This window comes from Nocardia aegles, assembly GCF_052545135.1.
This window is the reverse complement of sequence record NZ_JBQWRI010000009.1, coordinates 229,595-274,046: the sequence shown is the minus strand read 5'-3', so window position 1 is coordinate 274,046 and position 44,452 is coordinate 229,595. Positions and strand designations below refer to the sequence as shown.

Sequence of the window (44,452 nt, the reverse complement as noted above, 5' to 3'; positions counted from 1 at the left end):
GCCGTACAAGAGGCTTCGGACTGTCACGGGCAGATCATCCTCATCCGCCTCGACTGGGACAAAGATAACCTGATATCGGCTTGTCGGCCGAAACGTTGTGCTGCTTGGGGGTTCAGTGATGGTATTCGATCCGTACGCCTTCGACATCGTGGTGACCAATGCCTGCGCCGATGTTGCGGCCGAGCTATTCGGACTCGGGGGTCGCGAGGCTGCACGCGAGTGGGTCGTGCAGGTGATCTCGACCGAGGGTGCGATTGTCGATGAACTGCCGCCGGTGTTCGGCCGACGACGCAGTCCGTCCGGTTGGTTCTTGCTCGCCGATGGGCTGCTGTTGTTGCCGCTGGCCTCCGGTGCCGACCGCACCGGCAGGCCGCAGTGGATCGCGACGCACTGCATCGGCCTGCGCGATCACGAAGTGGACCCGTTCCGGCTCGGCAGCCGCGCACTGCTGGAGCACGTCAGCTTTGCCGTGCACGCGATCGAGCGGTTCCAACAGCGCGGCGGCGGGCACCCCGATTCGGTACTCGCACGCCAGCAACTGGCCGAGGTGTTGGCACCGAGCGTCTACGCCAGCCCGAAGCCTCCAGCATGGTGGCGCTCGGCGAAGCCCGCCGAGTTCTACCTACTCGCCGGCAGCCGCGACGAGTTCTGCCTGCCGTGTCGTACGGGCGAGGGCGCGCGACCTTTTACCGCCACCACATTCATGCACCAAGCCGCCGACCTGTTCACGCTCCCGTCCAGGGAACTCGGTTCCCGCTGCCGTCTCGACCCGAGCCGGTTCCCTCCTGGTGGCCGCGCCGAGCGTCGCGCCACTCGCTGGGTAAACCGTGGCGGCCAGTTGGTCTGGCACAGGCCAGGGTTCGCCCCGGCAGAGATGTGGGCGAAGTGGTGGTTAGTGTTTGCGGACCGTGTCGCCGCGCCGGTCGCCTGGGAGCCCCAGAACACCCGCCAACCACTGCTGGTCCTGGGCCTAGTGGATGCCCGTCCCTGGTGGCGGCGTCTACTCGGATAGCGGCGGACGCCAGCTCGCGCTATCCGACGCGGGCACCAGAGCGGACAATGCATACGGGCCCGAAGCGGCAGTGCGACAGCTATCACTGGGCGTGCACAGATGGCGGGACGCGGAAACCTACGCGGGGTTGGCGGGTCGTGTGGTCTGGGGGTGCGAGTTGGTGGTGAGTGGAGGGGTCTCGGGAAAGGTGACCGGCAGTTGGTGGAGTGCTCGGTGGAAGGGGCCGGGTCGCCACCGCAGGGTGTTCGCGGGTGCGGCGAGTTGGATGTCGGGGAGAGCGTCGAGGAGTTGGTTGATGGCGTGTTCGGCGATCAAGTGCGCGACGTCTTCGGCCGGACACACGTGCGATCCAGCGCCCCAGGCGAGGTGTGAGCGATTTCCGGTGCGGTCGTTTCCGGCGATGGCGGGGTCGCGGTTGCAGGCGGCGAGGCTGATGAGGACGGGCTGCTCGGCGGGTATCCAGGTGTCATCGACCATGATCGGCTGACGCGGGTAGCTGGGGCAGAAGTTCGCCATCGGCGGGTCGGTGAACAGCACTTCATCGAGCGCGTCGCGAGTCGACAGGGCTCCGCTGAGCAGGCCGCCGCCGAACCGGTCATCGGTGAGCATCAGCAGCAGGGTGTTCGTGATGAGATTGCGGGTCGGTTCGATACCCGCGCCGTAGAAGCTCATCAACTGCGCCAGCAGCTCGCCGTCGGTGAGGTTGGCCGGGTGATGCGCCAGCCGGGAGGTGATGTCATCACCCGGGCAGGTGCGTTTGAGCCGGATCAGCTCGGTCAGGGCTTTTTTAAGTGTGGTCATTGCGTGTGCTGTGTCGGGGCCGGAATCGAAGCGGGCCGCCATCCCCGCGGCGACCTGGCTGCCGAGCGGGGGTGGACAGCCGATGATCTCGTTGAGTGCGTGGAAGACGAGCGGGAAGGCACAGTCGGCGGCCAAATCGGCGCACCCGTGGCCGCTGAAGGTGTTGATCAGTGGGATGGCGATGGCTTCGACGCTGGCGTGCAGGCCGTGCAGATCGACCCCTGCGATGGCCGTAGCGGATGCCTTGCGGTAACGCTCGTGCTGGGGCCCGTCGTGGAACCGTGCCGCGGGCTGCCAGCCGAGCATCCCTCGAACCGGCGAGTCGAGCGGGATGCTCGTCTCCCATTTGCGTGGGTCGGCGGGGAAATGGTCGGGGTCTTGCAAGATGTTCACTGCTGTGCGGTAGCCCAGCACCAACGTCGCTGGTACGCCGGGGGCGAGTTCGATCGGCGCCAGCGCCCCGAACTCCTCGCGCATCTGCTCGTAGGCGCGGTGCGGGTGCGCGGCGAATTCCCTGGTGTGCAGCGGCACCCGGGGGCCGTCGCCGGTATCGACGGGGGATCCGTGCCCTGTGGGGCAGGTTCCGGGCGTCGGGGATGCAGACGAGGTGGTCATTCGAGTGACTCCAGATGAGGATGCGGAGGTGACGGGCAGCACGGGGCGATGTCGCGCGGGCCACAGTGGTGAAGCCGGGCCGAGGCCCTGGGAGAAGAGCCGCGCGGACGGCACAAGGGCGAGCCGTATCGAGGGGCGAGCCGTGCGGCGGGGTCAGGTGAGGACGGTGCCGAGTGTGGTGAGTAGTGCCTGCTGCTGGGATAGTTCGCACAGGTGGTGGATGTACCCGTCCGGTCGCAGCAGGCACAGAGCGTCGGTGTCCTCGGCGCCGTAGAGCTTGTGGACGGCGTCGTTGTCGGCGACGACCGCGCCGTCGGATGCGAGCCCGCGCTGGTCGGGGGCGGTGATCACCGGAAACTGCACCCGTCCCCCGAACCGCTGCCCGAGGTGGGCGTGCAGCGCCCGCAGTGCCGGTGTCGTGTGGGCGTGTCGCTGGAATGCCAGCACGGTATGCCCGGGATGGCGCAGCAGGTCGTGCACGCTGCACCGTGGGGTGAGGGCAAGGTCGGGGGCGCGATCCCCAGCCGCGAGTCCGCCCAGCGACCCCGCCGGGGTGCCGGGACCGGTGGCGCGGTAGGTGGTGGCGATTCCCGAGATCCCGGTTACGGCTTGGTGAACGAAGGCGGGGTCCCGGAGGATCGCGAGGCGCTCGACCAGCGGTGTGCCGTGCTTCATAAGTAGTTCGTGGAGCTGTTTGGTGCGTGCGATCACCTGGTGGGCGACCGGCATGCGTTCGCGCTCATAGTCGTCGAGGATCGCTTCGGGGGCTTCTCCCCTCGCGACCAGGGCGAGGCGCCATCCGAGGTTGACCGCGTCCTGCATGCCCAGGTTCATGCCTGCCCACCTGCGGGCGAGTGAATATGCGCGGCGTCCCCGGCCAGGATGATGTTGCCGCGCCGGAAGCTGGTGCTGATGCGGTTGCGGATGTAGAAACTCGCCGTGCCCTCGAGGTCGGCGAGGGTGAGCGTGCCGTGGAAGTTGTCATCCAGCGCCGACTGGAACGCCTCCCGGGAGGTGTCGCGTTCGGCTGCCTGGTTCGTGTCGCTGACCAGCACCCGATGGGTGGGGCCGGGTAGCGGGATGAGCAGCGTCATACGGTGTTTATGGACGTGGTAGTCCAGATCATCACCCGCCAGGCCAAGCCCACCCGACACCGCCCTCAACACCGCGTCGGTCATCCTCATCTCGCCGGCGTGGTACTCGCCGCCGACGAAAGCCAGACCGGTGTGGCGTCGGACGGTGCTGTTGAGCCCGTCGCAGCCGACAAGCCACTCCGGATGCAGTGTCTCCTCCCGGCCGGTGGTGGTGTCGACCACGCGTGCGGTGATGGCTCCGGTGTCGTCGGTGGTCAGCGAACGCAGCTCGGTGTTCCACTCGATCTCGCCTCCCAGCGCGGCGAGCTGCTCACGCAGGATCTGCTCGATCACACGCTGCGGAATGGTGAGCAGATACGGGTAGCGGCTGTGAAGTTGGGTGAAGTCCAGCCGCGCCGTCTCGGCCACCGCACCCGCGTCGTCGTAAAAGTGATAGTTCATCGACCGGACACAGCGTCCCTGAGCCACGAACGGATCAGCCATCCCCGCTTGAGCGAGGTGTTCCAAGGTGCGGGCCTGCACCACACAGGCACGGGAGGTCGCCGCGTGTGCACTGGCCTTCTCGAAGACTCGGCACGCTACTCCACGCCGCCACAATTCGATGGCGTGCATCAACCCGACCGGACCCGCGCCGACGACGGCGATCCGGTCGCGGGAAACAGAATCAGACATCAATGGGCCTTCCTGATCCAGCTACGTTTTGCGGGCTAAGGCGCCGTAGGTGCAACCGGGCGACCTGGTCTCGCCGGGGTTGCCAGTGGCTGATCGACAGCAACCCCGGCTCCACCACGTCCAGGCCGTCGAACACCGCGGCGTTGTCGTGCACATAGCGGTCGGCTTCGTGGTGGGCTGAGCCGCCCAGCGCAGCGTTGTGGACGCAGACGATGCTCGCGCGTGTCGTGTCCATGCCCATGCCGGCTGGCGCGCGGACACAAGTCCGGGGAGCATGATCGGGCACGCGGACCTCCCTGATGCGCGGGACTGTGGGTCGACTGTCGGCCTGTCCGTGACTCGCCCTTGAAATGTCCAGGGACGCAGGGCTTCCGAATAACAGCGCCACAGAGAGCTTGCAGAATTGCCGGTCTGCCAAACTAGTGCCGTCCTGGGGAAACACGGGTAAAGTCCCCGGCTTTACCCAACCTGTCCAAGGGGAGCTATGAGGGACGTCGCGTGGACATCGAGTCGTGTCCGGGCACTCCGCACGGCCAAGCGGCTCAGCCGCGAGGAGTTCGCGCGGCTATTGGGTGTGAACAAACGAACTGTTCGCCTCTGGGAGAGCGGGCAAACAACAAGGCCGAACGCCAGCAGCCAACGACTGCTACACGCAGCGCTCGACGCCGCCGAAACTCGAGAACTCGCCCGATTTCACGCCGCAGTGCGCGAAGCCGCGGGTAGCGGTGACGATCAGACAGCCGATGCCACCGCCGATTCGCGCGCCTCAGCCTCCGGACAGTCCGCTGCCCCCACGGCCGCGACCGGGTCGAATCGAGACGGTGCGGGTGCCACGATGAATGATGTGCAGCGTAGACAATTCCTCGCTACGGTCGCGGCAGCGGTCGTGGGATCACCAGCCGGTTTGGCGCGATGGAAGCCACAGCTACCATCGAGTAGCGCGCCGCTGCCAAAGAAAGTGGGGCTGAGCGATGTCACACGGCTGCGTCTGGCGATAGACGAGCTGCGCAGTCTGGACAGCCGATTGGGCGGCGGATTCGCCGTCGATCCGGCCTTGGGTGCGCTGGCCCAAGGAGTGGGGCTGTTGTCACAATGCGGCGATGAGGTGCGTCCTGAGTTGGAGTTGGCACTCGCCGACCTGTCCAACACGGTGGCATGGGCACACCATGACGCCGGTCAACAACAGCAAGCACGTCTGCACTTGGCCCAGGGCCTCGGGTGGGCACTGGACTCCGGCACCATCACGGGGTTCGGTTTGGCGGCTGACCTGTTTTTCGGACTCGCGCGAGTCGAGTTGCATGAAGGCGACCCTGGCACAGCGTTGAAGATGGTGCAGTTAGGGCAGATCGCCGCCGCCGACGCACATGACATCGGAGCTGCCGCGCAACTACAAGCGACAGCGGCATGGGCCTACGCACTGATCGGTCAGCACCGGCAGATGGCCGACAGCCTCGCACGAGCCGAGCACGAAATGAGCCTGGTCGACCCGCATTCCAGCGAACCCTGGATGAAGGTCTTCTTCTCCGGCGGCGGCTACCTCGGACATCAGGCCCTGGTACACGGGGTGCTGGCCGCCAACACCGACGACCCCGCAATAGCCGCGGCGAGCGCTACGCGCGCAACGGAACTGACAACCACCTCATTGACACTGTCTGGCCCGGACCGGCCCGCGCGGTCACTCCTGTTCGATCGAATAGTTGCTGCCACCAACAACTTCCGAGTCGGCGACCTCGACACGGCGATAACGCTGACCCACCGCGCGGTTGCCGATCTCGAGGAGATCGCGACCCAACGGGGCATCCAACGACTACCAGAGATCGTGGTGGCGGCCACGCCGCATTCCTCCGACAGCGCGGTCGCCGAGGTCATGCACCAGGTCGAGGTCCTGGTGTCGTCGTAAATTCGATGCAATGACACAACTGTCGACCTCACGAGAGCACGAGCTGCGCGCTGTGCTGGAAACCATCTGCCAGCACGCTGGACTCGACAGCGGCGAAGCCAGATTGATCAAGTACACCAACAACGTCGTCTGGCAGCTCTCCGCCGCACCCTTCGTCGTTCGGATCGGCATCGGAGCGATCGGACTCGCACGCGCTCCACGCGTCGCCACCCTGGCCCAATGGCTGGCCGAACGCGACGCGCCGGTCCCTCGGCTGATACCCGAGATCGCGCAGCCGATCATCTCGGGCGACTACGCCGCGACGATGTGGGAGTGGCTGCCCGGCGCCGAAGATCACTGGGATGTCACCGATCTAGCGGCGCCGATGAGGGCGATACACGCGCTACACGTCCCCACCGACGCTCTCGCGGAGCTGCCTCGCTGGGACCCATTCACTATGGCGCGGCGACGGCTCACCGCCGCCGACCCAGTGCTGCCCGACAGCGACCGCGTCTGGATCACCCAACAATGGCTGCAAGCCGAACACGACTACAACCAGCTACCACCACCGCGGCACGGCATCATCCACGGCGACGTACACACCGGCAATCTTCTGCGCGACAACCACGACCGAGCCATACTGTGCGACCTCGACAGCGCAGGCATCGGCCCGCTCGCCTGGGACCTCGCAACCAATCTCGTCGATGCCATGCGGTTCGGATCCGACACAGATTTCGCGCGCCTGAGCGTCGCCTACGGCCAAGACGTAAGCGACGATCCGGCATGGGCCGTCCTCTGCCGAATCCGTGAACTCGGACTGGTGACCAGCGTGCTACCCGACCTCGCGCGCCGCCCCGCCGTGGCCGCCGAACATTCCCGCCGTCTCCAAGCTCTGCGGGACGGCAACGTTGAGCCCTGGCAGCCGTACAGATAACCGACCAGCCCCCGACCAATGACCTACACCACCCTGCGGAAGCCTCTGGTCGTACGAGGAACCCCAGAGAACCAACCCTTCCGGGCATTGTTTCCGCGCGTCCCCGGGTTTACGGCACCCAGGTCTCGAAAGACACGATCTCGACGATCACCGACAAAGTGACAGCGCGGCGGCGCTATTGGGGCTGCCATGTCGGCCGGCCGTCGTGGGCGGTGGTGATTCGGCCGAGTTGGACGTCGGCGAAATGCAGACCGAAGCCGAAATCGCCGGGGTCGGTGAGTTGGTCGATGATGGCGCGGCAGGTGGTGACCGACGCGGCGGGGTCGTCGTCGATGGTGCTGGTCAGGTGGGGATAAGTGATCTGTAGTGGGGTTTGCATCGCGTCGCCGAACACGATCAATCGGTGCTCTGGGGAGGTGATGATGTAGCCGAGGTGGCCGATGCTGTGGCCCGGCAAAGCCAGGGCGTGCACGCCAGGGAAGATTTCCTCGCCGTCGGCGACGGTACGCACTTGCGCGGCGAAGACATCAAGCATCTCGGCGCTGGCGCCGGTCCTGGCAGCCAATGCTCTGTGCTGCCATTCGGTGTCGCCGACCAGGACAGGGATGTCGGCGAAGGGGCCACTCGTGGTGGCGGGGGCGGTTTGCCAGAGCCACCCGATGTGGTCCAGATGCAGGTGGGTGATGGCGACCAGTTCGATATCGGCCAGGGATTTGCCCGCGGCGGCGAGACTGTCGAGGAGTTGCCCGCCGCGCATCAGCCCATACGGGGTGGGCACCGCCAGCGGCCCGAAGCCGGCGTCGATGAGCATGGCCCGGCTGCCGTGCTCGACCAGCAGCGCGCCGACGCTGGCCACGAGATAGCCCTCGTCGTTGATCAGATGCGGATTCGCGGACCAGATCTGGTCATCGGAGTCCGGCAGCCACGCGCGGGGTTCGAGCAGGGCGACACCATCAGGGAGATAGGTGATGCGGTGATCGCCGAGGCGATGGTGATGGAGTGTCGCGGGACGGGTGTAATGGTCGAGGCTGAGGGTCATGATCGGTGCTCCGTGTGTCAGGGTTCGGGGTGGATGTGGTCGCCGCCGTGACCTGTCGCGCGGTCGGGCGGCCTGAGCACGTGCTGAGGGCCGGGTGGGGTCGCGGCGGCCCGGCGGCCGGGTCACAGCGCGGGCCTGCAGGCAGGTGCGCCGGGCGGATGCGGGGTCGCGGCGACGCGAAATTCGGCAACGGGCATGGGGTCTCGCAGGTGGGATCGGCAGCGGGCAACGGAGGTCGCGCCGAGAAGGGCTACGGATCGGGCCCGGCGGTCGGGTACGCCTGGACGCCGGTGGTGTCCGCTGTGTCCACACCGGTTGTGTTGTCCCAGCTGTCGGTTACGGCCTCAGGCATTGCGTCGGCGATCGCGGTGTCGATCTGAGCTCCGGCCTCGGGTTGCCGCCCGATGGCGGTGTCGAGGACGTCGCGGGCGCGCTGGATCAGGTCGTTCGGTGTCGGGGGCCGCTCGATGTCCGCGGTGTCGGTGGTGATGTCGCAGCGGGTGCGGCGCAGGCTTTTCAGCGAGCGCCGAACCCCATCGGCGATGGCGGTGCTGGTGTAGCCGCGCCAGCGGGTGTCGAGGTCATCGTGGCTCGAGTACAGGTAGGCCTCGACCCGTTGGGCGAGGTCTTTGGTGGCTGTGCTGAATGCCCGGGCGCGGGCCTTGCGGCCCAGGCCGATCGAGGTGGCGGTGCGGTCGGCGCGGGTCCACAGGGCTTCCATGTTGCGCCGCAACTGCTGGGCGGCGGCCGGGTCCGGCTCGGCGTCAGCGGTCGCGATGCGGAGGAGGTGTCCGCGGGCAACGGTGATCGCGGCCATGTCGGTGAGCTGGCGCATGTCGTCGACGACGCGGGGGGTGTTTCGCCGTCCGGGTGCTGGGCGCGGCGCCGGGAGCAGGTGGTCGTCGCTCCAGGCGCGGCCGGATTCGGCGAGCCGCCGCACGACCCCGACCCAGTCTGCGGGCACACCACGATCACGAGCCTGGATCTCCGCCAGGGCGCGCTGCCGGTCGATCGCGGCGATCTGCTCGAACCCCGCGTTGGCGGCGGTAGCGTCCGCACCAAGGGGCTGGATGCCATTTTTCAGGTGGGTAGCGTCGGCGGCCAGCTCGTAGATGTGGCGCAGCAACGCCGCGTGGTCCGGCGGGATGTCCCCGCTGCGTGTTCCTGATCCGGGGCGGGTCATTGTCCGTATCCCTCGCCCGGTGAGGAGAACTGTGGCGCGCCGATGTCGGGGGCTGTCGCGGGGTCATACAGCCCCGCCTCCACGGTGGGGTTGTGGCTGAATGCGGCTGTCGGGCCGCCGACTGTGTCGGCTGCGGCGGGGCCGGTGAGGTTCGCTGCGTCGAGCGCCGCGTCGATGTCCGCACCGGTAGTGGTGGTGGCGGACCGGAACAGCGGCGGGAGTGTCAGCCCAGCCCGGATCGCTTGGACCAGTTCCTCGTGGGCGGGCAACGATGCCGCAGTGTCGATCGGGATTCCGGCGCTTTTCAGGGCGGTGGCTTGCAACGCGTAGGAGCGGGTGTCCGCCCGCGCGAGTTGGTGCCAGCGCTGCATCAACCCCTCGGCGGGTACACCGTCGAGCGACGCGATGGCGGCCTGTGCCCATTCTCCGGCGTCGCCCCACAGGTCGTGGCCGTTCTCGCTGGTGAGGCCGAGCAGGTTGGCCACTGCCTGGGTTCGGGAGTGCAGGGCGCGCAGGTTGCGATCGACGTCGACGACCACGCTGGTGTCCGCGGCGGGGTTGATCCGGTCACTGGCGGTGTGCAAGGCGGTCCACGCGCGCAGTCGCTGCGCGTCGGCGTCGAGGTCGCCGAGGATGCGGTCCCAGTCGGATGGTTCGGGGGCGTGCAGGTGAAGGTCGGCGCGCCAGCGGATGCCGCGGTCGCCGCGCGTACGCACCTGGTCGATCCACACGTGCGGCACCCCACCCGCGTGCGCGGCGTCCAGCAGCGCCTCCCGCAGCAGCGCGCGTTCTTGGTAGTCGGCATACCAAGACTGTGGCGGGTTCTGCCCGGTCAGCTGCAGGCGTTCGGTGGCGGTGGCGACCATCCGGTGGAGCAACACTGTCTGGTTCTGTAGAGCTTTCAGCACCGCCGCCTGCGCCTGGGTCGGTGTCCTCACGACTGCGGCCTGTCCAGGAAATCGTCAGCGAAAGCGCGGAAGTCGGGACCGAACCCGAGCCGCTCGACCGGGGTCGTTGCACCCACGGTCCCGAACCATGCGGCCGGGACGGGTTCGGCCGGGAGGCCGGGGGTGTCGATGTGCTGGTGCGGGGTGCAGCGGTGCAGCGGGCCGTTGGCGGCGTCGAGGATGTAGCGCATGTGCGGGTCGATGTGGCGGGTGAACAGCGTGCTCATCGCGGATTTGTCCTCGGCGCGGCGTGCTGCTTCGAATACGCGGTGCAGCCCGGCGAACCGCACCGAGACTGCGTGATGCGCCCACCACTGGCGGCACCAGGTGTAGTGGCCTTCGCGGTTGTCGGCTGCGATCCGCACCGAGGTCACCGGCAGCAGCCACTCCTGCACGAAATGGCTCCAGTGCGCGAACAGCGGCGGCGGACCCTTCTTGTCCTCGTCGGCGGCGGGCGTGGCGGGTTTGAAATATCTGACCGGGACCGGGTCGAACGGCAGGCTGGGTGTGGCGATGTGGGTGGTGCGGGTGCAGCGGTGCAGGGGCCCGTTGGCGGCGTCGAGGATGACCTTGAAGTGGGCGTCGACGTGGGAGAGCACGAAAGCGCTGAAGCCGTTGCCGGTGCGGGCGCGTTTCTGGGCTTCGAACGCGGCGTGCAGGTGCGCGATCCGCACCGCGACCGGGCGGTGGGCCCACCACCGCGGGCACCAAGTAGAGGTGTTCTCCCGGTTCGCTTCGGCCAACCGGACGCTGATGAACGGCCATAACCACTTCTCGGCGAACTCGGTGAAATGCCGATATGACGGCGGCTGCGGCTTCTTCGGCGCGCTGTTCGTGCCTGGCGCAGTGTTTCCCGTCGCCGGGGGCGGCGCGCTCACGAGCGCTCACCACCGTCGGCCGGATCTTCCTCGGTTCCAGGGGCTGGCACCGTGTTCTGAGCGGCGGCTTTCTGGAACCGCTCGAGCGATGTCCGGATCAACGGCGCGTATTCGGTGTCCGACCACCAGATCTTTCGCACCACGACCGGCCCGTGGTTCGGGAGCCGGACCAGGGCGCGGTCTTTCGGGATCGCGGCCAGCAGGGCGGTGTCGAGGATGGGTTCGGCGCGCCAGGACACGGTGCGGTTGGCGCCTTGGGCACCGTGGCTGCGGGAGCGGTCGGCGACGTCGTGGGGGCCGGTCATCGCCGACCAGTGCTCCAAATAGTCGGTCGCGGCGATGCCGCCGCCGTAGACCTCGATGGATTGCGCACGCATCGTCCTGAGTCCGTTGGCGCCCCACAGGTCTTCGCCTTGCTCGAGGACCTGCAAGATCGTCATCAACACGATCCCGCAGCCGCCCGCGTAGGTGTAGTAGGACGGGAGTTCGGCGATACGGGCGCAGTTGGCGGCCTCGTCCAGCACCGCCATCAGCGGCACCGCCAACCGTCCGTCCGGCCGGGTTCGCGCCGCATCCAGTGCGGCCTCGAGGATTTGCCCGACCAGGGCCGACGTCAGGGGTGTGGCGCCGTCGGGCCCGGCCATCGACAGCGCATACAGGGTGTCGCTGCTGGTGACGAACGCTGCGGGTTGGAATTCCGGTAGCTGCTCGTGGGTCGGGTCCTCATCGGTCTTGTCGATGACGATGCGGGTCTGGCGAGTGTCTTTGTCGGGGACTTCCCGAACCGCGATCCGCACTCGCCGCGGCGGAGTGACCATGCGGGCGTAGCCCTCATCGGACAAAACGTTGAGGAAGCGGCGCGCCATGTCGAACAGCCCGTCGCGTTGGCGGCTGTAGAGCGCTTGGGATTCGAGGATCCGTTCGGCGGAGCGGTGGTGTTGGTAGTGGCGCAGGATCAGCGCTGGGGTCTGGTCCTGATCACGTCCGAGCCATTCGCCCACATGAAGCAGATCACCGCCCGCGCAGGCCGCGGCATACAGATACAAGCTGAGCAGCTCTTGCGCGCCGCCGTCGAAGTAGGAGTCGACCTTGGCGTTGGCCGCTTGCGCGGCCGAGCCGGACGCGGCGGAGACGAAGAATCCGGCCAGTTTCCGGGCCTTGGGCAGGGTGGTGACCTGGGTGAGCAGGTTGACCCAGAATCCGCAAACGGGCTTCCCGGTGACTGCTTGCAGGTCGCACAACCAGATCTGGCCGTGCTGTTCACGCCCGGAGAGGGTGTGCCGGTACAGGTCCGGTTTGTTGCTGGTCGCCAGGCACGGGCCCCACGCTGAGAGCACCGCCGGGATCGCCCACGCCATCGTTTTGCCGGTGCGGGTGCCCGCGGCGATCGTCACCCCCAGCTCGGCGGGCACGAATAGTTCCACCCCGCCGATGACGGTCTTGCCCAGAGGGGGTCCTTTGCGGGCTCGGATGTCGGCGGGCGCGTCGCGCAGCAGCCGCTCGTTGGCGCGCAGGTTGTCCCGCGCCCGTGCCATCCGAATGTCGCGAGGTCGTTGCATGGTGCGTGCGGCGGCGTCGATCTCGCTGCCGCAGGTGAGTGTCCGCCACCCGAACACCGCCAACCCGCCAGCGGCGAGCAGGTAGATGACGCCGATGACGGTGGCTTGCCACGGCCAAGGATGCCGGCCGGTGGCGACGTCCAGCAGGGCGGCGGCGGGGTGGCGGGTGACGGGGAGTCCGGCCCAGCGGCTGCCCAGGCTCAGCGCCGACCACGCCGCCAGGGCGATCAGCACCCCTACGAGAAACAGCAGCAGGAGGATCGTTTCCTCGCCGAGTCCGCGTTTGGTTCTGCGGCGGGTTTCGCGGGTGGAGAACATGATGAAGGGGTCCTTGTCGACGAAGAGGGGAATGGGTGGGGACGCGAGGGTCAGGCCGTCAGGTCGGCATCGACACCGACCGCGCGCGAGGGTGCGGGCGGGTCCTCCGGCCCCTCGGCGGCGCTCCACGCGCGGAAGTCCGCGTCCGGCAGTGCGGCGTCGATGGCTGCGCTCATCTGGGCACCGGCGTCGTCGTCGAGCCCGGATGCCTGCGATGGCTCGATCGACTGCTGTGCCGGCCGCGCGGGGCGTGCGGGCGAGTGGTCGGGTGCTAGGAGCTGTTGGAGGTTCGCGGGCAGCTCATGGGAGTAGGCGCCTGTGAGTCCGGCGCGGTAGGCGGCCTCGATGTCGGCGGGGGCTGCCGCGGTCTGGGCGGCGTTGGTACGGGCGGTACGCGCGGTATCGAGCAGGGATTCCAGCCGCGCGAGGCGGGCTTGATCCTGTTCGGGGGTGCCGTGCGGCCAGTGGTCGGCCAGGCGGGTGTGTTCGGCGGTCGCGTCCTGCAACTGCCGCAATGCCACGCGTTGGCGGGTGAGGCGTGCGTCTCGGCCGGCGTCGAGGTCCCCGGCGGCTTCCTCTGCGTCCAGCAGCCGATCGGTTTCGGCGATGATCGCGTCGACTTCGGCGATGCTGGCCAATTCCGGTCCGCGCCCGCCGAGGGCACGGTCGAGCACGCTGGTGGGCTCTGCGTGCTGTTCGGGTGAGCGGCCGGGTGGTTGCCATCGGGCGCCGTCTTGGTCGGAGCCGGTGGTGGTGGTTTCGAGGTGGCCGGTGATCTCAGCGGCTTGGCGCAGGTTGCGCCACACCACCGGCTCGACGTCGAGGTCTCCCTCGAGCTTGGCGCGGTTGATGCGGTGGTAGGCGGCGCGGGTGAATTCCGGGCGCGCTTCCCATCCGGCGACCGCGGCTTGCAGTTGCCCCCAGAGGTGGCGGTGCTCCAGCGATTCGTGGCGGCCCCACCGAGCGGCGAGCTCGTCGGCCCAGGCGGTGAGTTCCTGCTGTTGGGTGGGTGTCTCGCCGTGTGGTGCGATCAGCCTCAGTTGGTAGTAGCGGGTGAAATCCGCCCGGATCTGGGCCTCGGTCGCGTTGTCGGCGTCGCGGTAATACGCCGGATCGGTGGTGGCGTGCCGCGGATCGGGCCAGCTCATCGCCGTACCCGCCGATCATCGTGTCGGATCGGTCGATGCTGTAGCGGCACTGCACGATCAGGTGTGGTGTTGGACATCGTCGACCTCCGGGGATGGAAGGCGTGGACCGCGTTCCGTCACACGACGGCGCACGGTGTTCGAATGTCCCCTGCCAGTTCGGGTTCGAGCGTCCCGGTCAGTACCCGGTGACCGGTACGTCGACGAAAGCGTGTGCGATGAACTCGTCAGCTGCGCTGAGAGGTCGTCGGTAGCGCGAGTCCTTTCTCGAACTCTTCTAGTACGGGCCGATGCCGAGATCGGTCGCACCACGAGAGTCGACTGCCTGCCCGGGATGATCGGTCTCTGCGTCCCAGGTGTGGTCCCCGGTGGGAAGAGCAGCGTCGACGGCGTTGCCGATAGCGACTGCGGCGTCGGGGTGTGTTGCGTTGTCGCGGGCGAGGGCGGCGTCGACGAACTGCGAGCGCAGCGAAACCCAGGCGTTGTCGATCATCTGCTGCGGTGTCGGTGGCATGACCTCGCCGCCAGCGATCAAGGTCCCGGTGTCGGGGTCGGTGGGAACGTAGGGCGGGATCGCCAGATCCGGGCTCGGGGCAGCGTAGGCATTCCATTCGGCCACCAAATCGAGCTCGTTGTAGGTCTCCAGGTGCACCGCATGCCCGCGGCGCGCGCCTTCGGCGTCCGGACCCCAGAACAAATCGGCCTCGGTAGCGGTGAATTGCGCAGCGTGCGCCAAGGCGGTGACCCTCTGGTGATACAGCTGCATGTTGCGCGCGAACTGCGCGGCGGCGGCCGGGCTGGTGCCGAAACTCCATCGGCCGGTGGAGATCCGGTCCGCGCGGGCCGCGGCGAGCGCGGCCATCCGCTCCAGATGCCATAGATCCAGGTGCAGCATGTCGAGGTAGAAGTCCTGAGCAGCGTTGTCGCGCATCGGGTTTTGCCGCACCCCAGCCTCTACTCGCGGACGGGTGCTGCGGATGCCGAGCTCGCGGGCGTCCTCGATCCACGCCGCCGCGATGCCCGCAGTGAGCGCGGTCTGCTCGGCCTGCTCGCGTTGGGCTTCCAACCCGTTCAGATGGGCCTGCCACGCGGCCTGCTGGTCGCCGTCGCTGGTGAGCGCTTCGAACTTCTCCCACCCGGCGTCGGTGATGCGGGTGTGTTCGGCAGCCAACAGCCGTATGCGCATCAACAACTGCGCCTGCCACTGCACCACGGTCTGCGGCGGTGAGAATTCCGATTCCGGTGTGGTCATCGTCGCGCCCACCTCACCGGTCGCGCTCGAGTGACGTCCCGGTTTCCGGTGGCCGGATATCGGGTTCGCCGACCGGTTCGCTGTCCCACATCGCGGTCAGGTGCTGCGGCAGCGACCGCATCGATACCGGCCTCGGGGGCCACCTGCCCGGGGGTGGTGGTCGACAGCGCTTCGGCGGCGCAGTCGATGAGCAGCTGCGGGGCGGGTGGCGCTCCACTAGGTTCGGGTGAGGTCACTGCTTGGCCGGCAAGAGGGTCAAGCGCTCGGCGGGCGTCGTGTTCGATACCGCGCCAGGCGTAGACGCGCCATCGCTCCAGCAAGGCAGGGTCGTCGTAGCCGCGCACGGTCACCGACACCAGCTTCAACCAGCCCGCGCTGTCGCGATCCCACAACTGCGCCCGCTCAGCGGCGCTCAACCCGACGACGTGAGCGGTTTCGTTCGCTCTAGTCCACACTGCGGCCATGTTGCGGTCGAACTGCTCACGCGCGCCGGGATCGTCGGCGCCGATGTCGTCGAGGCCACGCAGCCGGTACTCGACGCTGATCGCGGCCATGTGCTCGAGCTGCCAGACATCGGCGGCGATACCTTCGACCATGTGCGCGCGCACCGGGTCTTCCCCGCGCCGCATGGTGTTCGGGGAGTGCGCGCTGTCTGCCCACCGCAGCCCTCGCACTCCGGCGACACGCGCCGCGGTGATCGCGGACTCGGGCACGCCGACAGCGGCGGCGTGGAGTTCGATCTCGCTGCGGTCGGCCTCCAGCGCACGTAGGTGGCTACGCCAGGTGTGCAGCTGGACCTCGTCGCCGCTGCCGTAGCGCGGCTGGTAGATGGGACACCCCTGTCGCAGGACGCGGGTGTGGTCGGCGGCGGTGTCCTGGATGCGTTCGAGCAGCCGCAGCTTCCAGCTCGGCAGCCCCTCCCCATCGGGTAGCGGATGACTCACGGGCAGATACCTTTCTCTGAAAATGCCTGGTATGAACCACTTCTGTCAGCTCCGGCCGGGTCATGGCTCCGGCCCGGGGGCGAGCTCCTGCCGCGCTCCGGCCGCGTCGAGCGCGTCGTGGGCAGACTCGTGGGCGGCGTTGGGGATGTCGGTGAGTCCGGCGGCGTCGATCGCGGCGGTGATGTCGGCGGCGGGATCTCGGTCCCGGTCCGGGGCGACGACGAGGAGCGCGCTGGCGTGGTCGGTGGCCGCGAGTGCGGTGGCGGCGTGGTCGACCATCTGGTCGGGCGAGTCCGGCATCTGGGCGGCGATGTCATCAGGGGTGACTCCGGCGGCTTGCAGCACGATGACCGGCATCGCCGCAGCGGTGAAGTCGGCGCCGGCGAGCTGGTTCCATCGCTGCGCAAGTTGTTGGTCGCTGTGTCCGCGGAGCTGTTCGGCCACCGTGGTGGCCCAGTGCCGGTGTCCGCGCTGCCACACCTGGTGGTGTTCTTCGGCGCTCAATCCCAGCGCGTGCGAGACCGCGCCGAGGCGCTGCCAAGTCATGCCCATCACCCGCCGAAACCGCGCCACCGCATCCCCGTCCAGCGCCACGCGGCGGGGGTAGGCGGCGGCGATCCCGGCCATGTCCTGCAACCCGTGGATCTCCCGGCGCAGCGCGGTGATCAGCGGATGCCGCTCGACCTGGCCGGACCCCAGTAGGGTTTGTCCGGCCGGCCAGCGGGCGCCGCGTTCTCCAGCGGCGCGGGCATAGTCGATCCATGCCTTCGGCACGCCTATGGCCAGCGCGACTGTCTCGCACTGTTCGCGGGAGCGCTGGCCGATCCGCACCTGCCCGAGCACTTCCTCCGGCGGGCTAGGGTGACCGGCGTGATGGGCGCGCTCGAGCAATTGTTGGCTGTCGTAGGCGAGGTTCTGCACCGCCTTGAGCAGGTGCGCCTGCAACGGAGTCGGGGTGTCCATTTCACCGGCCTCCACCCTGCCGCTGAGCGCTGCTTCGGCGGGTCATGGTTCGAGCCCCGGATCAGGCGTCGCGGACATCGCCGCCGTGGACACCTCGGCCTCCAGGCCGAAACCCATCGACGGTGTCGCGTTGTCGCCGCCGAGTCCGGCCGCCTCGACCGCGTCGCTGATCATCGATCCCTCATCCACGCCGCTGTCGGCCACTTCGCCGTCTAGACCAGCGAGTTGGCGGCTGAGATGGGTGGCGAGCGCGAGTTCTTCGGTCAGGCCGATGACATCCTCGATCGCCACCGACGACGTCCACCCCGCGCCTGCCGTCGGGTAGAGGTCATCGACATCTTCGCCGGTGCTCGTGTCGACGAGGTGGGGGTCATAGACCCTGGCGCCGGAGTCTTCGACGTGGTGAACGTCGACCACGGTGGCGTCGACCACGTGGTTGTAGTCGTTTCCGGTGTCCGCGGCGAACCGCTCGCTGTAGGCGTCGGATTCGGCGGCATTCTGCGGCGATAGCCTTTCGGCGCTCTTCGCGGCGGCGAACGCGGCAGCAGAAGCCGCCGCTTGCCCGGTGTCACCGTGCGCGGTCAATGTATCGCTGAAACCTGCCGCGCGGCGGCGGATGTCGATGAGCAGTTCCTTGTAGGTGACGTCGAGCTCGTGGATTTCCTCGGCGCGGGTCTCCCGGTTCTGATAGGCGGTGATCTTCGCGTCGTGCAGTTCGCGGCTGTGTCTGCGTTCGAGCGAGCCCGCCATATTCCGCCGCGTCAGGTCTGCATCGGCGCGTTCGATCTGCCGCTGCGTGCGCCGCTGCTCGAGGTTGTGCTGCTGGTCACCGCGCTCCACACGAGCGCGGATTTCCTCGACCCTGGCGGTGTTGAGTTCTCGCGCGTGACCCGCGGCTTCCGCAGCGTTGACCACCCGCACCCAATGCTCGAATGATGACCGGCCCTCCTTCGCATCGGCGTGGCGCATCCGCTGCTCGGACTCCGCGCGAGAGCGCACCTGCCCGCCCTGGCCGCGCAGCAAGGCAGCGGTCGTGTGCGCTGTCTGCAAGGCCTGGACGAAGCCCTGCCGCACCGCCTGCCCGGATTCTTCGACCGGATCACCGCTCACCCCGCCACCTCCAATCCCGACAGCAACCACGCCGCCCGGTCGCTGCCGCGGGCGGCGGTCGCGTAGACCGCCCACCGCAGCGGCGGCTGACCGGCGGGCTGGAGTGCGACGGCCAGCACCCGGTGGGCGGATATGGCGGTGTCAGCGGGGTGATCGTCGCTGGTCACCCAGGCCGTGGTGGTGAGGGTGGTGGCCTCGGCGCGCCACTGCTGCCACTGCGCCGCGCTCACCGGCGCCCAGACCAGCGCCGCGGGCTCGGCGCGGTCGGCGAACCCGGCATCCAGCAGTGCCCGCGCTGCCTGCAACGCTGCGCGCTGGTCGAGCTGCTCGCTGGGCCGATAACCGAACACCGCTGCGACCGCCGCAGTGAGGACCTGCTCGGCCGCACACGGGTCCACACCCGTGAAGGGCGTCGCGAAATGCTCTGCCCCGCAGATCTGTTCAGGCCCCGCAGCGGGGGGCGTAATGTTCGCGCCACACCCCGCGACCGCCACCACGACCACGCCGACAAGTAACACCACGCAGAACGAACGGGCGCTCACGACTCACGCCCCGGGCCGAGTGGGGCCAGTGCAGCGCCGGGCGCGGAGTCGATGACCGCCTCCGCGGCCCAACCCGGCTCCCGCGCATCGGGCACTGCAGCGATGACTGCGGCATCATCGGCTGCCGACTCCAGGGCGTCCTCCCCCAGCAGCCGCACCATCCACGGCAGCAGCACTTCCCACGGAGGTCCTGCCCCGGTCACCGCCGCAGCTCCCGGGCGTGGCCGGCCATCGGTCGACGCAGCGTCTGCCGGTTCATGGAAAACGTGCTGGTGAGCGTGGGAAACGCAGCTGAATTGCCGGAACCCAGCTTCGTGCCGGCGAGTCGGTGCACCAGTGGGATCACACATCCGGGCCTCCTGGGGATGGGTTGGTGAAACGGCGCACGTCCATGCGTTCGCCCTCCCACGCGCTCAAGGGGGTGAGAGTGACGGTCTGCCCGGTTTGCGGAGCATGCAGCAGCAGGTCGCGGCCTTGGTCGTCGCGGCCGGCATAGATGCCGACGTGATGGGAATCGGTGTCGCCGGGGGCGGTGAAGAAGATCAGATCCCCCGGTTCCCGCTGCGCGAACGGCACTGTCTGCGCGGACGGGTGGTCTTGTTGGGCTTGGGTGTAGTGCGGCAGGCGGATGCGGCCACCGGAGGCGTGGTAGGCCGCATAGACAGTCAGTCCAGAGCAGTCGAATCCGCCGCCGGTCGGACCATTCGTGTCGCCGCCACCCCACACATATGGCGTGCCGATCCACCGCTGGCCGTGCTCGATCACCGCCCGCCCGAACCCACTCGCCTCCGCCGGCAACGACGTGCCGGAGCCGGTCGCCCCGCACCCGGCAGCCAGCGACCCAGCCGATGGGCGGGGCATCGAATTCGGGGCGAGGTCGGCGAACATCGCATACAGCCGCCGCGCCAACGCCAGTTGTCCGGCGTAGGCGTTGGGGGCGGAGCGTTCGATCGCCTGGGCCAGTTCGGCTGGTGACATCCGCTGTGCCGCAGCGCCGAGTCGTTGTGCCTGGTCGTAGAACCAGTTGATCTGATAGATCGGGTCCATCAAAGTCGCGATCCCGACTGAGCCCCAGACGCTGGCGCGCATCTGGTGCGGGCCGAGGGAGTCGTGATCGAACCCGAGCCCGTCGTTGGCGTAGTCCACCGATTCCGGCACCGCCGGATTCGCCAGGTTGCGGAACGTCGATTCGGTAGCCTGGGCGACGAGTTCGGCGATGATCAGCGATTCGGGCATGCCGCGCTGCTTGCCGACCGCGACCCCGTTGCGCGCCAACTGCAACTGCGACTCCGACAACCCCGCCACCGTCTGCCCGGTCGGGCCGCTCACCCCGCCCGCAGCCCCTGCCGACAGCGGTGTCGCGCACGAGGTCGCTGGGTCGGCGCCGAGGATCACCAGTAACAGGAGGATCAGCGCGATCGGCAGTCCGAACGCGGTCGCGGCCAGAGTTCTCGTGAAGGTGTCCATCGGCGCTCACCCGCTCGCCTCCGCCGTGGCGGAGAGGTTGTCGAAGCGCCGATTGGTGTTGTGCACATCCGCGGCCCGCTCGGTCGGGGTGAACACCATCCGGAACGGGATCCCCGGCTCGTTCGCCTCCCCGGTTTTCAGCAGGAAACATCCTGTACCAGGCGGGGTTTGGCGTCGTGCGGGGTCGAGGTCGTCGTCGCTGGGTGGCCGCGGCGCCGCCCAGGAGGTGACCAGCAGTTTCTCGGTGTCGGTGATGGCGACCGCGGCGCGGATGCGGTTGATCTCTTCGGGCCCGACGGGTCCGATGAGTTTGGCGCGGGCGCGTTCGAAGAATCCGAGGGCTTTGGCTTGCGCGGCCGGGGAGTCGAAGGCGGCGAGGTCTTTGATGGTGTGGCTGCACATGATCAACCCGGTGCCCAACGTCCGGTTGAGCCGGGTGAGGGCGTCGACGCGGTCGACCATGAACTCCCCCACCCCGAGCACCCGCCAGATCTCGTCCATGACGACCTCGAACGTGCGCGGCGGCGCGAGCCCAGCGTCGGCGAGGGCGTGCGCGGCGGCGACCGCGCCGAAACCTTCGCTCCAGCAGACCATCAGCACCGCCGCCAGGAGTTTGGTGTCGCCTTCGGGGATGCGCGAGACATCCACGCACACCGCTGGACTGGCCAGATCGAGCCGGGTAGTGGTGGGTCCGTTGAAGATCGCTCCGAACGGACCCTCGACCAGCGCGCGCAGGGAGCGGCGCAGGGTTTTGGTGCTGGCGCGGTAAGCGACATCGTCGTCCTCTTCGGCGAACTGGCGCAGGTGTTCGGCGCCACCAGAAATCACCTCGAGCAGGTCCGACAGCAGCGGCGGCCGCTGATGGGTGAATCCGCTCGTGGGGCTGTAGAGTTGGCGCAGCCCAGCGGCGAGCAGCACTTCTTCGTAGTCGGCGACCCGCGATCCGCGCACGAGCTCGATGAGCCCGGCGACGATGTTGACCTGCCCGGCTTCCACCCGCGCGGTGACCTGGCGACGCTGATCGGGGTCGGTGAGCTGGTCGACCACCGCGCCGAGGGCGCCGACGTCGAGAGGATTCAGGGTGCCGTGGCCGTAGCCAACGTCGACGACCTGCCCACCCAACTGCTCGACGAGATCGCGGTAGTCGGGTTTGGTATCCCCCATACACAGCACCGTTTCCCCGGCGGCGACCGCGCCGGTCACCATCCGCCGGATCAGCGACGATTTGCCGAACCCGTTGAGCGCCAGCACGAATGCGATCGGCGCGGTGATGAACCCTTTGAGGAACCATGACATCGGGTCGAAATGCACCGGTGCGCCGGTGATGTAATGCGCCCCCACCGGGGTGCCGACGGTCGGGGCGCTGGCGCCGACGCTGAACGGCCACAATCCGGCGACTTGCACGGTGGTCGCTCGCCATTCCGGGGTGGTGGCCACGACGGCGGCGCGGCCGCCGCCGAGCCCGCGATACCCGCGGTCGGACAATGCCGCTGGCGATCGGTCGAAGCCATCCCCGCCAGCGGTTTCCGCGCGGCGGGCGGCGGTGGCGCGTCGATGATCATCGCTCGATATCGCCAACCTCGCCCGCCAACCACGCAATCCAGGCTGGGCGGCGGCCACCTGCGTCGCGGCGCGCGCCGAAGCAGTGAGCACCCGCACCCCCGCGACCATCTCCGTCCGCGCGGGTCGATGCGTCTGCGATGTCGTCTCGTTCCCGCGGGCACTCATGCCGACACCCGCCTCGAGATCGAGGTGTGCTCGGGCAGGATCAATCCGATCCCCAAGCTCGCGGCGAACGCGGCGGCCTGAGTGCCGTAGCAGCGACGGACACTGAGTCGGGACGCGGCGGCCATTCCCTTCACCGAGGCTTCGATCCCCGGCAGGTCACCGTCGAGGTGATCGGTCACCGTCACCAGCACGCCGAACCGGGTCAGACCGGCACCGCGGGCTTGTTCCTCGCGGGCGGCTTGGGTGTTGCCGACCCGGATCCGGGCGGAGGCGGAGGCGATGCCGCGTTCGGTTTGCTCGGCGGCGACGGCGTCGCGGAAGTCGGAGTCCACCAGGGTGGTGGCCTCGGCGGCCGAATGCAGCCGGTAGACGACCGCGACGCGTTTGCGTGGCACGTCCGCGCGGGGACGCAGCAGTTCTTCGAGCACCGTCTCCATCACCGCGCCGCGTGGGGCGGCGTCCATCTCCCAGGTGATCGAGCGGGCGCCGTCGTGGACGTAGTGATCCCACCGGTCCTGATGGGCGATCGGACCGACCGAGTCCCACGACTGTGTGGACGTGATCGCCGTTCCGGCGGCTTCGACGTCGCGTTGGGCTGCGAGGTCGTAGCGGGTGCGCACCAATCCGAGCACTTCCCACGCCTGCAACGGGGTCGCGGGAAGCCCCGCCCGTGCCAGCTGGGACAACACGCCTTGCAGGCGTTGGCCGATTTCGCGGGCTTGCTCGGCGCTGTCGCGGCGGCCTTTGCCGATCGCGCGGTAGGTGATCGCGATCCGGGCTTCGATGCGCACCCCGACTCCGCCGATGTCGGCGGCGGCTTCGCGCATCACCGCCTGGGCGTAGGGGGGAGCGTTCGGGCGGACCAGACGGGTGACCTCCCGCGCCTGTTTGAGGCGGGTTTCGACCACGTTGTCCAACACCGAGGTGACCGCGACGACTTCCCCGCCGCGGCTTTGGGTGGCCAGGAACTGACCGTAGCCGTCGACCCAGGCTTCGATCTGGGCTTGGTCGACCAGTTCCTTGCCGCGCGGGATCACCCGCAACACCACCGTGTAGTGATCGCTGCGGCGAATGTGGATCATCGCGAACCGGTGCCCGCCCGCGGTCTCGTACTCGGTCAGCCTCGAATCTGCTACCAGCCCAGGCAGTGTGGCGACGCCGGGGAATTTGGAGAACCGGCCCGCGTGGTAGACGTGCTCGCCGCGGGCGCGGGCGGCGGCGAACTGCGCCCGCACCAACAGGATCTCCCAGCCGGTGCGGCCGTTGCGAGTCACCGCCAACGGGGTGAACACCACCGCGCTGCCGAGGATCAGCACACCAGCTGATAGCAGGGATCGGGTGATCATGAACCCGACCATCACCATGATGATCAACCCGAGTCCGAGCATCGACACACCCCAGGTCAACCCGAAGAACCCCGCGGAACGGGGACGTTCCCAGCGGCCATACATGCGTGCGGTCACCGCCGGACCTCCCCCGGTCCCAGCGCATCGGGATCCAACCCCGCTGCGGTGGCTTCGCGGGTCTGGTCTTCGATCGCTGAGACGGTCTGCTGCGCAGCGGCTGTGACCATCTGCGCACCCATCACCACCGCACCGGCCGCACCCGCGCCCGCGGCGCCGGCCGACTCACCGCCGCCAGCTGCTGCCTGCGCCGTCATGGGCTTGCCTGCCCCAGCCGACCCGGTAGGACGGGCACCACCGCCGCCGTGAGCCGCAATGCCTGCGCCAGCCCCGCCGGTCCCCGCACTGTGCGGGGCTGGGCTCACCGCACCGCCGCTGCCGTCGCCGGGCATGGGGCGGCCACCGCCGCCGTTTCCGGGCGGGCCCCCAGCGGCGGGTGAGCCGGGAGCCGGGCCCGCGGAGGCGTTCTCCCCTTCGCTGACCTTGCGGGCACTCGAGCGTTCCCCGACCGCCGCCATGGCGACCCCGGCCGCGCCGCCGGCCAGCACAGCTGCCGCGCCGCCCCCGCCGCCCAGGGTCGCGACGGCGGGGGCGACCAACCGGATCAGCGCGGGCAGCACGACCACGCTCATCACCAGCAGGATCAGCCCGAGCAGAACCAACTGCGGGTCGCGTTGGGCCTGGTGGCCGATGACGGTGAACGCGATCGCATAGACCAGTGCACCGACTGGTTTGAACAGCACGAATGCCAATGACCAACTCAACAGCTTCTTGTAGGCCTGCGAGCCGGGACCGGTGCCCGACGCGGCAGCCGCCAGCGGGAGCACCGCAACGACCAAGATCAGCAGTGCTTGCCGCACGACCAGCATCACCAACTGGATGAGTGTGCTGATCAGCCCGAACAGTCCGACCACTAGCAGCAGACCGGTGCCCAGTCCGGTGCGGGTGTCGGCGTCGAATGCGGTGAGCCGGCCGACGGCCCCGGCCCAGTCACCGGAGGTGGCGTCGAACAGCACCCAGTTGGCGAAGGCGTCGCCGGCGCGGGTTCCGGCGGTGATCACCGCGGCGAAGGCCATCGACGCGAACACCGCCCGCGCCAGCATCAGGAAACTTTCCTGTGCCTCGCCCGCGACCCCGCCGCGCTTGGCCAGCGCCAACCGCGCAGCGGCCAGCATGATCCCTGTCGTCAGCAGCAGCGCCTGCAGACCGCTGCTGTAGTCACGGATCGCCGACAGCGCCGTCCCCGGCTCGCCTCCCGCCCCGGTGAGCTGTGGCGAGGGAAGATCGGTCCACCATGTCATCGCCATCCGGATCAGCCGGGTGAACGCATCAAGCATCGTGTCGGCGAAATCGTGCAGCGCCGAGTTCGCCGCGTCGGACGCGGCGTCGGTGGCGGCTCGTTTGGCCATGCAGATCTCGCGGGGGCCTTGGGGTATGTCGCACCAGTCGATGTCGGGCACCTGTGTTCGCCAGGAACCGGCGCCGGGTGGGTGAGCGGCGAGGGTGGCGGTCATGGGATGGCCTTCCATGAACCGAACCCGGTCAGTGTGGATGTGGGAGTTCCGGGCGCCCAGAGGATTTCGATGTCGTCGGGGACGCGGACGCGCCAGTCGCCGTCGATCCAGGCCATCGGCCAGGTGGAGACGTTGTAGCCGAGCGTGTCGCGGGCCGCGAACTGCACCACCGCGAGGTCGTCGCGGTAGCCGGGCTGGACGCGCACACCATCGGGGACCACGACGTAGCGGGCCGCCTCCGGCGTGCGCTGTCGGGAGCGGGCGAACCGATCGGCCAGTGCTTTCCCGCCGCCGTAGTAGCGTTCGCCCACTGCCTGCTGCCACACCACGTCCGGGGCGGCCAGCGCGCGGGCGAGCGCGTCCGCTGCGGCCAGCGCCGCGCCTTGGGGTGTGCGAGCGAACCCGCTCGCGATGCCGTGATCGATGCGGGTGGGTCCGTCGCTGCCGGATACCGGTAGCGCGGCGCCGCCCCACCCGCGCTGCCACTGCAGCCGTGCGGGTGGGGCGGTGAGGTAGTCCGGGCGGGTCGGGTCCGGGCGGGTGCTGGGATCCTGTGGCAGGGCGGAGCCGGCATCGTCGGCGGTGACCTCCAGCCGGTTGCCGAACAGGTCGGTGGTCGGCGGAAGTGTCGGTGTGGTCGGCGGCAGGTCGGGAAGGGTTCGCGCGGTCGGTGTGCTCGGGTTGCCGGGATCGGCGCGGTGATCGGACGAGGTGTTGTCGTGGGTGATCGTCAGGACGAACACCGCGATCACGACGGCGGTGATGCTCGCGAGCAGGATGGTCAGGAGGCGATGGGATTTCATGGGCATGGGTCTCTTCTCAGCGCGGTGTGAGCGCGACCAGATCGGGTGGGGCCGCGGCGACTGCGGTGACCGGCGCGGTGGTCGGGGTGTCGGGGAGGTGCAGGCGCCAGTCGTCGCCGTGCCAGACGACGGTGGTGTGGTTGCAAGCGACGGAGTTGTCGGGGTGGGTGCTGTAGATATCGACGTCGGTGGCGTCGAGGCTGTAGCGAGTGATCACGTAGCCGAGGACTTTCGGTGAGCCGGCGGTGATCGGGGCGGTGATCGAGATTTGGGCGCGCGCGGTCGCCCAGGCGTCGCGGCCAGGTCCGGGGGCGAGCATCCGTTGCCCCACCGCCGGCCACTGACCGTCGGTGGCGATGGACATCCGCACCGTCGCCTGGATTGCTGCCAGCGCCGCACCGGCCGGTGCCCGGTCGAACCCGGTGGCCACCGGCCCGTCGACGCGGTGGGGGCCTTCGTCGGCGACGGGCAGGTCGACTCCTTGGAACGGCTGCCACCGCACGCCCGTGGGAGCTGCGGTGGTGGCGGTCGAACCGGTGTCCGGTGGCGGGTCCCGGGTCTCGTCACTGCCGCAGGCGAGCAGACCTGTAGCGAGAATCGGTCCTGCGGCGGCAACGCCTGCCCGCAGCGCGAGGTGTCGGAGGCCGGTGCGGTTCACGGGATGGTTCTCCTCGGTCGGGTCAGGCAGGCAGGATGGCGAGGGCTAGCGAGCTGGCCGAGCCGAGTAGGACCGCGCCCGCTAAGGCGCCGGCGAGTCCTTCGATGGCTTCCTCGCGGTACAGACGGATGGCCAGCAGTCCGCCGACCCAGATCGCGCGGGCGATGCACAGCAGCAGCACGAACCACGCCAGCCACCCCAGCAACTGGGTGAGCGGCGAAAGTACCTGCGCAGGGAGCTGTTTGGCGGTCAGCATGGGCCGCGGTCCTGCCGGTGGGTGCGGTTGGCGACCTCGAGGGCGGCCAGGATCGGCGCGGCGGTTTTAGCGGGTTCGGCGTGCGGCAGGGAGCGACCGGTGTGGGGCACGCCCCGCAGCGCCGCCTGGCGTGTGCTCGATCTACCTGCGAGTCTGGGGAGTTCGACGCAGTCGTTGAGCAGCACCACACCGGCCACGCGGCGGGCCCGCTGGGGGTATGTCGTGATCCATGCTTGCACCGACAGCGAGGCCACCGTGTGCGCCACCGGCACCACCGCGCCGGGGGCGGTGGTCAGCACGGCGTCGAGGGCGTCGACGAGGACATCCGTCCTGATGCGCCTGCTTGCGGGGCTCGGGTCGCTGTGACCGGGACCTCGCGGGGCGTCGACGATCTGATTGATGCCGCCATCGGGGTGTCGATGCAGGCGGGCGGTCTGCGGACTCCAGTAGCGGGAATCGGTGAACGCGCCGTGGACAGAGCCCCCGGTCGCCGCCCAGGCCGGAGCGAGACGTGCGCCGGACAGCGGTGTCCCGTCGCAGTGGTGAACGGGGCACGGACTCGAGTCGCGGCGACTGTCCGGGGCTGTTGTGTCCCCAGTGGTCGGCGATTCGGCGGTGGATTTTTGGGAGTGAATCCGGGTCGCGCGCACGGTTATCCGCCTCCGGTGACGGCGGCGTTCATGATCTGTCCTGCGCTGGTGGCGATGATGCCGCCGCAGAGGGCACCCAGGATGATCTTGGGTGATTCGACCGCGCCGCCGTGAAATCGTTCCCACCCGAATTTGCCGCCGGCGTAGATGAGGGCGCCGATACCGGCGAGGGTGACGATCCAGGACAGGTAGTTGACGAGGTTGACCAGTTTGTCCGCCCCGGGCGGGGACTTCGGGGTGATCTGGATCTGCTGGGCGAGCACCATGGCTGCCCCGCTGACCGTGTACGCGGTGGTCATGGCGTGTGCTCCGAATCATTGGGTGTCGCAGCGCCGGTAGGGAACTGGGTGAGGTGGGTGATGATCTGGACTCCGGCGTGATGCACGTCGGCGGGTACGGCTTCGCGTAGCCGGGGGCGGCGGGGTGGGGCAGGCGCGAAGGGCAGGTATTCGGCGAGATCGGTCAGTTCGCAGACGACGAGTTCGTCGTGCCAGCCGATCTGGTAGACGTGCTCGGCGAGGTCGGCGACCACATCGCGGTAGCGGCGCACCACCGCAGGTGGTTTTCCGGGGCGGGCGGCGGTGAGCACCAGCCCGATCACCTGCACCCCGTCCGGCGCCAGCCCGGCGTGCCATTCCCGCAGCCGCTCGGCGGCCGCCGTCAGGCCGGGCATGCACAGCCTGGCGGCGACGATCACCAGTTGGGTGGTGGCCGGTGAGGCGGGCCAGGCCAGGCCGGTGTCGGCAGCCGGTGCCCACCACCGCGCCAGGGTGGATGTCCCGGCGCCGCCGTGCGCGCCGAGCACGGCGAACAGCGGTGGATGGGCCCCCGTGGTCGGTAGTGGCGTCTCCCGCACTGGCGCCACCCGTTGTGGTGCGGCGACGGTTCCCGGCTCGAGGCGGCCCCTCCCGGTGGGAGGGTGTCGATGCAGGTGCAGGGGTGCGGCCATCGCTCAGCCCCGCTTCTGGATGTTGGTGATGACCACGTGGTCGTGGTCGGCGCGGAGGTTGATCAGCTGCAGATAGTCGACGCGCTGCCCATCGGGGTGGCGCTGGGCCACATGGACTTCCGCAGCACCCTCGGTGATCGGGGTGATTGCCACGCAGTGCGTTGTCCCGGCCGGGATGGAAGCGATGCCCGCGGCCAACGCCTCGACGGACAGGCCGGCTTCGGGGGCGACCAGGGCCAGCGCAGCCTCGGTGCGGCGCTGGACGTAGTAGGCGTGCTCGAACGCCGCGATCACCCCGGCCACGCTGTGGGTGTCGCCTGCGGCGTCGGTGACCGTTTGCCCGGACAATCCCGCGCACGCACCGCTGGACGGTGACGTGGTTTCTGGAGAAGCTGCCGTCGATGTCGGGATCGCCGTCGCCGAATCCGGCGGGGCGGCGACCCAGCTCACCCCAGCCCCACCGAGCACGGCGGCCGCAGCGACGCCGCCGGCAAGCCAGACCCCTACCCGGCGGGACGCTCGCGTGTGCCGCGATTCCGGCGGCGCCTGTGGTGAGGGTGGCTGGCTGAGCCACCGCCATTGCTCGCCGCAGCGGTTCGGGTCGTCGATCGTGCTGGTGGTAGGCGGTAGTGCGGTGGGTTCGGCCGGGTGCAGCCAACCGTGGCCGTGCGCGGGGTTGATGTCGGTTCGGGTGTGGGGCATCGTGGGGTTCTCACCTCCCTTTGTGTGGTGGCTGGGGATGCTGGGCCCTTCGGGCGGGGTGCAGGGGAGAATCAGCAGACAGAGCTCGGGTACGTCTGCGGATGGGAAGCTCTCCGCCCGAAGGGGTCAGCGACCGCCGCTGGACGTCGGTGCTCCCGGGACGGCGGTGCTGCTGGTTGGTGCCGTGGCGGGTGCGGAGGATGTCGAGGCGACGGTGGACTGTGGTGCGGCCGAGGGCGAATCGGTGGCCGCGAGGTCGCGGGCGGCGGCGGTGAACCAGTCGGCGGTCGCCGCCAGCGCTGATCGTCCCGTGGGTGTGGCGGGGGTGGTGCGGTAGGAGCCGTGGCGGCCGGTGGTGTCGCTGTATTGCGCGGCGGCGGCGAGGGTGTAGAGCTGCTGGTGGTCGGTGATAGTGCTGGTGATCGCGTCGAATGCCTCGTTCACCCATCGGCTGGCGGTTTGCGGCGGGATGAGCTCGACCACGGCGGTGGCGAGTTTCGCGCCGAGGCCGGCGACGGCCGCCCACGGGTTGGCCAGTCCGACGGTCGCCAGCTCAGCGATCGTGGCCGGGGTGAACACTTTCCGCGCGACCGACACCACCGCGTTCAGCCCGATCGTCCCGACCTTGAACAGCGCCGCGAAAACGTCAGCCGGCCCCGGCGCAGCTATGTCGGGATGCGAGGCTTCGGCCAGCCGCTGCCCGAGTGGTTTCGCAGGCTGATACGACAGCTGATCCAGAGTGGTCCCAGTGACGTCCTCGTTGATGACGGTCACCGCGGTGGTGAAGACGGTCGTGGTCAAGGCTTGCGCGATGGTGGAGATCGCGGCGATCGGGTCGCGAAGGTCGGAGCGGGCAGCGATGTTCGCGGCCGCGGCGGCGAGGCTGCTTCCCGGTGGGGTGTCACACGTGGCGTCGCCGGCCACACATAGGTCCGCGACACGACCGGTCAATGCCCCGTACCCGCTCGACGCTGCCGACGCCGTGGCGATCCCGGTACCGGTCAGCGGCTGGTTCAGAAGTGAGATCGTGGCAACTTTGTGCCCCGTGGTCCCGGGCGCGGCGGACGGGGTGGTGCTGGCCGGACGGCCGGGCAGCACTGGGGTGTTCATGACGCGATTCGGGTTGGCCAACAGGGCGATTGCGGCAATATGGTCCGGGTGCACGCGTGCGTTGGCTGCGCCGACGCGCTCGGCGAACCGTGAGACCGCGGGTGCGCCGTGGGCGTATCCGGCGGCGGCGATCTTCGTGTTCGGGCAGCGCGTGAGGACGTCGGCGGCCATGTCTTCCAGGCGCTCGGCTGCGGCGGTGATCGCTGCCTCGTACGGCAGGACCGTCCCGTCGAGTGCGTGCCCGTAGGGGACGTAGGCGCGTTGCACCAGATCACCCGCCGCAGCGGTGAGGGGGCCGAACACCTGCCCGAGCGCGCCGGAATCGCTGCTGAGTCCGGCTTCCGGGGCAGCTTCGTCGCTGCCCTGCACCCCGAACGCGTACAGGACCGGGCATACCGCGCCGAGTGGCACGCCGGTGGTTTCGGCCTGCGCGGTGCTGACGGCGTTGGCGAGCGCAACAGTGACCGCCACGAGCACCGCCGCAGTGGCGTGGCGTCGTGCACGTGTGCTGGGGCTCATGGGTGGGACCTCGATTCGATCGGGTATGGGGGGCCTGCCCGCGCCCACCGCGAGGGGTCGTGGGGGCGGGCAGGCCGATTCAGGCGGCTTGTGGGTGAGGTGGCGTGGGGTGGCGTTGCAGGTAGCCGGCCAATCGGGCGACGGCTTCGGCCGCACCGGCCCTGGCGGCGCCGACATGACTGGTCGGGTACTCCCGCCAACTCGAATCCACGCCGAGGGAGCGGTAGTGCGCGACTACGCTGCGGCCGACCACGATCGGCACGAGCGCGTCGTCGACGCCGTGGTAGAGGTGCACCGGCACCTGTGGGGCGGCGCGGCCGCTGGTCTCGTGCGCCAGCACATAGCGCCAGAGGGGGTCGTTCCACGGGTCCGGCCGCTCGCACCAGCTGCCCAACGGCTGGTTGCGGTAGGTGAGCAGCAGCTCGGCGGCGTCGAGTACTGCAGCGTGCTGGACCGTCTCGCGGCCGGCGGCGGTGAGCAGGTGCCCGGTCGGCAGATGGGAGTACGCGCGACTGAACCCGATGAGCCCGGCCAGCGCCAGCCCCGCCCACGGCCCACCGTCGATCTCGGTGATGAGTGCGCCCGGGTCGGCGACGACACCGCCGGCGGCTACGCCCCGCAGATCCAGTTCGGGTGCGTAGTGCGGGTGTTGTTCGGCAGCCCACACCGCCGACCGTCCGCCGTCGCCGTACCCCCAGATAACCAACGGCCCCGCCGTGGTGTCGAGTTCGGGCAGGTTCCCGGTTGCGCGCGCCAGGTCGAGCACCGCGTGCGCGCCCGCGGCGCCGGCCAGGAACTGGTGCGGGCCCAGACCGGTCATTCCCAGGCAGGGTCCGTCCGCCACCGCGACGGTCCAGCCGCGCTCCAGAGCTGCGGCGATGAAGGGTGATTCCGGTTCGCGCCCCTCGCCCAGGAGCTGGGATGGCGCGCAGCGGCCCCCGAGACCGTGGAAGGACGGGCAGTACACCAGCAGCGGGCCCGCACCGGCGACCCCGGTGACCGGGCTGGCGGTGATCACCGTGCCCGAGGCGGGTATCGGCGCCCGCGATCCCGTCGTGGCGTACACCAGTTGCCATGCCTGTCCCGCGCCGTGCAGGCGCGGCAGGGTGATGGGGCGGCGGCGCAAGAGGTGTCCGGGTGGGGCGTCGATGCCGGTGACGGGGCTGGTGTAGAAGTCGTCGTCGATCGCGATGGGGTCGGTCATGGTCGGGCTCCGGCGATGTCGTGGGCGAGGGCGACCATCCAGGCGATGCCCGAGCTGAGCTGGCCGTTGGCGGCGTAGTTGTTGTGCCGAGCGACGGTGTCGGCGAACCGCACCCACACCGCGGGATCGATCAGGTCGGCGTTGTCGGCGACCAGCTGGCCCCACGCCGCGGACAGCTGACCGGCCAGCTTGGGCAGCAACCCGATCGGGTTCGCCGCCACAGCGGCAGTGATCTCGTTCCACCGCGCCGCGGCCGCCCCGATGTCCTCCGGGCTCGGCGCCGGGGTGCGGGGGTCGGCGGCGTCGATCAACCGTGCCGCCAGCGGCTGCTGCGGCAGGTAGTCGACAGCGCCGCCGACGACCTGAAAGTCGTTGAGCACCACAGTGGTCCACACGTCGCCCAGCGCGGCGGAGAAGAGTCCGTTGAGCGACCCGATCGCGGCCAGCGGGTCGCGGAGGTCGGCTTGGGCGGCGATCTCCGCACCGACTCGCAGCAGCGCCGAGCGCCGCGGCGCCGAGCAGGCCAGGTCGCCGTCGGTGCAGATGTCGGCGACCCGCCCGGTGAGTTCCCCGTAGCCGGTTGCGCCGTCGGCGATGCCGCCGCCCCCGGCGGGCAGGTTGGGCATGTGCACCGCTGACACCGCAGCCCCACTCGTGCCCGGAGCGGGGTCGGGCACCGTCTGCCCGGGGCGGCCGGGAAAGATCGGCGCGTCCGGCGCGCGATCGGGGTGGGCATACAGCGCGATGCCCGCGACGCGCTCCGGCGGCACCGGCCCTGAGCCCGTACCGATATCGTGAGCGAACGACGACATCGCCTGAGCGCCTTGGGAGTATCCGATTCCAGCGATCAAGGTGGTGGGGCAGGTTTCGGCGATTTGCGCGGCGGCGGCATCCAACTGGTGGCGGGCGTCGGTCACCGACACCACATACGGATCCGGGCCGCCGCCGGGCACCGCGCCACCGAAGCCCGCGCCGTAGGGGATGTAGCTGCGCTGCACCAAGCCGGGAGCAGCTGACAAGACCGGGGCAATCAACGCACCCACCACCCCGGTGTCGGCGAGGGGGTCGGCGGTCGGTGATGACTGGCCGGTGCCCTGGACGCCGAGCACATACAACGCGGGACATCCGGGACCGATCGGCACGGCCGCGGCGGTTGCGCCGCTGGTCGTTCCGGTGGCCACGCCGAGCGCGGCCGACGCGGCGATCGCGGCGGCGATGGTGCGGCGACGGATCAGCGAGGAGAGGGTCATGGCTGCCCTACCCCCACGCCGGCACCGAAGCCCGCACCGACGGTCCCGACGACGGCGGCACCGAGGGCCGCGGCCGGGATTCCCGCGATGGCAGCACCGGCCGCAGCGCCGGCGGCGGCGCCGAGTGCGGTTCCAGCGATGCCGGAGGTCACCTCGCCGATGATCGGGACCGGCACCACGGCGCCGAGCGCGGCCCCGGCGATGCCACCGACGGTACCGCCGATCAGCCCACCGACCACCGCGCCCGCGGCAGCGGCCGGGACACCCGTCACGGCAGCGCCGACCGCGCCACCGATTCCCGCACCGGCGAGCGTGGCACCGCTGACCCGGTCCGAGCGCCCAGCCGGGATACCGATCGAATCCAGCGCGGTCGCGACCTGGGCTTCGGCGTCCGCGGCGACGTCATTGATCGTGTCGGCGTACTCCGGCGGCAGCCACTCCGGACGTGGGGCCTGCCACTGCCCGATCCGGATCATGTTGTCCGGCGGCTCGATCGGCGCCACCGGCTCCACCGGTTCCGGTAGGTGCAGGTCCTCGATCCGCACCGGCTCCACCGGTTGCTCCGGCGGCGGCGCCGGACGCGACGGCGCAGCGTTGCGAACTTCCGGCGGCTGTGAGTAATACACCGGCGGCGGCGCGGGTTCCGGTACAGCCGGTGCCGGCTCGGGCTCCGGCACAGGTGGTGCAGCCGGGGACGGGGTGGTCGCGCCCGGCTGGGCGGGGCTGGTCACACCGGGCTGATCAGTGATCACGACGGCCGAATCGGCAGCGTGCGCGACGGCGGTCGCGGCCAGCAGCATCGCCACCGGCACGGCGCCAGCCAGCAAAGCACGGCTGCCGCGACGCAGGCCCGCCTGCGGGCAGTGTCGTCCTGCCGCTGCGGTTCTGCGGCGCACGGGCGCAGTCTGGTGGGGCGTTGTCCTGTTTTCGGGCATGCGAAATAGACCCTTTTCCATCGTTCAGGGCGGGGAGGTTTGCTGGTGCGGACGGCGACGAGTCGATGACCCTCGCTATGCCTGCCAGAGGACGATTCCGCCTCTGGCAGGCCGCTTCTCAGGCGATCGCGTCAGATGAACGGCAGGATGAGCGCCAGTGCCTGCGCTGCCACGGACAAGCCGTTCGACAGCACCGACAACCCGGTGTTCACCCAACCCAATATCACAAAGGGATCCATCGGTTCATACCTCTCGATCGGTTCGGACTTGCACGACAATCCAAACCCTGAAAACCGCTGGAACGCTAGCGTTTCGGCTCTCCTACTTTTAGGTGAGAGCGAAACTGTCAAACTGCTTTTCCATCGTCATGCAGCTGATTTTCCAACCATTTGACAATCAGACCGGCAAAGAAATTTTCTCGGCACATCCACCGCAGATTGCGGTGACCGGAGGCGCCGACACAACGAAAGCGCGCTGTAGTCAGCTACTTACAGGCGAAGTTGAAGAAAGTCACCTTGCCGGGCGCGAAACCTTCTGGTAGGAAGAAACGTTCGACTCGGTGAGCAACCTCTCATAATATCGCCGTTCACCATGTGATGAAAGACACCACAACGGGGGGCACCTGACATGAACCGCAATCCCACACCGCGCTCCTCCGGCAGCGCCAGAGATAAGCCGCTGCCACGGATCCCGACCCTGGGCCACACCTGCTTGCTGATCCGGGAAGACCTGGGACTGTCGCGCAACGGCGCACATCAGCTCCACGGCATCAGCCAGTCCCATCTGTTCAACATCGAACACGACCGCTACGTGCCGACCGTCGAAACGCTGGAGAAGATCATCTCCGGTTACCGCGTCGAGGCGATGATGGCGCGTCACCTGCGGGAACTACGCGCTCCGGCGGAATACCTCGCTCCAGTCGGCAAGCTGCGCGAGTGCGTGAACGGCAACGACGCGTTGATCGAGCACCTGCACGACCTCGAACAACGCGACATTCTGGCCGCCTACGTCGACCCTGTATGGAACGTCCTGGCCTGCAACGAATCCTTCCGCGCGGCGTTGCCCGGATTGGACACGACCGACTGCATCCCCACATGGCTCTACAGCGGCTACGCGCGTTCGGTTTTCCTGCAAAACCCTATGGAAGCCGCGCACTCTGTGGCCACCCTCAAGGGTGTTTTGGGCCGTTACCGCGACTCCGAACAAGCCCACGACCTGATGCGTCAGCTACGCCCCCACAAGGAGTTCCAGCGGCTATGGTCATCCAGCATCCACGTCGCCTACGGCCGCGACACCAACAACCTGCTGCACATACGCGACCCGGACACCGGAGAACTGGCCTCCTACCGACTCAGCGTCGCCGACGTCAGCCAAAGCCAAGACGTGCTACTGCTCACCGCGATCCGCAAGCCCTACTCCGGCCCCCCGCTCCCCTAACCGCCGAACGTACCGACACGCGCGTGCGACACGCCGAGACAGGCTTGTCGCAGGCGCGTTTTTCCGTTGAGAAGATAATTTCCCTTCCGTCATCCATCGCCTCAGCGGCCACGCTCGAAAGGCGCCCACCGCATCGGCAATGCGGTGGCATCGACCAGCAATACATGCTCCGAGGAACACCGGAACCTCCGCACCCCACTACACGGCTCACAGCCGCGCCTATTTTCTGACACCATCGGCACAAATTACGCACGTGCGCTGAAAAACGGATCCCCCGGGACTCCGCTCGATCATGAAATCCACCGATTTCGGAGCTCGACATGACAGATGACCCCGATACGCCACCACAATCCCCATATGTTCCTCACGAGGCGACCTATCCCATCTCCGTCGGCGCCCGCGCACTGCGCAAATCACGCCGATGGTACGAGGAGCAATTGAAAGCCGGACGGCTGCCCGGCCATAAAGCGGGCCGCACCTGGTTCTTGACCGCCAGCGACATCGCCGCCGCGATCGAGTCCACCAGCCGCCCTGCCACATCAGCCTCCAGACCCAGCGCTACACAACCAGAGACTGCACGCCGGCCACGACCCTCCCGGCGACGCACCACCCGCCGACGGCGGGCGATCCCGCCACAATCCGAGCAACGATGACATCCCAACGACCTCGCGCCGTTTTCATGGAACATGGAGGTTTGATTGCGCCTACGAGAACGATGTGGACCAGCACAAATGGTGCAAACCACTCTCGTCCAGGGCGGATGGTTCGGATCGCGTGTTTCATGTTACGCGCAGCCGCTATCGGAAGTTCCCTCTCGACGAAGAGGCTTGGACCGTATCTGATATAGCGGCCGTCGCAGCAGCTACTTCCAGCCTGGCGGCACAAATCATCAAGGCGCACCACGACTACGCGGAATCTCGGCTTGGGGCCCTAAGGGCCACGCTCAGCCAATTCGACAGTTTCTTCACAGAAGGTTGATTGCTCACTAACACGTGAGTGGCCGTGCTGGGTGGGGGTCAGCGCCCAGGGTGGGCTGGCTACCCGCCTGCTTCGAGCGCCCGCGCGGGCGCCAACCTCGCCGATGTGATCTATAACGAGTCGACCTTATGGCCGACGGGGTTCGAACCGCCCCTGCGATAGTTGTCGAAACGCCGACCCACACCAAAGACAGTGACCCGTATGTATGTCCAGGTCGACGGATCCGCCGTCGGCCGTGTCGATGCGGTCCAGCAGCATGCAGGTGCCGGGCGGCGGGTGTGGACTCCGCGGCGGGCGGGGTGGGGCGCCAGAACGCCCTCGGCGTTGTACAGCCGGGCCGGGTGATCACCCCAGGCGTTCGGGGTGGTGATGATCGCCAAGGTCGAGATCCGCACGGTGGTCTGCCATGCCGACAGCACAGCATCGGCACCAGATTCTTCGACATCACGCCACGTCACGGCGAACTCGCGCTGCTCCGGCGTAAGGAGCGCTGGCGATTTCGTAAGCGTTGTGGTCGGCGATCATGGCGCGGAAGATCACGTCGGAGAGTCTGCGTTTGAGGATCCGCATCGCTTCCATTCCGCCGTCACCGCCGGCTTCCGTCGAGCGAGCAGCGCTCGGGCGTCCGGGTGGCAGCGCGCTTGGGTGAGGGCGATCCTGTGGATAGCGGCGCTGAGCTGACGATTTCCGGTGCGGGAGAGTCGATGCCGGGCGCGGTTGGATGACCAGACCGGCAGCGAGCGGAGCAGTGCCGTTGTGACGAGCGAAGGCGTCTTTGGAACGGAACCTGTCGACGTCGGCGGTCTCGCCGAGGATTCTTGGCCGCAGTCAATGCCGCGCACCCCACAATGGCGAGCAGCGACGGCGCCACGGCAGTCACCCGAACGCCGATCTCGTCGCTGAGGTCGTTGATCTCGTCGGTCAAACGTCGGCAGTGCTCGATCAGTCTCGCCGCCAGACGGGTGACCAGCCCGTCGAAGTCGGCCAGATGTTCTGCGACGCGGTCATAGGCGCTGGCGCGCTCGAGCTTGACCGGTGGCGTCCAGGCCGGGTCGAGTTCGTGCAGGTGCCAGCGCAGCCGGGCGATGATCCGCGTGCGTTCGGCCACGAGATCTTCGCGGTGATCGACCAGCAGCCGGATCTCACGTTCGGTGCCGTCGAGTTGCGCGATCGGCAAGTCCGGTTCACGCAGAGGATTTGGCACACGCCGGTGGTAGGGGCGAGCAAGTCGGGTTCGCTGCACGTCACCGCTGCGGAATCCGATTGAGCCCCGAACCGGTCTGCGGCGGTTCGGGGCTCGTTCAGGGGTATTCGTGCCTACCATCCGATCGCTCAAACAGTTGACGCCTCGAATTTATCCGACGTTCATCGCATCCGAGAAATCCCCTCTGGCGCCGCCGGGCTGATGCTGGCACACCTCATGCGGCGATGCTGAGCATGTTGGCGCGCACTCGGGGCAGTCGGCCTGCGATGACCTGGGCGGCTGATTCGCTGGCTCTGCGGTCGTTGTGGCCGTAGTAGCGGTCGGTGGTGTTGACCGATTCGTGCCCGGCATCGCGGGAGACTACGAAGATCGGGACACCGTCCTGCAGTTTCCACGAGATCCCGGTGTGGCGCAACGTGTACGGGGTCAGGACCTTGCCGTTGAGTGTACGGATTGCGGGGCCGAACCGGGCCAACAAGTCTTCCGGGTCGGCATCCCGCCACAGTGCCCTGTTCCGCAACAGCCTGCGATCTCTGCGCGCCGCCACGTCCAAGCGCCGCAGCGCGGGTTGCCAGGCGTTCTTGTAGAAGTGGTAGGCGGTGACCGGGGTGTCGTTGTCGGTATGGAACAGCAACCTGTCCCCCGGCCGCTCGAGATCCAGCCGCCGCAATGTCTCGAGCGGCACGTTGACCGTCCGGATGCCGCGTTTGGACTTGGGTTTTCCGAGCACGAGCCTGCTGCCGCGGGCCTTCCACGCCTTGCTGATCCGCACCGCGCCCGTGACCGGGTCGACGTCGCGGACCAGCAACGCACCCACTTCGCTGGGGCGTGCCATGGAGACCAGACCGAATTCGGCTTGGGGGCGCCACCGCCGGCCCAGCAGCTGCTCGAACAGCTCCCATTCATCGTTGTCGAAGATGTCGATCTCCGCCCGGTCGTGGCGCGGCAACCGCATCCCCGCGCACGGGTTGTAGGGCAGCAGCGGCACCGGCCGCTGCTCCACCGCGGCGCGCAGCGCCGCGCTGAGGAAGGCATGCTTGTTGGAAATAGTCTTGGGTGAGTTGCCCTTGTCCTGCTGCAGATAGACGATCCAGGCGGCGTCGGTGTCCTGAGTGACCGCGTCCAAGGGAGCGCGGTCACCGAAGAACGGGACGATGTCGTTGCGGATGTAGGCGAGGTACTTGCGGCGGCCGTCCTCTTGGACCCCGGTCAACCGGTTGACGTATTTGGTGAGCCACTCGGCCAGCAGCATCGTGCCGGATTCGGCGTCATGTTCGGTGTCGAGGACCTTCAAGGCCTCATTGATCCCGACACGGTCGATCAGCCCGGCCCACCACTGGGCCTTGGCGTAGTCGTCAAAGGATTGCGAGGACTGGCGGCGGGTGCCGTCGGTGTCGTAGTAGTGGAAGGGGACCTGCCAGTTGACCGTGCCGTCCTTGCGCGGCCGGGGGCGAGGTGTGGGCATCGCGGAGGCTCCTCGGTGTCGACGTCGGTCGACATGTCGTGCCTTGAGAAGCGAAGTGATGACCGCGGTGGTGACGCGGCACCGAAACAAGTGTAGCGAAAGGGGCGATGACCTGCGAGTTCTCCGTAGCCGGGCGGGGTGTCGATCCCTCCGCCCGGCCGCCCGGAAAGGCCTGGTCAGCGGCCCGGCGGTGACATCTGACCCGCTTTTTCGCCCACCGATTCACACCAGGTCGATGTGTTTCACGACCGAACGTGGCGGGATAGTGGCGACGGCGTCACCACCGCGGCCAGGCGTTCCCGGCCAGTCACAGCGCGGCATGCGAAGGACGCCGCGGCGATGGTCCGAGCGGAGCCGCTGTGTGCTGAGCCGACGGCACCGGCCCCTTGACCGCGTACGCCACGTCGACTGCTGCACGACCATCGCCGAGCGTGTCCGCCGCGGTCGAAACCGGCTGGTGCCCGCGGACATTCCGGTCGTGCGGCCGGGCTCCGACCACGGCAGGCGCTATGTCGCCGCCACGGCTGTCGCGCGGCCAGAGATACCCTCAGGTCGCCCAGATTTAACCTGCCCGGCACACAACCTGGCACCGGTGCACCGCATCCGCCGGTACCCTGACTGACACGTCAGCGATACGACACCGAAGTCACCGATAAGTCGCGACGAATCGAGCAGGTCATCGCGTTCGTGCGACCGCGGCATGACCTCGTGCTTTCGCGAAAGATCTTCCGATCTGCCGATTCTCATGCACGACCGACTCGAATCGCCGGGTGGGCAGCGCAGCTCGTCAAGCCGTCGGCAGGGTCGCCGGCGGCAGCACCTCTTTCCCAGCCGCAGGACAATCGTGGAGACCTCATGACTCTCTCGAAGACAGCACCCGTCGACGATCTCGGCGCGCCAACGGGTTCGGTAAGCGTCCAGCCACGACGACCTGCCCGCGAGCACGGCCGGTTCCTCCATATCCGGACCGCGACACCCGGCGACCTCACCACCGCTGCCGCACCAGCGCAAGCGTCTCCCAGGATGGTCCCGATCGCGGCGGACGCGGGACGGCCGAGGCAGCTCAGCGCACTGGACGCGCAACTGCTCAGCCTGGAAACGGACACCAGCGCGATGCACGTCGGTGCGGTCGTGATGCTGGCTCCGGACGAACCGTTGGACGTCATGACCTTGCGTCGGCTGGTCGCCGACCGGCTGCACCAAGCCGCACCACTGCGGCGGCGGCTGCGGCGCGTGCCGCTCGGCCTCGACCTGCCCTACTGGGAGGACTCCACGGCGATCGACCTCGGATATCACATCCGCGCGACCGGCTTGCCAACCGGGGCGACCGACCGGGACCTCGCCGATCTGGTGTCGCGCCTGCACGCGATCCCACTCGATCCGGCGCGCCCGCTGTGGGAGTTCCACCTCATCTCCGGACTCGACCGAGGTCGCCAAGCCATCTTCACCAAGGTGCACCACGCCGTGGTCGACGGCATGTCCGGTGCGGAGATCATGGCCGTGCTCCTGGATGCCGTCGACACACCGCGCCCCGCGCCGGCGGAGGTCTGCGTGCGCATGGATCCGGCGCCTTCCACTACCCGCATGCTCGCCAACAGCGTCGCGCACACCGTCACCCGGCAGGTCGGGCGGCTGACCGCTCCACTGCGGCTCGGGCCGACGTTGCGCCGGGCGATGTCGGACCTCGGCGCCGCCCATCCCGACCTGCCGTTCAACGGCCCGCACACCGCCGACCGCGTCTTCGCGTTCGTCTCGCTCTCCCTCGACGACGTCAAATCCGTGAAGAACAGCTTCGGCGGCACCGTCAACGACGTGGTCATGACCCTGTGTGCGAGCGCGTTGCGACGCTGGCTGACCGACCACGGCGCCGAACCCGACAAGCCGCTGCTGGCAGCCATTCCCGTCTCCGTGCGCACCGCCGAGCAGTTCGGCACCGCCGGCAACCAGTTCTCGATCATGCTGTGCGAGTTGCCGATCGACGAATCCGACCCGCAGCACCGGATGAAACTCACCCACAACGCACTGTCCACGGCCAAACAGCGCTTCGCCACCACCACACCGACCGTGCTGCACGAAGCCAGCGCCGTACTCCCGCCATTGCTACACGGACTGACCACGCGCACCCTGTTGCGCCTGGGGTCCGCGAGCCTTCCCCTGGCCAACGTCATCGTCTCCAACGTCCCCGGCCCGCAAATCCCGCTGTACGCGGCGGGACGCCGGGTCACGGCGGCCTACCCCGCCTCGATCCTGACCGAACTGGCCGGCGCTCTCAACATCACCGTCATGTCCTACGACGGCCACCTGGACTTCGGCATCGTCGCCTGCCCCGAGGCCGTCCCCGACATCTGGGACCTCCCCCGGTTCCTGGCCGACGCCCTCACCGAACTGCTACCCACCACCGCGGCAGAACCCGGCGAACACTAGCCGCGCGCATCTGGGTCGCTCGAGACATTGTGAGATTCGGTCTCGCAATCACCCGCTGAATTAAGCTCGAGGGCATGCGATCGACAGATGCCGCCGAACCGGTGCCCCTCCGCACTCGCACTCGCCGCATCGTGCGGTCTCAGGTCGCGCAGATCGGACTCGACCTCATCCTCGAGAAGGGCTTCGATCAGACGACGGTCGAGGACATCGCCAAAGCCGCGGGCACGTCGCGCGCCACTGTCTTCCGGTACTTCGCGACCAAGGAGGACATCGTGCTCGAGACGCTGCCCGATATCGCACGACAAAGCCTCGAGATCTTGGTCGCCCGTCCCCGCACCGAACAGCCCTGGACCTCGCTGCGCCACGCGCTGCAGCCGGCAGTTCGCGAACGGGGCTCGGATCTGGCCATCGGACTTCGCACGGCACAGGTGATCATCGGTTCGCCCACGATCCGGGCACGTCTCGGCGAAAGATCCCGCGCATGGCGTGACCTGCTCGTTCCGGAGATGACGCGCCGCCTCGACTCCCTCCGAAACGAGCAACAGAGGCACCTCGCCGCTTCCGCGATGGTCGCGAGCGCCTTGGCCTGCCTCCAAGTGGCTCTGGAAACCTGGCTGCACAGCGGGGGCGAGCAGCCCCTGGCCGCGATGCTCGACTGCGCGATGGACGCCGTTCGGCCAGGGGCAAGCGATCGGATCTGACAGCCGGTCGAGGCATCCCGCCGGCGAACCCCCGGACCACGCGAACGGGTACGGACTGTGGTCGTCACCGACGTATCACGGGAGCAATACCGGCTTGATCACCTCACCTCGGTGGACCGCACGCTCGGCGGCGTCGACCTCCGCCAGCGGATAGGTCCGGATGAGTTCGTCGAACGGGAAATCGCCGGCTCGCCACAGCTCGATCAGGTGCGGAATGAACTGCCGAGGTACGGCATCGCCCTCGATGATGCCCTTCACCGTGCGCCCGACCGCAAGCTGCATCGGACCGATGACGAGCTCGCCCCGCTGGGCACCGACGAGGCCGCAGACACCCAGTGGATTCAGCGCGTCGATCGCGGTGCGGATAACGTCGGGCACACCCGTGGTGTCCACGCAGTAGTCGGCGCCGCCGGTGCTGCGCCGGAGCTGTCTTCCCAGGTCGTCGCGGCCGGCCTCGTAGGTGTGTGTGGCACCGTACTTCTCGGCCAGCGCCAGCCGGTCGGCATGCAGATCGATCGCCACGATGGTCTGCGCGCCGGCGATCTTCGCCGCCATGATCGCCGCCAGACCGACAGCTCCCGCTCCGAAGACGACGAGGCTCGAACCGCGGTGCACACCCAGAGAGTTCCACACCGCGCCGGCGCCGGTCTGGAAACCGCAACCGAGCGGGCCCAGCAGTTGCAGCGGTAGGTCCTTGTCCACCTCGACTGCGTTGCGTGCCGCCACCACCGTGTGCGTAGCAAAGCTCGACTGCCCGAACCAGCGAGCCGAAACGGGATGTCCGGCCGCGTCTTTGCCGTTCGTCGATCCATCCGGGCGGCGGCCGGAGAGATTGCGGGGAAAGAACGATGCGCAGTACGCGGTGCGGCCGGACAGACAGCTGGGGCAGGCGCCGCACGAGTCGAAGGACATCACGACGTGATCGCCGAGTCGGAAATCCTCCACACCTTCTCCGATCGCGATGACGACGCCGGAGCCCTCGTGTCCGCACACGATGGGTAGCGGAATGTCGGGCGAGACCCGAGGTAGCAGATCGGTGTGGCAGAGACCGACACCGGCGATCTCGACCGCGAGCTCGCCGGGCCCCGGCTCGTCGAGGTCGATTTCCTCGATGCCGAAGGGCGCTCGGGCGTCACGCAGGACGGCGGCGGTGGCACGCATCATTGCACCTCGGCCTGACCGAGGTACTCCTCGTTGTGCTCTCCCGCCTCGGGGGCCGGCGCGAGCCCAGCCGTGGTGAAGCTCGAGTAGCGGGCGGGGGTGCGGATGAGCCGCACTTGTCGCGGCCCCTCGCCGACAGTCACCGCGAGCTCGTTCTCCTCGAACAACGGAGTGTTCACGACCTGCCGCCAGTTGTGGGCGAGGGTCGCCATCAGGCCGGCCTCGCGCAGCAGCTCAACCCACTCGGCAGCTGTCTTCGACGACAACGCGTCCTCCAGCTCGGCCTCGAGCTCCTCGAAATTGACCGATCGCAGGCGCTGGTCGGCGAACCTTTCGTCGGTAGCCAGTTCCGGACGGCCGATCACCTCACACAGTAGGGACCAGTGTTTCGGAATGTAGGCCGACAAGACGAAGAAGTCGTCAGCAGCTTTGAACGCTTCCGACGGCTGAGTCGCGAAGGCGACCTTCTTCCGCGACTCGCCAGGCGGGGTAGGCCCGGAATTCGTCTTCCGCGGGGTATCGCCGGCCGGCGGCTTGTTCAGATGCAAGGTGAGTTGATTGGCCTGCAGGCTGATGGCCACGTCGTACATCGCGACCCGGACCACATCGGCCACGCCATGGCGTTCCCGGTTCAGCAGTGCAGCCAGCACCGCCTGCGCCAGTACGTGGCCACTGGCGCCGTCCACGAGCTGGAACGGGATGATCTGCGGCCCGCCGTCGCCGCGCCGCAGACCCGTGGTCATACCGGCCTCGGCCTGCACCATCAGATCCAGGCCGGGCCGCCCGCTGCGCGGACCGTTACCGCCGTAGGCCGACAGCCGCGCGTATATCAGCCGAGGATTGCGGGTCTGCAGCTCGTCGGGGCCCAAGCCGAGCCGCTCCATCACACCTGGGCGGAATGCTTCGAGGATCACGTCGGCGGTATCCGCCAGCCGCAGGACTGCCTGCTTGCCCTCCGCTGTGCCCAGGTCCACCATCACCGACTTCTTGCCGCGGTTGTTCGGCAGGAAGTAGGCCGCGAGCGGGGGGCGGCCCGCGACCACAGAG

The 44,452-nt window shown here is 68.5% G+C and carries 42 protein-coding genes and 1 pseudogene (1 of these 43 only partly in view); 8 read left to right on the top strand and 35 right to left on the bottom strand.

Features of this window, described 5'->3' with window-relative positions; translation table 11 throughout:
- Nucleotides 1-118 precede the first annotated feature (118 nt).
- On the top strand, nucleotides 119-1,012 hold the full coding sequence (locus ACT89H_RS23875) for a hypothetical protein (RefSeq protein WP_445110884.1): 894 nt from the start codon (nucleotides 119-121) through the stop codon (nucleotides 1,010-1,012).
- A 117-nt stretch (nucleotides 1,013-1,129) separates the two neighbouring features.
- On the opposite strand, the gene ACT89H_RS23870 is transcribed toward ACT89H_RS23875, so the two are convergent.
- The 3 genes and pseudogenes from ACT89H_RS23870 to ACT89H_RS23860 form a co-directional block, all read right to left on the bottom strand.
- Nucleotides 1,130-2,428, bottom strand: a complete 1,299-nt coding sequence (locus tag ACT89H_RS23870; RefSeq protein WP_445110883.1) for a cytochrome P450 family protein — start codon at nucleotides 2,426-2,428, stop codon at nucleotides 1,130-1,132.
- Between the two features lie 153 nt (nucleotides 2,429-2,581).
- Nucleotides 2,582-4,134: pseudogene (locus ACT89H_RS23865) on the bottom strand (FAD-dependent monooxygenase).
- 52 nt (nucleotides 4,135-4,186) lie between these two features.
- Complete coding sequence (locus ACT89H_RS23860) at nucleotides 4,187-4,429, bottom strand: hypothetical protein (protein WP_445110882.1); 243 nt, start codon at nucleotides 4,427-4,429, stop codon at nucleotides 4,187-4,189.
- 249 nt (nucleotides 4,430-4,678) lie between these two features.
- On the opposite strand from ACT89H_RS23860, the gene ACT89H_RS23850 reads away from it, so the two are divergent.
- Both ACT89H_RS23850 and ACT89H_RS23845 read left to right on the top strand, forming a co-directional pair.
- Complete coding sequence (locus ACT89H_RS23850; RefSeq protein WP_498049540.1) at nucleotides 4,679-6,094, top strand: helix-turn-helix domain-containing protein; 1,416 nt, start codon at nucleotides 4,679-4,681, stop codon at nucleotides 6,092-6,094.
- Between the two features lie 10 nt (nucleotides 6,095-6,104).
- Nucleotides 6,105-7,007, top strand: a complete 903-nt coding sequence (locus ACT89H_RS23845) for a phosphotransferase enzyme family protein (protein WP_445110881.1) — start codon at nucleotides 6,105-6,107, stop codon at nucleotides 7,005-7,007.
- Between the two features lie 175 nt (nucleotides 7,008-7,182).
- On the opposite strand, the gene ACT89H_RS23840 is transcribed toward ACT89H_RS23845, so the two are convergent.
- The 27 genes from ACT89H_RS23840 to ACT89H_RS23710 all read right to left on the bottom strand — a co-directional run bounded on the left by ACT89H_RS23840 (nucleotide 7,183) and on the right by ACT89H_RS23710 (nucleotide 33,996).
- Nucleotides 7,183-8,046 carry an MBL fold metallo-hydrolase gene (locus ACT89H_RS23840; RefSeq protein ID WP_445110880.1) on the bottom strand — a complete coding sequence of 288 codons (864 nt, stop codon included), beginning with the start codon at nucleotides 8,044-8,046 and terminating at the stop codon, nucleotides 7,183-7,185.
- Nucleotides 8,047-8,296: 250 nt separating this feature from the next.
- Complete coding sequence (locus ACT89H_RS23835) at nucleotides 8,297-9,229, bottom strand: hypothetical protein (protein WP_445110879.1); 933 nt, start codon at nucleotides 9,227-9,229, stop codon at nucleotides 8,297-8,299.
- Nucleotides 9,226-10,167, bottom strand: a complete 942-nt coding sequence (locus ACT89H_RS23830; RefSeq protein WP_445110878.1) for a hypothetical protein — start codon at nucleotides 10,165-10,167, stop codon at nucleotides 9,226-9,228. Before ACT89H_RS23830 ends, ACT89H_RS23835 begins: the two co-directional genes overlap by 4 nt.
- Nucleotides 10,164-11,054 (bottom strand): DUF4913 domain-containing protein, encoded by an 891-nt coding sequence (locus ACT89H_RS23825; RefSeq protein WP_445110877.1) that lies wholly within the window; start codon nucleotides 11,052-11,054, stop codon nucleotides 10,164-10,166. The genes ACT89H_RS23830 and ACT89H_RS23825 overlap by 4 nt, the downstream gene beginning before the upstream one ends.
- Nucleotides 11,051-12,931, bottom strand: a complete 1,881-nt coding sequence (locus tag ACT89H_RS23820) for a type IV secretory system conjugative DNA transfer family protein (RefSeq protein WP_445110876.1) — start codon at nucleotides 12,929-12,931, stop codon at nucleotides 11,051-11,053. Before ACT89H_RS23820 ends, ACT89H_RS23825 begins: the two co-directional genes overlap by 4 nt.
- A gap of 50 nt (nucleotides 12,932-12,981) precedes the next feature.
- Nucleotides 12,982-14,079, bottom strand: coding sequence for a hypothetical protein (locus ACT89H_RS23815; RefSeq protein WP_445110875.1), 1,098 nt, complete (start codon nucleotides 14,077-14,079; stop codon nucleotides 12,982-12,984).
- Between the two features lie 274 nt (nucleotides 14,080-14,353).
- Nucleotides 14,354-15,328, bottom strand: coding sequence for a hypothetical protein (locus ACT89H_RS23810; protein ID WP_445110874.1), 975 nt, complete (start codon nucleotides 15,326-15,328; stop codon nucleotides 14,354-14,356).
- Nucleotides 15,325-16,272: a hypothetical protein gene (locus ACT89H_RS23805; protein WP_445110873.1), complete on the bottom strand. Its 948-nt coding sequence runs from the start codon at nucleotides 16,270-16,272 to the stop codon at nucleotides 15,325-15,327. The genes ACT89H_RS23810 and ACT89H_RS23805 overlap by 4 nt, the downstream gene beginning before the upstream one ends.
- 60 nt (nucleotides 16,273-16,332) lie before the next feature.
- The gene (locus tag ACT89H_RS23800; RefSeq protein ID WP_445110872.1) at nucleotides 16,333-17,235 is read right to left on the bottom strand and encodes a hypothetical protein; all 903 of its coding nucleotides are present in this window, start codon (nucleotides 17,233-17,235) and stop codon (nucleotides 16,333-16,335) included.
- Between the two features lie 42 nt (nucleotides 17,236-17,277).
- Nucleotides 17,278-18,345: a hypothetical protein gene (locus ACT89H_RS23795; protein ID WP_445110871.1), complete on the bottom strand. Its 1,068-nt coding sequence runs from the start codon at nucleotides 18,343-18,345 to the stop codon at nucleotides 17,278-17,280.
- Nucleotides 18,342-18,887: a hypothetical protein gene (locus ACT89H_RS23790; RefSeq protein ID WP_445110870.1), complete on the bottom strand. Its 546-nt coding sequence runs from the start codon at nucleotides 18,885-18,887 to the stop codon at nucleotides 18,342-18,344. The genes ACT89H_RS23795 and ACT89H_RS23790 overlap by 4 nt, the downstream gene beginning before the upstream one ends.
- Complete coding sequence (locus ACT89H_RS23785) at nucleotides 18,884-19,090, bottom strand: hypothetical protein (protein ID WP_445110869.1); 207 nt, start codon at nucleotides 19,088-19,090, stop codon at nucleotides 18,884-18,886. The genes ACT89H_RS23790 and ACT89H_RS23785 overlap by 4 nt, the downstream gene beginning before the upstream one ends.
- A gap of 139 nt (nucleotides 19,091-19,229) precedes the next feature.
- On the bottom strand, nucleotides 19,230-20,354 hold the full coding sequence (locus ACT89H_RS23780; RefSeq protein ID WP_445110868.1) for a C40 family peptidase: 1,125 nt from the start codon (nucleotides 20,352-20,354) through the stop codon (nucleotides 19,230-19,232).
- A gap of 6 nt (nucleotides 20,355-20,360) precedes the next feature.
- On the bottom strand, nucleotides 20,361-22,082 hold the full coding sequence (locus ACT89H_RS23775) for a putative type IV secretion/conjugal transfer ATPase (RefSeq protein ID WP_445110867.1): 1,722 nt from the start codon (nucleotides 22,080-22,082) through the stop codon (nucleotides 20,361-20,363).
- A complete protein-coding gene (locus ACT89H_RS23770; protein WP_445110866.1) occupies nucleotides 22,079-23,545 on the bottom strand; it encodes an SCO6880 family protein in 1,467 nt (488 codons plus the stop codon). The genes ACT89H_RS23775 and ACT89H_RS23770 overlap by 4 nt, the downstream gene beginning before the upstream one ends.
- Nucleotides 23,542-24,999 (bottom strand): hypothetical protein, encoded by a 1,458-nt coding sequence (locus ACT89H_RS23765; protein WP_445110865.1) that lies wholly within the window; start codon nucleotides 24,997-24,999, stop codon nucleotides 23,542-23,544. Before ACT89H_RS23765 ends, ACT89H_RS23770 begins: the two co-directional genes overlap by 4 nt.
- Nucleotides 24,996-25,808: a DUF8175 domain-containg protein gene (locus tag ACT89H_RS23760; RefSeq protein WP_445110864.1), complete on the bottom strand. Its 813-nt coding sequence runs from the start codon at nucleotides 25,806-25,808 to the stop codon at nucleotides 24,996-24,998. Before ACT89H_RS23760 ends, ACT89H_RS23765 begins: the two co-directional genes overlap by 4 nt.
- A 10-nt stretch (nucleotides 25,809-25,818) precedes the next feature.
- Entirely contained in the window at nucleotides 25,819-26,460 is a 642-nt protein-coding gene (locus tag ACT89H_RS23755; RefSeq protein WP_445110863.1) for a DUF8175 domain-containg protein, read from the bottom strand.
- 22 nt (nucleotides 26,461-26,482) lie between these two features.
- Nucleotides 26,483-26,716, bottom strand: coding sequence for a hypothetical protein (locus ACT89H_RS23750; protein WP_445110862.1), 234 nt, complete (start codon nucleotides 26,714-26,716; stop codon nucleotides 26,483-26,485).
- The gene (locus ACT89H_RS23745) at nucleotides 26,710-27,366 is read right to left on the bottom strand and encodes an alpha/beta fold hydrolase (RefSeq protein WP_445110861.1); all 657 of its coding nucleotides are present in this window, start codon (nucleotides 27,364-27,366) and stop codon (nucleotides 26,710-26,712) included. The genes ACT89H_RS23750 and ACT89H_RS23745 overlap by 7 nt, the downstream gene beginning before the upstream one ends.
- A 2-nt stretch (nucleotides 27,367-27,368) precedes the next feature.
- Nucleotides 27,369-27,665 (bottom strand): hypothetical protein, encoded by a 297-nt coding sequence (locus tag ACT89H_RS23740; protein WP_445110860.1) that lies wholly within the window; start codon nucleotides 27,663-27,665, stop codon nucleotides 27,369-27,371.
- The gene (locus ACT89H_RS23735; protein ID WP_445110859.1) at nucleotides 27,662-28,222 is read right to left on the bottom strand and encodes a DUF6668 family protein; all 561 of its coding nucleotides are present in this window, start codon (nucleotides 28,220-28,222) and stop codon (nucleotides 27,662-27,664) included. The genes ACT89H_RS23740 and ACT89H_RS23735 overlap by 4 nt, the downstream gene beginning before the upstream one ends.
- A gap of 96 nt (nucleotides 28,223-28,318) precedes the next feature.
- The gene (locus tag ACT89H_RS23730) at nucleotides 28,319-29,017 is read right to left on the bottom strand and encodes a DUF8176 domain-containing protein (protein ID WP_445110858.1); all 699 of its coding nucleotides are present in this window, start codon (nucleotides 29,015-29,017) and stop codon (nucleotides 28,319-28,321) included.
- Nucleotides 29,018-29,143: 126 nt separating this feature from the next.
- Nucleotides 29,144-30,646 carry a cutinase family protein gene (locus tag ACT89H_RS23725; protein WP_445110857.1) on the bottom strand — a complete coding sequence of 501 codons (1,503 nt, stop codon included), beginning with the start codon at nucleotides 30,644-30,646 and terminating at the stop codon, nucleotides 29,144-29,146.
- A 79-nt stretch (nucleotides 30,647-30,725) separates the two neighbouring features.
- Nucleotides 30,726-31,850 carry a lipase family protein gene (locus ACT89H_RS23720; protein WP_445110856.1) on the bottom strand — a complete coding sequence of 375 codons (1,125 nt, stop codon included), beginning with the start codon at nucleotides 31,848-31,850 and terminating at the stop codon, nucleotides 30,726-30,728.
- On the bottom strand, nucleotides 31,847-33,100 hold the full coding sequence (locus ACT89H_RS23715; RefSeq protein WP_445110855.1) for a cutinase family protein: 1,254 nt from the start codon (nucleotides 33,098-33,100) through the stop codon (nucleotides 31,847-31,849). The genes ACT89H_RS23720 and ACT89H_RS23715 overlap by 4 nt, the downstream gene beginning before the upstream one ends.
- Nucleotides 33,097-33,996 (bottom strand): hypothetical protein, encoded by a 900-nt coding sequence (locus tag ACT89H_RS23710; protein WP_445110854.1) that lies wholly within the window; start codon nucleotides 33,994-33,996, stop codon nucleotides 33,097-33,099. Before ACT89H_RS23710 ends, ACT89H_RS23715 begins: the two co-directional genes overlap by 4 nt.
- Before the next feature lie 370 nt (nucleotides 33,997-34,366).
- On the opposite strand from ACT89H_RS23710, the gene ACT89H_RS23705 reads away from it, so the two are divergent.
- On the top strand, nucleotides 34,367-34,576 hold the full coding sequence (locus tag ACT89H_RS23705) for a hypothetical protein (protein ID WP_445110853.1): 210 nt from the start codon (nucleotides 34,367-34,369) through the stop codon (nucleotides 34,574-34,576).
- 86 nt (nucleotides 34,577-34,662) lie between these two features.
- Nucleotides 34,663-35,472, top strand: coding sequence for an MmyB family transcriptional regulator (locus ACT89H_RS23700; RefSeq protein ID WP_445110852.1), 810 nt, complete (start codon nucleotides 34,663-34,665; stop codon nucleotides 35,470-35,472).
- Nucleotides 35,473-36,894: 1,422 nt separating this feature from the next.
- Here the strand turns inward: ACT89H_RS23700 and ACT89H_RS23695 are convergent.
- Together ACT89H_RS23695 and ACT89H_RS23690 are read right to left on the bottom strand one after the other, a co-directional pair.
- Entirely contained in the window at nucleotides 36,895-37,020 is a 126-nt protein-coding gene (locus tag ACT89H_RS23695; protein WP_445110894.1) for a hypothetical protein, read from the bottom strand.
- A complete protein-coding gene (locus ACT89H_RS23690) occupies nucleotides 36,987-37,292 on the bottom strand; it encodes a transposase (RefSeq protein WP_445110851.1) in 306 nt (101 codons plus the stop codon). Before ACT89H_RS23690 ends, ACT89H_RS23695 begins: the two co-directional genes overlap by 34 nt.
- A 146-nt stretch (nucleotides 37,293-37,438) precedes the next feature.
- Here ACT89H_RS23690 and ACT89H_RS23685 point away from each other — a divergent pair, with 146 nt between their 5' ends.
- Nucleotides 37,439-37,717: a hypothetical protein gene (locus tag ACT89H_RS23685; protein WP_445110850.1), complete on the top strand. Its 279-nt coding sequence runs from the start codon at nucleotides 37,439-37,441 to the stop codon at nucleotides 37,715-37,717.
- Nucleotides 37,718-37,868: 151 nt separating this feature from the next.
- On the opposite strand, the gene ACT89H_RS23680 is transcribed toward ACT89H_RS23685, so the two are convergent.
- Nucleotides 37,869-39,119: a tyrosine-type recombinase/integrase gene (locus tag ACT89H_RS23680; protein WP_445110849.1), complete on the bottom strand. Its 1,251-nt coding sequence runs from the start codon at nucleotides 39,117-39,119 to the stop codon at nucleotides 37,869-37,871.
- Nucleotides 39,120-39,974: 855 nt separating this feature from the next.
- Here ACT89H_RS23680 and ACT89H_RS23675 point away from each other — a divergent pair.
- Nucleotides 39,975-41,543: a WS/DGAT/MGAT family O-acyltransferase gene (locus tag ACT89H_RS23675; RefSeq protein WP_445110848.1), complete on the top strand. Its 1,569-nt coding sequence runs from the start codon at nucleotides 39,975-39,977 to the stop codon at nucleotides 41,541-41,543.
- Between the two features lie 74 nt (nucleotides 41,544-41,617).
- Nucleotides 41,618-42,244 (top strand): TetR family transcriptional regulator, encoded by a 627-nt coding sequence (locus ACT89H_RS23670; protein WP_445110847.1) that lies wholly within the window; start codon nucleotides 41,618-41,620, stop codon nucleotides 42,242-42,244.
- Between the two features lie 75 nt (nucleotides 42,245-42,319).
- Here ACT89H_RS23670 and ACT89H_RS23665 read toward each other — a convergent pair whose 3' ends face one another.
- Nucleotides 42,320-43,405 carry an NAD(P)-dependent alcohol dehydrogenase gene (locus tag ACT89H_RS23665; RefSeq protein WP_445110846.1) on the bottom strand — a complete coding sequence of 362 codons (1,086 nt, stop codon included), beginning with the start codon at nucleotides 43,403-43,405 and terminating at the stop codon, nucleotides 42,320-42,322.
- Nucleotides 43,405-44,452, bottom strand: partial view of a CoA transferase gene (locus ACT89H_RS23660; protein ID WP_445110845.1) — the 3' portion only. Its footprint extends 158 nt past the window's final position; the window shows 1,048 of its 1,206 coding nt (coding positions 159-1,206); its start codon lies beyond the right edge, outside the window — the gene reads right to left on this strand; it ends in the stop codon at nucleotides 43,405-43,407. Before ACT89H_RS23660 ends, ACT89H_RS23665 begins: the two co-directional genes overlap by 1 nt.

Excerpts from the sequence above, each read along its gene's own strand:
- ACT89H_RS23875 (WP_445110884.1), top strand. The coding sequence starts at position 119 with ATGGTATTCGATCCGTACGCCTTCGACATCGTGGTGACCAATGCCTGC.
- ACT89H_RS23870 (WP_445110883.1), bottom strand. The coding sequence starts at position 2,428 with ATGACCACCTCGTCTGCATCCCCGACGCCCGGAACCTGCCCCACAGGG.
- ACT89H_RS23860 (WP_445110882.1), bottom strand. The coding sequence starts at position 4,429 with ATGGACACGACACGCGCGAGCATCGTCTGCGTCCACAACGCTGCGCTG.
- ACT89H_RS23850 (WP_498049540.1), top strand. The coding sequence starts at position 4,679 with ATGAGGGACGTCGCGTGGACATCGAGTCGTGTCCGGGCACTCCGCACG.
- ACT89H_RS23845 (WP_445110881.1), top strand. The coding sequence starts at position 6,105 with ATGACACAACTGTCGACCTCACGAGAGCACGAGCTGCGCGCTGTGCTG.
- ACT89H_RS23840 (WP_445110880.1), bottom strand. The coding sequence starts at position 8,046 with ATGACCCTCAGCCTCGACCATTACACCCGTCCCGCGACACTCCATCAC.
- ACT89H_RS23835 (WP_445110879.1), bottom strand. The coding sequence starts at position 9,229 with ATGACCCGCCCCGGATCAGGAACACGCAGCGGGGACATCCCGCCGGAC.
- ACT89H_RS23820 (WP_445110876.1), bottom strand. The coding sequence starts at position 12,931 with ATGTTCTCCACCCGCGAAACCCGCCGCAGAACCAAACGCGGACTCGGC.
- ACT89H_RS23815 (WP_445110875.1), bottom strand. The coding sequence starts at position 14,079 with ATGAGCTGGCCCGATCCGCGGCACGCCACCACCGATCCGGCGTATTAC.
- ACT89H_RS23810 (WP_445110874.1), bottom strand. The coding sequence starts at position 15,328 with ATGACCACACCGGAATCGGAATTCTCACCGCCGCAGACCGTGGTGCAG.
- ACT89H_RS23800 (WP_445110872.1), bottom strand. The coding sequence starts at position 17,235 with ATGGACACCCCGACTCCGTTGCAGGCGCACCTGCTCAAGGCGGTGCAG.
- ACT89H_RS23780 (WP_445110868.1), bottom strand. The coding sequence starts at position 20,354 with ATGGACACCTTCACGAGAACTCTGGCCGCGACCGCGTTCGGACTGCCG.
- ACT89H_RS23775 (WP_445110867.1), bottom strand. The coding sequence starts at position 22,082 with ATGAGTGCCCGCGGGAACGAGACGACATCGCAGACGCATCGACCCGCG.
- ACT89H_RS23765 (WP_445110865.1), bottom strand. The coding sequence starts at position 24,999 with ATGACCGCCACCCTCGCCGCTCACCCACCCGGCGCCGGTTCCTGGCGA.
- ACT89H_RS23760 (WP_445110864.1), bottom strand. The coding sequence starts at position 25,808 with ATGCCCATGAAATCCCATCGCCTCCTGACCATCCTGCTCGCGAGCATC.
- ACT89H_RS23750 (WP_445110862.1), bottom strand. The coding sequence starts at position 26,716 with ATGCTGACCGCCAAACAGCTCCCTGCGCAGGTACTTTCGCCGCTCACC.
- ACT89H_RS23740 (WP_445110860.1), bottom strand. The coding sequence starts at position 27,665 with ATGACCACCGCGTACACGGTCAGCGGGGCAGCCATGGTGCTCGCCCAG.
- ACT89H_RS23730 (WP_445110858.1), bottom strand. The coding sequence starts at position 29,017 with ATGCCCCACACCCGAACCGACATCAACCCCGCGCACGGCCACGGTTGG.
- ACT89H_RS23725 (WP_445110857.1), bottom strand. The coding sequence starts at position 30,646 with ATGAGCCCCAGCACACGTGCACGACGCCACGCCACTGCGGCGGTGCTC.
- ACT89H_RS23720 (WP_445110856.1), bottom strand. The coding sequence starts at position 31,850 with ATGACCGACCCCATCGCGATCGACGACGACTTCTACACCAGCCCCGTC.
- ACT89H_RS23715 (WP_445110855.1), bottom strand. The coding sequence starts at position 33,100 with ATGACCCTCTCCTCGCTGATCCGTCGCCGCACCATCGCCGCCGCGATC.
- ACT89H_RS23700 (WP_445110852.1), top strand. The coding sequence starts at position 34,663 with ATGAACCGCAATCCCACACCGCGCTCCTCCGGCAGCGCCAGAGATAAG.
- ACT89H_RS23695 (WP_445110894.1), bottom strand. The coding sequence starts at position 37,020 with ATGCGGATCCTCAAACGCAGACTCTCCGACGTGATCTTCCGCGCCATG.
- ACT89H_RS23685 (WP_445110850.1), top strand. The coding sequence starts at position 37,439 with ATGTTCTGCGACGCGGTCATAGGCGCTGGCGCGCTCGAGCTTGACCGG.
- ACT89H_RS23680 (WP_445110849.1), bottom strand. The coding sequence starts at position 39,119 with ATGCCCACACCTCGCCCCCGGCCGCGCAAGGACGGCACGGTCAACTGG.
- ACT89H_RS23675 (WP_445110848.1), top strand. The coding sequence starts at position 39,975 with ATGACTCTCTCGAAGACAGCACCCGTCGACGATCTCGGCGCGCCAACG.
- ACT89H_RS23670 (WP_445110847.1), top strand. The coding sequence starts at position 41,618 with ATGCGATCGACAGATGCCGCCGAACCGGTGCCCCTCCGCACTCGCACT.
- ACT89H_RS23665 (WP_445110846.1), bottom strand. The coding sequence starts at position 43,405 with ATGCGTGCCACCGCCGCCGTCCTGCGTGACGCCCGAGCGCCCTTCGGC.